The organism is Pseudoxanthomonas sp. 68-E7, assembly GCF_057773145.1.
Genome location: NZ_JBYMTI010000001.1, coordinates 651,668 through 701,221 on the forward strand (window position 1 = coordinate 651,668; position 49,554 = coordinate 701,221).

The 49,554-nt window shown below is 67.6% G+C and carries 53 protein-coding genes (1 of these 53 running past the window's edge); 13 read left to right on the forward strand and 40 right to left on the reverse strand.

Features of this window, described 5'->3' with window-relative positions; all coding sequences use genetic code 11:
* From rapZ to AC3DE2_RS03080, 9 genes are all read right to left on the reverse strand, one after another.
* Positions 1–137: the 5' portion of an RNase adapter RapZ gene (rapZ, locus tag AC3DE2_RS03040; RefSeq protein WP_488425247.1), read on the reverse strand. It extends 742 nt beyond the left edge of the window; 137 of the gene's 879 nt are visible here — the first part of the coding sequence; the start codon lies at positions 135–137; its stop codon lies beyond the left edge, outside the window.
* Between the two features lie 29 nt (positions 138–166).
* Positions 167–1,117, reverse strand: a complete 951-nt coding sequence (gene hprK / locus AC3DE2_RS03045) for an HPr(Ser) kinase/phosphatase (RefSeq protein ID WP_295378755.1) — start codon at positions 1,115–1,117, stop codon at positions 167–169.
* Positions 1,118–1,349: 232 nt separating this feature from the next.
* On the reverse strand, positions 1,350–1,667 hold the full coding sequence (gene hpf, locus AC3DE2_RS03050; protein WP_295378752.1) for a ribosome hibernation-promoting factor, HPF/YfiA family: 318 nt from the start codon (positions 1,665–1,667) through the stop codon (positions 1,350–1,352).
* A gap of 183 nt (positions 1,668–1,850) precedes the next feature.
* Positions 1,851–3,281: an RNA polymerase factor sigma-54 gene (locus AC3DE2_RS03055; RefSeq protein ID WP_488425019.1), complete on the reverse strand. Its 1,431-nt coding sequence runs from the start codon at positions 3,279–3,281 to the stop codon at positions 1,851–1,853.
* Between the two features lie 54 nt (positions 3,282–3,335).
* Positions 3,336–4,055, reverse strand: a complete 720-nt coding sequence (lptB, locus tag AC3DE2_RS03060; protein ID WP_488425021.1) for an LPS export ABC transporter ATP-binding protein — start codon at positions 4,053–4,055, stop codon at positions 3,336–3,338.
* Entirely contained in the window at positions 4,055–4,564 is a 510-nt protein-coding gene (lptA, locus tag AC3DE2_RS03065) for a lipopolysaccharide transport periplasmic protein LptA (protein ID WP_295376789.1), read from the reverse strand. The genes lptB and lptA overlap by 1 nt, the downstream gene beginning before the upstream one ends.
* The gene (gene lptC, locus AC3DE2_RS03070) at positions 4,542–5,105 is read right to left on the reverse strand and encodes an LPS export ABC transporter periplasmic protein LptC (RefSeq protein WP_295376790.1); all 564 of its coding nucleotides are present in this window, start codon (positions 5,103–5,105) and stop codon (positions 4,542–4,544) included. The genes lptA and lptC overlap by 23 nt, the downstream gene beginning before the upstream one ends.
* Entirely contained in the window at positions 5,102–5,647 is a 546-nt protein-coding gene (locus tag AC3DE2_RS03075) for a KdsC family phosphatase (RefSeq protein ID WP_488425023.1), read from the reverse strand. Before AC3DE2_RS03075 ends, lptC begins: the two co-directional genes overlap by 4 nt.
* An 87-nt stretch (positions 5,648–5,734) precedes the next feature.
* Entirely contained in the window at positions 5,735–6,739 is a 1,005-nt protein-coding gene (locus tag AC3DE2_RS03080; RefSeq protein WP_488425024.1) for a KpsF/GutQ family sugar-phosphate isomerase, read from the reverse strand.
* Positions 6,740–6,792: 53 nt separating this feature from the next.
* On the opposite strand from AC3DE2_RS03080, the gene AC3DE2_RS03085 reads away from it, so the two are divergent.
* Genes AC3DE2_RS03085 through AC3DE2_RS03100 form a run of 4 tightly spaced genes read left to right on the forward strand, consistent with a single transcriptional unit; the run spans position 6,793 to position 9,088 of the window.
* Positions 6,793–7,020, forward strand: a complete 228-nt coding sequence (locus AC3DE2_RS03085; RefSeq protein WP_295376796.1) for a BolA family protein — start codon at positions 6,793–6,795, stop codon at positions 7,018–7,020.
* Between the two features lie 5 nt (positions 7,021–7,025).
* Positions 7,026–7,448 carry a GFA family protein gene (locus AC3DE2_RS03090; protein WP_295376797.1) on the forward strand — a complete coding sequence of 141 codons (423 nt, stop codon included), beginning with the start codon at positions 7,026–7,028 and terminating at the stop codon, positions 7,446–7,448.
* Positions 7,449–7,485: 37 nt separating this feature from the next.
* Positions 7,486–8,757: a UDP-N-acetylglucosamine 1-carboxyvinyltransferase gene (gene murA, locus AC3DE2_RS03095; protein ID WP_454571098.1), complete on the forward strand. Its 1,272-nt coding sequence runs from the start codon at positions 7,486–7,488 to the stop codon at positions 8,755–8,757.
* 10 nt (positions 8,758–8,767) lie between these two features.
* Positions 8,768–9,088: a hypothetical protein gene (locus AC3DE2_RS03100; protein WP_488425026.1), complete on the forward strand. Its 321-nt coding sequence runs from the start codon at positions 8,768–8,770 to the stop codon at positions 9,086–9,088.
* 54 nt (positions 9,089–9,142) lie between these two features.
* Here the strand turns inward: AC3DE2_RS03100 and AC3DE2_RS03105 are convergent, their stop codons facing one another.
* The 5 genes from AC3DE2_RS03105 to purM are packed head-to-tail and all read right to left on the reverse strand — an operon-like array spanning position 9,143 to position 12,865.
* On the reverse strand, positions 9,143–9,838 hold the full coding sequence (locus AC3DE2_RS03105; RefSeq protein ID WP_295376806.1) for a DUF3108 domain-containing protein: 696 nt from the start codon (positions 9,836–9,838) through the stop codon (positions 9,143–9,145).
* A gap of 3 nt (positions 9,839–9,841) precedes the next feature.
* Positions 9,842–10,561 carry a DUF3108 domain-containing protein gene (locus AC3DE2_RS03110; RefSeq protein WP_295376808.1) on the reverse strand — a complete coding sequence of 240 codons (720 nt, stop codon included), beginning with the start codon at positions 10,559–10,561 and terminating at the stop codon, positions 9,842–9,844.
* Positions 10,558–11,226, reverse strand: a complete 669-nt coding sequence (gene purN, locus AC3DE2_RS03115; protein ID WP_295376811.1) for a phosphoribosylglycinamide formyltransferase — start codon at positions 11,224–11,226, stop codon at positions 10,558–10,560. Before purN ends, AC3DE2_RS03110 begins: the two co-directional genes overlap by 4 nt.
* On the reverse strand, positions 11,223–11,843 hold the full coding sequence (locus AC3DE2_RS03120; RefSeq protein WP_295376814.1) for a DUF2238 domain-containing protein: 621 nt from the start codon (positions 11,841–11,843) through the stop codon (positions 11,223–11,225). The genes purN and AC3DE2_RS03120 overlap by 4 nt, the downstream gene beginning before the upstream one ends.
* A 5-nt stretch (positions 11,844–11,848) precedes the next feature.
* Positions 11,849–12,865, reverse strand: coding sequence for a phosphoribosylformylglycinamidine cyclo-ligase (gene purM / locus AC3DE2_RS03125; RefSeq protein ID WP_295376864.1), 1,017 nt, complete (start codon positions 12,863–12,865; stop codon positions 11,849–11,851).
* 172 nt (positions 12,866–13,037) lie between these two features.
* Here purM and AC3DE2_RS03130 point away from each other — a divergent pair, with 172 nt between their 5' ends.
* The 3 genes from AC3DE2_RS03130 to hda are packed head-to-tail and all read left to right on the forward strand — an operon-like array spanning position 13,038 to position 16,072.
* Positions 13,038–14,120, forward strand: coding sequence for a DUF2066 domain-containing protein (locus AC3DE2_RS03130; RefSeq protein WP_488425029.1), 1,083 nt, complete (start codon positions 13,038–13,040; stop codon positions 14,118–14,120).
* 31 nt (positions 14,121–14,151) lie between these two features.
* Positions 14,152–15,351, forward strand: a complete 1,200-nt coding sequence (locus AC3DE2_RS03135) for an AI-2E family transporter (RefSeq protein WP_295376817.1) — start codon at positions 14,152–14,154, stop codon at positions 15,349–15,351.
* 28 nt (positions 15,352–15,379) lie between these two features.
* Positions 15,380–16,072 (forward strand): DnaA regulatory inactivator Hda, encoded by a 693-nt coding sequence (gene hda / locus AC3DE2_RS03140; RefSeq protein ID WP_295376867.1) that lies wholly within the window; start codon positions 15,380–15,382, stop codon positions 16,070–16,072.
* 185 nt (positions 16,073–16,257) lie between these two features.
* Here hda and murU read toward each other — a convergent pair whose 3' ends face one another.
* Together murU and AC3DE2_RS03150 are read right to left on the reverse strand one after the other, a co-directional pair.
* Positions 16,258–16,950, reverse strand: coding sequence for an N-acetylmuramate alpha-1-phosphate uridylyltransferase MurU (gene murU, locus AC3DE2_RS03145; RefSeq protein ID WP_488425030.1), 693 nt, complete (start codon positions 16,948–16,950; stop codon positions 16,258–16,260).
* On the reverse strand, positions 16,947–17,960 hold the full coding sequence (locus AC3DE2_RS03150; protein ID WP_295376823.1) for an aminoglycoside phosphotransferase family protein: 1,014 nt from the start codon (positions 17,958–17,960) through the stop codon (positions 16,947–16,949). The genes murU and AC3DE2_RS03150 overlap by 4 nt, the downstream gene beginning before the upstream one ends.
* Before the next feature lie 69 nt (positions 17,961–18,029).
* Here AC3DE2_RS03150 and AC3DE2_RS03155 point away from each other — a divergent pair, with 69 nt between their 5' ends.
* Complete coding sequence (locus tag AC3DE2_RS03155) at positions 18,030–19,436, forward strand: mannose-1-phosphate guanylyltransferase/mannose-6-phosphate isomerase (RefSeq protein ID WP_488425031.1); 1,407 nt, start codon at positions 18,030–18,032, stop codon at positions 19,434–19,436.
* Between the two features lie 3 nt (positions 19,437–19,439).
* On the forward strand, positions 19,440–21,044 hold the full coding sequence (locus tag AC3DE2_RS03160; protein ID WP_488425032.1) for a winged helix-turn-helix domain-containing protein: 1,605 nt from the start codon (positions 19,440–19,442) through the stop codon (positions 21,042–21,044).
* Here the strand turns inward: AC3DE2_RS03160 and AC3DE2_RS03165 are convergent.
* From AC3DE2_RS03165 to AC3DE2_RS03175, 3 genes are all read right to left on the reverse strand, one after another.
* A complete protein-coding gene (locus AC3DE2_RS03165; RefSeq protein ID WP_488425033.1) occupies positions 21,028–22,158 on the reverse strand; it encodes a serine hydrolase domain-containing protein in 1,131 nt (376 codons plus the stop codon). The two genes, AC3DE2_RS03160 and AC3DE2_RS03165, sit on opposite strands and share 17 nt — an antisense overlap.
* Before the next feature lie 153 nt (positions 22,159–22,311).
* Positions 22,312–22,581 carry a GlsB/YeaQ/YmgE family stress response membrane protein gene (locus AC3DE2_RS03170; RefSeq protein ID WP_488425034.1) on the reverse strand — a complete coding sequence of 90 codons (270 nt, stop codon included), beginning with the start codon at positions 22,579–22,581 and terminating at the stop codon, positions 22,312–22,314.
* A 170-nt stretch (positions 22,582–22,751) separates the two neighbouring features.
* Positions 22,752–24,242: a M20 family metallopeptidase gene (locus tag AC3DE2_RS03175; protein ID WP_295376836.1), complete on the reverse strand. Its 1,491-nt coding sequence runs from the start codon at positions 24,240–24,242 to the stop codon at positions 22,752–22,754.
* A gap of 242 nt (positions 24,243–24,484) precedes the next feature.
* On the opposite strand from AC3DE2_RS03175, the gene AC3DE2_RS03180 reads away from it, so the two are divergent.
* On the forward strand, positions 24,485–24,817 hold the full coding sequence (locus AC3DE2_RS03180; RefSeq protein WP_295376839.1) for a helix-hairpin-helix domain-containing protein: 333 nt from the start codon (positions 24,485–24,487) through the stop codon (positions 24,815–24,817).
* A 272-nt stretch (positions 24,818–25,089) separates the two neighbouring features.
* On the forward strand, positions 25,090–25,692 hold the full coding sequence (locus AC3DE2_RS03185; RefSeq protein ID WP_488425035.1) for a HutD/Ves family protein: 603 nt from the start codon (positions 25,090–25,092) through the stop codon (positions 25,690–25,692).
* Here AC3DE2_RS03185 and AC3DE2_RS03190 read toward each other — a convergent pair.
* From AC3DE2_RS03190 to AC3DE2_RS03275, 18 genes are all read right to left on the reverse strand, one after another.
* Positions 25,686–27,317 (reverse strand): sulfite reductase subunit alpha, encoded by a 1,632-nt coding sequence (locus AC3DE2_RS03190; protein ID WP_488425036.1) that lies wholly within the window; start codon positions 27,315–27,317, stop codon positions 25,686–25,688. The two genes, AC3DE2_RS03185 and AC3DE2_RS03190, sit on opposite strands and share 7 nt — an antisense overlap.
* Complete coding sequence (locus AC3DE2_RS03195) at positions 27,314–28,300, reverse strand: FAD:protein FMN transferase (protein ID WP_295376846.1); 987 nt, start codon at positions 28,298–28,300, stop codon at positions 27,314–27,316. The genes AC3DE2_RS03190 and AC3DE2_RS03195 overlap by 4 nt, the downstream gene beginning before the upstream one ends.
* A gap of 40 nt (positions 28,301–28,340) precedes the next feature.
* Positions 28,341–29,147 (reverse strand): DUF4198 domain-containing protein, encoded by an 807-nt coding sequence (locus tag AC3DE2_RS03200; protein WP_295376849.1) that lies wholly within the window; start codon positions 29,145–29,147, stop codon positions 28,341–28,343.
* Between the two features lie 61 nt (positions 29,148–29,208).
* On the reverse strand, positions 29,209–29,727 hold the full coding sequence (locus AC3DE2_RS03205) for a DUF2271 domain-containing protein (RefSeq protein ID WP_295376872.1): 519 nt from the start codon (positions 29,725–29,727) through the stop codon (positions 29,209–29,211).
* Between the two features lie 35 nt (positions 29,728–29,762).
* Entirely contained in the window at positions 29,763–30,404 is a 642-nt protein-coding gene (locus tag AC3DE2_RS03210; protein ID WP_295376852.1) for a PepSY-associated TM helix domain-containing protein, read from the reverse strand.
* Positions 30,405–30,508: 104 nt separating this feature from the next.
* Positions 30,509–32,956 carry a TonB-dependent receptor domain-containing protein gene (locus AC3DE2_RS03215; RefSeq protein WP_488425037.1) on the reverse strand — a complete coding sequence of 816 codons (2,448 nt, stop codon included), beginning with the start codon at positions 32,954–32,956 and terminating at the stop codon, positions 30,509–30,511.
* 125 nt (positions 32,957–33,081) lie between these two features.
* Positions 33,082–33,498: a hypothetical protein gene (locus AC3DE2_RS03220; RefSeq protein WP_295376857.1), complete on the reverse strand. Its 417-nt coding sequence runs from the start codon at positions 33,496–33,498 to the stop codon at positions 33,082–33,084.
* A 154-nt stretch (positions 33,499–33,652) separates the two neighbouring features.
* The gene (locus tag AC3DE2_RS03225) at positions 33,653–34,342 is read right to left on the reverse strand and encodes a Fe2+-dependent dioxygenase (RefSeq protein ID WP_295376859.1); all 690 of its coding nucleotides are present in this window, start codon (positions 34,340–34,342) and stop codon (positions 33,653–33,655) included.
* Positions 34,343–34,395: 53 nt separating this feature from the next.
* A complete protein-coding gene (locus AC3DE2_RS03230) occupies positions 34,396–36,714 on the reverse strand; it encodes a catecholate siderophore receptor Fiu (RefSeq protein ID WP_488425038.1) in 2,319 nt (772 codons plus the stop codon).
* 692 nt (positions 36,715–37,406) lie between these two features.
* The gene (locus AC3DE2_RS03235) at positions 37,407–37,739 is read right to left on the reverse strand and encodes a non-heme iron oxygenase ferredoxin subunit (protein ID WP_295379813.1); all 333 of its coding nucleotides are present in this window, start codon (positions 37,737–37,739) and stop codon (positions 37,407–37,409) included.
* A complete protein-coding gene (locus AC3DE2_RS03240; RefSeq protein ID WP_295379812.1) occupies positions 37,736–38,260 on the reverse strand; it encodes a GNAT family N-acetyltransferase in 525 nt (174 codons plus the stop codon). Before AC3DE2_RS03240 ends, AC3DE2_RS03235 begins: the two co-directional genes overlap by 4 nt.
* A 122-nt stretch (positions 38,261–38,382) precedes the next feature.
* A complete protein-coding gene (locus tag AC3DE2_RS03245) occupies positions 38,383–39,636 on the reverse strand; it encodes a cysteine desulfurase (RefSeq protein WP_488425040.1) in 1,254 nt (417 codons plus the stop codon).
* Complete coding sequence (gene sufD, locus AC3DE2_RS03250; protein ID WP_488425041.1) at positions 39,633–40,895, reverse strand: Fe-S cluster assembly protein SufD; 1,263 nt, start codon at positions 40,893–40,895, stop codon at positions 39,633–39,635. The genes AC3DE2_RS03245 and sufD overlap by 4 nt, the downstream gene beginning before the upstream one ends.
* The gene (gene sufC / locus AC3DE2_RS03255; protein ID WP_488425042.1) at positions 40,892–41,659 is read right to left on the reverse strand and encodes a Fe-S cluster assembly ATPase SufC; all 768 of its coding nucleotides are present in this window, start codon (positions 41,657–41,659) and stop codon (positions 40,892–40,894) included. Before sufC ends, sufD begins: the two co-directional genes overlap by 4 nt.
* A 62-nt stretch (positions 41,660–41,721) precedes the next feature.
* Positions 41,722–42,009: a hypothetical protein gene (locus tag AC3DE2_RS03260; RefSeq protein WP_488425043.1), complete on the reverse strand. Its 288-nt coding sequence runs from the start codon at positions 42,007–42,009 to the stop codon at positions 41,722–41,724.
* On the reverse strand, positions 42,006–43,445 hold the full coding sequence (gene sufB / locus AC3DE2_RS03265; protein ID WP_488425044.1) for a Fe-S cluster assembly protein SufB: 1,440 nt from the start codon (positions 43,443–43,445) through the stop codon (positions 42,006–42,008). The genes AC3DE2_RS03260 and sufB overlap by 4 nt, the downstream gene beginning before the upstream one ends.
* Before the next feature lie 15 nt (positions 43,446–43,460).
* Positions 43,461–43,919 (reverse strand): SUF system Fe-S cluster assembly regulator, encoded by a 459-nt coding sequence (locus AC3DE2_RS03270; protein WP_295382627.1) that lies wholly within the window; start codon positions 43,917–43,919, stop codon positions 43,461–43,463.
* A 73-nt stretch (positions 43,920–43,992) separates the two neighbouring features.
* Positions 43,993–44,568: a c-type cytochrome gene (locus tag AC3DE2_RS03275; protein WP_295382628.1), complete on the reverse strand. Its 576-nt coding sequence runs from the start codon at positions 44,566–44,568 to the stop codon at positions 43,993–43,995.
* Positions 44,569–44,803: 235 nt separating this feature from the next.
* Here AC3DE2_RS03275 and AC3DE2_RS03280 point away from each other — a divergent pair, with 235 nt between their 5' ends.
* Together AC3DE2_RS03280 and AC3DE2_RS03285 are read left to right on the forward strand one after the other, a co-directional pair.
* The gene (locus tag AC3DE2_RS03280) at positions 44,804–45,271 is read left to right on the forward strand and encodes an SET domain-containing protein (protein WP_488425045.1); all 468 of its coding nucleotides are present in this window, start codon (positions 44,804–44,806) and stop codon (positions 45,269–45,271) included.
* A gap of 139 nt (positions 45,272–45,410) precedes the next feature.
* Positions 45,411–47,636 (forward strand): DUF5916 domain-containing protein, encoded by a 2,226-nt coding sequence (locus AC3DE2_RS03285; protein WP_488425046.1) that lies wholly within the window; start codon positions 45,411–45,413, stop codon positions 47,634–47,636.
* Between the two features lie 61 nt (positions 47,637–47,697).
* Here the strand turns inward: AC3DE2_RS03285 and AC3DE2_RS03290 are convergent, their stop codons facing one another.
* From AC3DE2_RS03290 to AC3DE2_RS03300, 3 genes are all read right to left on the reverse strand, one after another.
* Positions 47,698–48,303 carry a DUF1439 domain-containing protein gene (locus tag AC3DE2_RS03290; RefSeq protein WP_488425047.1) on the reverse strand — a complete coding sequence of 202 codons (606 nt, stop codon included), beginning with the start codon at positions 48,301–48,303 and terminating at the stop codon, positions 47,698–47,700.
* Positions 48,293–48,868, reverse strand: a complete 576-nt coding sequence (locus tag AC3DE2_RS03295; protein WP_295382632.1) for a DUF1439 domain-containing protein — start codon at positions 48,866–48,868, stop codon at positions 48,293–48,295. Before AC3DE2_RS03295 ends, AC3DE2_RS03290 begins: the two co-directional genes overlap by 11 nt.
* Before the next feature lie 89 nt (positions 48,869–48,957).
* A complete protein-coding gene (locus tag AC3DE2_RS03300; RefSeq protein WP_488425049.1) occupies positions 48,958–49,263 on the reverse strand; it encodes a DUF3861 domain-containing protein in 306 nt (101 codons plus the stop codon).
* Between the last annotated feature and the right edge of the window lie 291 nt (positions 49,264–49,554).

Consider the following 49,554-nt stretch of genomic DNA (forward strand, 5'->3'; position numbering starts at 1 on the left):
ACGAACGACGGCAACAGTTCGACCGGCAGGTTGTCGACGCAGTAGTAGTCCAGATCCTCGAAGGTCTTCAGCGCCACCGACTTGCCCGAGCCGGACAGGCCGCTGACGATGACCACGGTGGGGGGCGTCGCGCGCACCGCCGGGGGAATTTCGCTTTCCAGCGAACTCATGGCGTGCTCCGCTCCAGCAGGTTGCTGTGGCGGGCGATGAACATCGCCGCGGGATCGATGCCCTTGGTGCGCAGGATGTGCAGGCGGGTGGCGGCCTCGGTCAGCACCGCCAGGTTGCGGCCCGGCATCACCGGCAGGGTGATCAGCGGCACGTCCAGGTCCAGCACGTGCCGGGTGCCGGAGTCGCCGGTCAGGCGCTCGTAGCCATGCGGATTGGGTTCGGTCATCGGCCGGGTCAGGTGCACGATGAGGCGTAGGTACTTGTTCTTCTTGACCGCGGTGTCGCCGAACATCTCGCGCACGTTGAGCACGCCCAGGCCGCGCACTTCCAGCAGATCCTGCAGCAGTTCAGGACAGGTGCCGTCGAGCACGTCCGGGGCGATCTGGGTGAACTCGGGGGCATCGTCGGCGACCAGCCTGTGCCCACGGCTGAGCAACTCCAGCGCCAGTTCGCTCTTGCCGGAACCCGCCTCGCCGGTGATCAGCACGCCGATCGAATAGATCTCCATGAACACGCCGTGCAGCGTCACCCGCGGCGCCAGCGTGCGCGCCAGGTGGTAGGAAAGGTGGTTGAGCAGCTCATGGCCGCGCTTGGGCGAAATCCACAGCGGTGTATCGGTTTCGTTGGCCGCCTCGCGCAGATCCTCCGGACACTGCTGGTTCTTGCTGATGACCAGCGCCAGCGGGCGGAAGTGGACGATCTTCTCGATCGTTTCCCAGCGCTGGCGGGAATCCAGCGAATCCAGCCAGGTCAGTTCCTCGGTACCCAGGATCTGCACCTTGTTGGGATAGACCGCGTTGAGATAGCCGGCCAGCGAGGGCCGACGCGCGATGGTGTCGCCGGCCTCCAGGATCCGGTTTTCGCCCTTCTGCCCAGCCACCCAGCGCAGGGCCAGCTTCTCTTTCTGCTGCTCGAAGAGTTCGCGTGCGGTGATACTGGTATTCATCATGCGGCGAGGACGGACAGGGAGGAGGGAAATTTCACGCGCCGGAACGGCGCGCTGCGTGGCGACACCAGGGGACAAGACAGCAACATCCCGCCCAAGTACGCCAGCGGCGCGGGCAAGGGGAGTGTAATCCGGAGGGAAGGGAACTGCTAATGCAGCGTGAAGGACGCTGTCCTGCCCTTGCCCGGACCGCGATGGTCGCAGGCAAGGGCGGTTGGGGAGGGTAACTGCGTCAGCCCACGGCTTCCACGCGCGTGCCGCGCTGGACGTCGGTCTTCTTTTCCTTGTGCTTGACCAGCAGGCGATCGAGCTTGTCAGCCAGGATGTCGATGGCGGCGTACATGGTCTGCGCGCCGGCGTCGGCGTGGAGGGTACGGCCCGCGAGGGAGACGGTCGCTTCGGCGACGTAATCGGGTTTGCGCGTACAGAGTTGGGTACGAACTTCGAAGGGTTGGTCGAAATGGCGCTCCAGGCGCTTCAGCTTGGTTTCCACGTATTCGCGCAGGGCGGGAGTGACTTCGATTTCATGCCCGTAGGTCTCGATACGCATCGCTTGCCTCCTTCTGTCGGTGATGCAGTGCTGTCGGCACCGCTGAGAACTCGTTGTCGTACCTCTATGACAACGGAATCGGCTTCGGGTTCCAGACATCTCCGGCAACGCGGCCCATCGCCGCACTGACAAGATGGGCCCGATCCCGACGGCGATCAAGCGTCGCGGAAGGAAAGTCGCGTTTCAGTCCAGGCGCACGCGTTCGTGCGATGACAGGATGTGCAGGGCTTCACGGTATTTGGCGACGGTACGCCGGGCCACGGGCACGCCGGCGGCCTTCAGCAGATCCGCCAGCTTGGCGTCGGACAGCGGTTTGCGCGGGTTCTCCTGTTCGACCAGCCGCCGGATCATGGCCTGGATGGCGGTGCTGGAGGCCTCGCCGCCGCCTTCGGTGTCGATGCCGGAGGCGAAAAAAGCCCGCAACGGCAGGGTTCCACGAGGCGTACGCACGTACTTGCGGGCAATCGCGCGTGAAACCGTGGATTCGTGCAGGCCGACTTCGCCGGCCACCTCGCGCAGGGTCAGCGGCCGCAGCGCCTGTTCGCCAAACTCCAGGAACCCGGCCTGTTCGCGGATCAGGCAGCGGGTGACCTTGAGCAGGGTCTCGCCGCGCGCTTCCAGGCTCTTGAGCAGCCAGCGCGCTTCCTGCAACTGGCCCTTCAGATAGCCGGCGTCGCTTTCGCCGCACTGCCGGATCATCTGTTCATAACCGCGATGGATGCCGATGCGGGGCAGGGTGTTGCCGGCCAGGGCGGCGCGCCAGACTCCGCGCTGCCGCCAGACCACGCAGTCCGGCACCACGTAGGTGTCGCTGCCCAGTTCGCCGATCTGCGCGCCGGGCTTGGGATCCAGGGTGCGCAGCAGCGCGACCGCGGTTTCGACCTCGGCGATGGGTTGCTTGAGTTCGGTGGCGATGCCGGCGATGCCGCTGCGCGGCAGACGGTCCAGCGGGCCGTCGGCGATGCGCATCGCCAGCGCCTTGCCCGGCGTGTCCTCGCTGAGCACGGCCAGTTGCAGGCGCAGGCATTCGCCCAGCGAGCGAGCGCCGACGCCGACCGGATCGAAGCGCTGCAACTGGTGCAGGACGACGCTGATCTCGTCCTCGCTGGCTTCCATGTCCGGCTTCAGGGTCTCGGTGATGCCCGCCAGCGTTTCTCGCAGGTAGCCGTCTTCCTCCAGCGCGTCGATCAACGCGCTGCCGATGCGGCGGTCACGCGGGGACAGGTGCGACAGGTGCAACTGCCAGAGCAGGTGATCGCGCAGGGTGTCGGCCTCGGCGATCCGTTCGGCGGCGCTGCCGGGATCGTCATCGTCGAAGGAGCCGCCGCCGGAACTGGCCCAAGGACCCTCGTCGGGCGCCCAGTCGTCGCCGGAGGAGCCTTCGTCGTCATGACGGTTTTCCTGCGCGTCGCCAGCGGCCTCCGTGGGCGGACCTTCTTCGCCGGAGGTGGCAGGAGCATCCTCGGTCCAGTCCAGCAGGGGATTGGATTCCACCGCCTGGGTGATTTCGACTTCCAGTTCGGCGGTCGACATCTGCAGCAAACGGATGGCCTGACGCAGCTGCGGCGTCATGACCAGTTGCTGTCCCAGCGATGTCTGGAGGCGTGGTTTCATCCGATGTCCGAAGGCGACGACATGGCCTGCGGTCCGGATGGTGCGGCATCGCCCTCAGAGACGGAAGGTTTCCCCCAGGTACACGCGCCGCACGTCCGGATTGGCCAGCAGCGCGTCCGGTGCCCCCTGCGCCAGCACGCTGCCCTCGTTGAGGATATACGCCCGGTCGCAGATTCCCAAGGTCTCGCGCACGTTGTGGTCGGTGATGAGCACGCCGATGCCGCGGTTCTTGAGGTGCTTGACGATGCGCTGGATTTCGCCGACCGAGATGGGATCGACGCCGGCGAAGGGTTCGTCCAGCAGCATCAGGCGGGGCTGGGCCGCCAGGGCCCGGGCGATTTCGCAGCGCCGCCGCTCGCCGCCGGACAGGCTGGCGCCCAGCTGGTCGGCGACGTGGCTGATCTGCAGTTCGTCCAGCAGCGAGGCCAGTTCCCTCTCGATGCCGGCCCCGTCCAGGTCCTCGCGCAGTTCAAGGACCAGGCGGATGTTGTCGGCCACGCTCAGCTTGCGGAACACCGAGGGTTCCTGCGGCAGGTAGCCCACGCCCAGTTTGGCGCGCTGGTACATCGGCTCGGCGGTGATGTCCTGGCCGTCCAGTTCGATCCGGCCGGCGTCGGCAGCCACCAGGCCGACGATCATGTAGAAGCAGGTGGTCTTGCCGGCGCCGTTCGGTCCCAGCAGGCCGACCACTTCGCCGGCCTCCAGGCTCAGGCCGAAATCGCTGACGACCTTGCGCTGGCGGTAGGTCTTGCGCAGGCCCTGTGCCGTCAACATCACTTGGTGCCCTGCGGCTGCGCCGACTTCGGCTTGATCACGGTGCGCACGCGGGTGCCGTCGCCGCCGCTTTCCATGTTGCCGGTCTTGGTGTTGTAGACCATCTTCTGGCCGCTGTTGGAGCCACGCGGCGACTTCACCGTGTAGTTGCCGATGAAGGTGATGGTTTCGGTCGACATGTCGTATTCGACGCGATCGGCGGTGGCGTCCATCCAGGAGCCATCGTCCATCTGTTGCTTCAGCTTGACCTGCTTGCCGGTGAACACGGCGCGCGAGATCTCGCCGTTGTTCATGAAGATCTCGCCGGCGCTGGAGCGGATGTCCAGCGAGCCCTGGGTAACGGTCACGCCCTTGCTCAGGACGATCTTGCTGTTGCCTTCGTAGGAGCCGTTCTGGTGGCCCGCGTCGATGATCATGTCCTGGTTGCGATCGGACGACTTGGCCCAGACCGCGGCGCAGGCCAGCAGGAGCGGAAGCAGCAGGGCGCTAGCGCGCAGACTTGGGTGCATAGACACTTTTGACCTGGGATTTGAATTCGTAGGTTTTGTTCTTGAGGTGGGTCTCGAAACCGACGCCACTGAGTATAGAACCGGGCCGGGTGATGGTAACCGCCAGATCGGTGGTCGCCAGGTTCTTGTCCGGGAAGATGTCCAGCCGCTCGGTACGGAAAACCGTCGGCGGCGGCGCATCGGTCGGGCTGGTGCCCTGGACGTCGGCGAGCAGCCGCAGTTCGGAGTGATCCGGGCTCATCCAGCCGGTCTTGGAGCGCATCTGCCAGTACTTGCCGGCACTGTCGGGCAGCAGGAACAGCGGGGTGGTGATCGACAGGCTTTCATCGGCGGGATTGCGGTGCATTTCCGGCGCGCGCAGGGTGACCGCTTCCTTGCCCTGCTTGTCCAGCGCGACGACCTCGAAGTCATGCATCACGTAGTCGGACCGATCCGGGCCGGCCTGCGCCGCCTCGGGGCGGGCGCGCTGCTTCCAGGCCGACCAGCCGCTGAAGATGGCGGCCACCAGCAGGACCAGGCCGATGGTCAGGCGCCAGTTCATGCGGTGCCCTCCCACAATGCGGCGGCATGGCCCTGCGCGCCCAGCAGCAGATCGCAGGCCTCGCGGGCGGCGCCGCGGCCGGCCCGGGCGCGGGTACGCCAATGGGCGTGGCGGGCGGTCCAGGCATGGGCGTCGGCCGGCGCGATGGCCAGGCCGACCGCGCGCAATGGCGGCAGGTCGGGCAGGTCGTCTCCCATGAACGCCACCTGCGTCCGGTCCAGGCCGAGTTCGGCGCAGAGCGCGTCCACCTGCGCCAGCTTGTCCTTCACGCCGGCATGGATGCGCACGCCCAGCTCGCGGGCGCGGCGTTCGGCGGCCGGGCTGTGGCGGGCGGTGATCAGGGCGACTTCGATCCCGGCGCGGCGCAGCAGGACCAGGCCCTGCCCGTCATGGATGTGGAACGCCTTGGATTCGCGGCCCTCGTCGTCGTAGATCAGGCGACCGTCGGTGAGCGTGCCGTCGACGTCGAAGCATGCCAACCGGATCTCCCGGGCGCGGGCGATCAGGGCATCGTCGATGTCGGCGAGATGGGACAGGGGCATGGCGTAGGCTGGGCTGGTGAATCGAGAGGAAGGCACCGGAGGCAGCAGGGGCGGATTCCCCGCCGCCCGTTCCGGTCCAGCGGCTTCTTAGACCACGCGCGCGCGCAACAGGTCATGAATGTTGAGGGCGCCGACCGGCCGCTGTTCAGCGTCGACGACGATCAAGCCACTGATTTTATGGGTTTCCATCATGCGGGCGGCCTCCACCGCGAGCTGGTCGGCGCCGATGGTCTTGGGCTGGCGGGTCATCAGGTCGGCGATGCGGGCGTGGCGGATGTCCAAGGCGGGATTGTCCAGGGTCCGGCGCAGGTCGCCATCGGTGAACAATCCCACCAGGCGCTGCCCGGCGTCCACCACCGCGGTCATGCCCAGGCGCCGGCGGCTCATCTCCATCAGCGCCTCGCTGAGGGTCGCGTCCTCGGTCACCCGCGGCACGTCGTCGCCGGCATGCATGACGTCGGTGATGTGCAGCAGCAGGCGCCGGCCGAGGCTGCCGGCGGGGTGGGAGCGGGCGAAATCGTCGGCGGTGAAGCCGCGGGCCTCGAGCAGGGCCACCGCCAGCGCGTCGCCCATGGCCAGGGTCGCGGTGGTACTGCTGGTCGGCGCCAGATCCAGCGGACAGGCTTCGGCCGGGACGCTGACATCCAGGTGGATACTGCTTTCGCGGGCCAGCGTGGACGCGGGCTTGCCGGTCATGGCGATGACGGTATTGCCCTGGCGCTTGAGCACCGGCAGCAGCATCAACAGTTCGTCCGACTCGCCGGAGTACGACACGGCCAGCACCACGTCGGCGTCGGTGATCATGCCCAGGTCGCCGTGCCCGGCCTCGCCGGGATGCACGTAGAACGCGGGGGTGCCGGTGGAGGCGAGGGTGGCGGCGATCTTGCGGGCGATGTGCCCGGACTTGCCCATGCCGGTCGCGACCACCCGGCCATGTCCGGCCAGGATGGCCCGGCAGGCAGCCGAGAAACTGCCGTCGATGCGGCTGGCCAGCGCGGTCAGCGCCTGCGCCTCGATGTCGATCACGCGTCGCCCGCTGGCGGCCAGTTCGGCGTCCTGCACGGCCGGGTTGTGGGGAAGCGTCTGGGGCATGCGGAAGCCGGACCGGGGGTAGAATAGGCGGCCATTTTATTAGGAAATGCCCGTTGGACGCCGAAACCATACGTAAACTCATCGAAGCCGGCCTGCCGGGCGCGCAGGCCCAGGTCGAGGGCGCGGACGGCGTGCACTTCGAGGCGACGGTGGTGGCCGAAGCGTTCCGCGGCAAATTGCCGCTGGCCCGCCACCGGATGGTCTATGCGACCCTGGGCGAGCTGATGGGCGGCGCCATCCACGCGCTGGCCCTGAAGACGGTTACCCCGGACGGCAAGTAAGCCGGATGACGGCGCAACCGTCCCCCGCGGCCTCCGGCAGTTGCCTGTGCGGCGGCATCCGCTACCGGATTGCCGGCGAACTGGGGGCGATGGTGGCCTGCCACTGCTCGCGCTGCCGCAAGGCCAACGGTTCGGCGTTCCAGGCGGTGGTGCCGATCGCCACGACCGACTTCGAACTGCTGGAGGGCGCGGAATGGCTGGCGGGCTACGAATCGTCCCCTGGCGTCCACCGGATGTTCTGCCGCCGCTGCGCGTCGCCGTTGTACAGTCGCCGCGACGCCACGCCGGAAACGCTGCGGCTGCGCGTAGGCACGCTGGATACCCCCTTGCCGGCCGGCCCGGCGATGCACATCTTTGTTGGCTCCAAGGCGGACTGGTACGAAATCCACGACCGCGCCGAGCAGTACCCGACCCGTCCCGGCGAGTGAGCCGGACAAACCCCTCCTTTTTCCATTCGAGTGATCCATGCAGAAAATCGTAGTGACCGGCGGTATCCCGCTGCAGGGCGAAGTCACCATCTCCGGCGCCAAGAACGCGGTGCTGCCGATCCTGTGCGCCACCCTGCTTGCCGACGCGCCGGTGGAGATCACCAACGTGCCGCATCTGCACGATGTGGTCACCACCATCAAGCTGCTGGGCGAACTGGGCGCCGGCATCAGCATCGATGAGGGCACGCTCTCGCGCGGCAGCGGCATCATCGTCGACCCACGCAGCGTCAACCAGCACGTGGCGCCGTACGAACTGGTCAAGACCATGCGCGCCTCGATCCTGGTATTGGGCCCATTGCTGGCCAAGTACGGCGCGGCGGAAGTGTCGCTGCCCGGCGGCTGCGCGATCGGATCGCGCCCGGTCGACCAGCACATCAAGGGGTTGCAGGCGCTGGGCGCGGACATCGTGGTCGAGAACGGCTACGTGAAGGCCAAGGCCAAGCGCCTGAAGGGCGGTCGCTACGTGTTCGACATGGTCACCGTGACCGGCACAGAGAACGTGCTGATGGCGGCCACGCTGGCCGAAGGCACCACGGTGCTGGAGAACGCGGCGATGGAGCCGGAGATCACCGATCTGGCGAACTGCCTGATCGCGCTGGGCGCGGACATCGAGGGCGCGGGGACGCCGCGCATCGTGGTGCGCGGCGTCGAACGCCTCAATGGCGGTCGCCACGCGGTGCTGCCGGATCGCATTGAGACCGGCACCTTCCTGGTGGCGGCGGCGATGACCGGCGGCCGGATCATCGCCCGGCGCGCGCGCGGCGACACCCTCGATGCGGTGCTGGACAAGCTGAGCGAGGCGGGCGCCTCGATCGAAACGACCGCCGACACCATCAGCCTGGACATGCAGGGCAGGCGGCCGCGCGCGGTCAGCCTGACCACCGCGCCGTACCCGGCGTTCCCGACCGACATGCAGGCACAGCTGATGGCGCTGAACTGCGTGGCCGAGGGCGTGGGCGTGATCAACGAGACCATCTTCGAGAACCGCTTCATGCACGTGAACGAATTGCTGCGCCTGGGCGCGGACATCCGCGTGGAAGGCCATACCGCGATCGTCCGCGGGGTGGAGAAGCTCAGCGGCGCGCCGGTGATGGCGACCGACCTGCGCGCGTCGGCCTCGCTGATCCTCGCCGGCCTGGTGGCCGAGGGCGATACCGTGATCGACCGCATCTACCACCTGGATCGCGGCTACGAGAACATCGAAGAAAAGCTGGGCGCGCTGGGCGCCAAGATCCGCCGGATTTCCTGAGTAGGCCACGATGTCGACGACCAAGCGCGCACGCTTCTCGCCCCGCCGCAAGGCGCTGCTGGCCTTCTTCGTCCTGCTGCTGGCGGGGCTGGCCTACCTGCATTTCACCGGCGCCGCCGGCACCAGCGGCATCACCAACAAGGACATGGACTGGAACGGCGACGGCAACGTCACCGAGCAGGAAATCATGCAGGCCTTCTACGCGGTGGTGGTGGAGAAGCAGACCGAGGGCCGGCGCGAATGCCGCTCCTACAGCTGGCGAAGCGACGGCGCCTCGATCCGGGTGGATTGCCGGACCACGGTTGCGCCGGACGCAACACCGGCGAAGTAACAGGCAAACAAAAAGCCCGGCGAATGCCGGGCTTTTTTGTTCCGGTGCGCTGGCTCAGCGCCAGGACTTGATGGTCAGGTCGATCGAATCCTGGCCGTTCTCGCGCTGCAGGATGCGCGCCGGCACCGGCATGTCCGGCACCACCCAGACGATCATTTGCTTGTTGCCGTCGGTGCGGACCACCTTGGTGGCCTGCTGGGGCTTGCCGGCCACCGTGATCTGTTCCTTGCCGGCGACCTGGTAGGTCATCGGCTTGGCCCGGCCGTTCTCGACCATGCGATAGCGCAGCGGCTTGCCGGCCGCGACGTCGCGCACGATCGCCAGGTTCACCAGCAGCGCGTCCATGTCGCCGGGCTGAAGCTTCAGCGGGCCGGCGCGATCGGGCTTGATGTCGCCGGTCCAGGTGGCCTGCGACTTGCTCCAGTCGTAAACCGTGTCCACCGACTTCTTCTTGACCAGGATGCGCGAGCTGTCGCTGCTGGACAGCGGGCGCAGGCGGCCGTTCTGCTCGTCGAACACGGTCTTCTGGCTCAGATCGACCAGCTGGTTGCGGATGCTCAGGCTGTACTGCCAGCGGTTGTTGCCCTGCGCGGCGACACTCATCTGGCCTTCGCCGAGCATGCCCAGCGCGCTGGCCTGGTACTGCGCGGTGAAGGCATCGATGGCCCAGGCCGGCGCGGCGGCCAGCGCAAGCAACGCGGCCAGCGCGGGGGCGCGGAAGCGGAACAGCGGAGCGGTCTTGTTGTTCATGGCTTACGGTACTCCTTGGTACTCGATCAGGCGCAGATCCAGTTTGTCCTCGCCATCCTCGCGCTGGAGGATGCGGATGGGCGTCGGGACACCCTGTGCGACCCAGAAAATGGTTTCATCATTGCCGCCATTGGTGCGATCCACGCGCATGGCGTCGTAGCTGAGATCATCCACCGCGACGATTTCCGTCTGCGGGGCGACCGCATACTGGTAGTCGCGGGTCTTGCCGAAATCGACCACCCGGTAGTGCAATTGGCGGCCGGGTTCGGCATCGCGGATGACCGCCAGGTTGACCAGCAACGCGCTCATGTCGCCGGGCTGCAGCGGAACGGGCGCGCGGCGGTTCTTCTTCAGGTCACCCTGCCAGCGGGCCGACAGGGCGTTCCAATCGTAGACACCAACCACTTTCTTGCCGGTGAAAAGGGCACTCTGGGTCGTGGCCTGGCTGAGCGGCCGGAACCCCTCGCCGACCGTGTCGAACAGGGTGCTCTGCTGGATGTCCAGGCCCGACAGGCGGGCCAGTCCGCGGGTTCCGCGCACGCCCAGATCGACCTGCCAGCGCTCGCTTCCCGGCACCGGCGCCACCTTCATGGTCGCGCTGCCGGCCAGCTTGCCGGCGCGATAGGCATCGTAGGTGGCCACGAACGGTTCCAGCGCCCAGGCGGGAGCACCGAGCAACAACAGGGTGGCCAGCAGCAGTGCGCGGGTCGGGAGCGGCGTCATGTCGCGGTGGGGTGGGTGAGTTGACCGGCAGAATCTAGGGACAGGGGTTTTAATAAGGGCTGACCATCCAGCCAGGCCTCGTCTCCCTGTTCAGTGAGACGGCCTTGGACCACCCACGCCGTGACCGCCGCCAGCAGGGCGTGCTCGCGGGGCAGCAGGCGAACGGCCAGATCGTCGGGCTGATCGCCTGGCAGCACGGGGATGACGGCCTGGGCGATCACCGCGCCGGCGTCCAGTTCCGGCACTACCCAGTGCACGCTGGCGCCGTGTTCGCGGTCGCCCGCTTCCAGCGCCCGCGCGTGCGTGTGCAGGCCCCGGTATTTCGGCAGCAGGGAAGGATGGATGTTGAGCAGGCGGCCGCGGAAGCGCGCGGTGAACGTTTCGCCGAGGATGCGCATGTAGCCGGCGCAGATCACCCAGTCGGGACGAACCGCTTCCACCGCGTCGGCTAGCGCCGCGTCGAAGCTGGCGCGATCCGGGAACCGGCGCGCGTCCCCGCTCCAGCGCAGCGGTTCCGGCACCCGGGCCAGCGCGGGGGCCTTGGGCTTGTCGGAAAACACGCCCACGACCTCCGCCTCCAGTTGTCCGGCGGCGATGGCGTCGAGCAGGGCCTGCAGGTTGCTGCCGCGGCCGGAGACCAGGATGGCGATGCGGTTCTTCTTCATGCGTGGACGGATTCCCGGCGCTCGCGCCGCATCAATGGCCACATCGCCAATGCGCCAAGGGTCGCCAGCAGCATGTCGGCGTGGGCATCCCAGATGTCACCCTGCTGGCCGTTGTAGGACTCGGCCGCTTCCGGCGAAAGCGCCAGCGCGATGCCCCATTCCAGCCATTCATACAGCAGGCTGGTGCACATGATCAGCATCACCGCGATGGCGAAGCCCTGGCCCGCGGCCAGTGGCCAGCGCTGGCGCAGCCAGTGCCAGGCCGCGGGAGTGAAGCAGACGCCGTAAAGCAGGTGGATGAGGCGATCGAAGTGATTGCGCCGCCAGCCGAACAGTTCTCCCGGCGTGTGTCCGGTCAGCGCACGCGCCCACTGGTCATAGGGCACGTTGGAGTACAGCCAGCGCGCACCAATGCAATGCAGGGCGATGAAGAAGCAGATCAACGCGAAATGCGACGTGCGCATCGGCCAGCGCCGATCGTGCGCGTACAGCCAGATCAGGCCCACCACGGTCAGGCTGCTGTGCAGCGCCTGTTCGAGTGGCCAGCGTGGCGCGATCCAGCTGAGGGCGAAGATCGCCAACGTCGATGCGAAGGCGATCCGTTTGCCGGCCTGCATCGGAATCAGCCGATCGACACGCGCTCGGCGCCGTCGGCCCGGGTCACCTCGCCGATGCGCCAGTTGGGCAATTGCAGGCGGGCCAGGTCGGCTTCCACCGCGGCGGCCTCGGACGGCGAGACCACCAGCACGAAGCCGATGCCGCAGTTGAAGGTGCGCCACATTTCGTTGTTCTCGACCGCGCCCTCGCGCTGCAGCCAGTCGAATACCGCCGGCAGGGCCCAGGCGCTGGCTTCGATGCGCAGGCCAAGGCCGTCCGGGATTACCCGGATGATGTTCTCGGTCAGGCCGCCGCCGGTGATGTGCGCCATCGCGTGCAGATCGTGGACCCTCAGCAGTTCCAGGATCGGCTTGACGTACAGGCGGGTGGGCGCCATCAGCGCGTCGACCAGCTTCACCCCGCCCAGATCCAGATCGCCCGGACGGCCGGCGCGGTCGTAGATGCGCCGGATCAGCGAATAGCCGTTGGAGTGCGGGCCGCTGGAGGCGATGCCGATCAGTAGATCGCCGGCACGTACCTTGGCACCGTCGAGCAGCTTCGATTTCTCGACCGCACCGACAGTGAAGCCGGCCAGGTCGTACTCGCCCGGCGGATACATGTCGGGCATCTCCGCGGTCTCGCCGCCGATCAGCGCGCAGCCGGACAGTTCGCAGCCCTTGGCGATGCCGCCGACCACGGCCACGGTGGTTTCAACGTCGAGCTTGCCGGTGGCGAAGTAGTCGAGGAAGAACAGCGGTTCGGCACCCTGGACCAGCACGTCGTTGACGCACATGCCGACCAGGTCGATGCCGATGGTGTCATGGCGGTTCAACTGCTGCGCGAGCTTGAGCTTGGTGCCCACGCCGTCGGTACCGGACACCAGCACCGGCTCCCTGTACTTGCCGGACAGATCGAACAGCGCGCCGAAACCGCCCAGGCCTCCCATCACCTCGGGACGGAAGCTGCGACGGACCAGCGGCTTGATGCGTTCGACCACCTCGTTGCCGGCGTCGATGTCGACCCCTGCGTCGCGGTAGGTCATCGGAGTGGAGGCGGGAGGCGTCGGCTGGGTCACGGTGGTTCGTCGCAAGGGCAAGGCGCGTGATTTTAAAGGAATCCGCGCCCGGTTCGGACGTTCCCTGAACGGCCGGCGTTGGCGCTGGGGACCCATTCGGGCAACAATTCCCCCGATTTGCGGAGCACAGGGACGCTCGATGCGCTGGATGAGAGCTTTCGTATTCGCCGTGGCCACGCTGGTGGCCGCCTCGTGGACGGCCTTCCCGGCCCAGGCCCAGAGCGGCCTGCGGACCGAGGGGGACGTCGCCGCCGCACGCGGCGCCTATGAGGCCGAGGTGCCGGTGAACGGGCAGGGCGAGCCGGAACGCAACGGCGCGTTCGCGCGCGCGCTGGGCGTGGTCCTGGCCAGGATGTCCGGCGACCGCGGGGTGACCGGACGGCCCGGCGTGGGCCAGGAATTGCGCAACGCCCGCAACCTCGTCGACAGCTATGACTACCGCCAGGACCAGGGCAGTTCGCCCAGTGGTGCGCCGACGTTCCGCACCACCCTGATCGTCCGCTTCGATTCCGACGCCGTCGACGGCCTGGCCGCGGTCCTGGGCCTGCCGGTCTGGCCGCAGCCGCGGCCCAAGCCGGTGGTCTGGCTGGCCATCAACGACGGCAGCGGTCCGCGCCTGGTCGGCCTGTCGCAGGCCAACGCGGTGCGCCCGCTGCTCAACCGCGCCCAGGACCGGGGCTACAGTCTCGGCCTGCCGGCCGGCAATGCCGCCGAGCAGGCACTGGTGGGCGCGATCTGGCGCCAGGACGCCGCCGCCGTGGCGCGCGCCTCGGCCCGCTACAGTCCGCCGATGCAACTGATCGGCAAGCTCTACCGCAACAAGGGCGGCTGGACCGCCGACTGGGTGTTCGTCGACGGCGGCAAGGTCCTGTCCACCTGGTCGACCAGCGACGCCGACGCGCGCCGGGCGATGGCCGGTGGCGCGGACGGCACCGCCGATGCGCTGGTCAAGCGCTATGCCAAGCGCGGCGCGGCCGGTCCGGCCGGTACCTACCGGGTGGTGTTCGCCGGCATCAACAGCACGGACGACTACGTGCGCCTGATGAGCCAGTTGCAGAAGATGGCGGTGGTGCGCCGGATCACCCCGGTACGTGCCAGCGGCGACACCCTGGAACTGGACCTGGAGCTGATCTCCGGCCTGTCCGGCTTCCGCCGCATGCTGGGCGAGGACAGCCCGCTGATCGGCGGCGAGGGCGAGCCGCCGCTGTTCCGCCTGAAGTAATTTCCACCGCACCTACAGGACGTTCATCCGCATGGATCTTTCCTCCACCCCGGTCGGCACCCTGGCGAGGCGTTGGCAGTGGCTGCTGATCGCCGCCATCGTCGGTTGGCTGATCTACCTGCTGGCCCCGGTGCTGACGCCGTTCGTATGCGCCGCGCTGCTGGGCTGGCTGGGCGATCCCTGGGTGGACCGGCTGGAACGCACCGGCCGCTCGCGCACGACCTCCGTGGTGCTGGTGTTCACCCTGATGCTGCTGTTGCTGGTGCTGGCGCTGCTGATCCTGGTGCCGATGCTGGAACGCCAGATAGTCACGCTGGTGGAATCGCTGCCCGAATACCGCGACTGGTTCGTGCAGCGGGCGCTGCCGTGGGTCGAGCAGCATACCGGCCTGGAACTGGTGGCCTGGCTGGACCCGGAGCGGATCATGGAATGGCTGCGCGGCCACTGGCAGCAGGCCGGCGGCGTGGCGGCGACGTTCTTCGGCTACCTGTCGCGTTCGGGCTTCGCGATGATGGCGTGGGTCGCCAACATCGTGTTGCTGCCGATCCTGACGTTCTACTTCCTGCGCGACTGGGACAAGCTGGTGGAGCGCGTGGCCGCGCTGGTGCCGCGTGATCATGTCGCCACGGTCGATCGCCTGGCGCTTGAATCCAACGACGTGCTGGGCGCGTTCCTGCGCGGGCAGTTCCTGGTGATGCTGGCGCTCGGCGCGATCTACGCGATCGGCCTGTCGGTGGTCGGCCTCAAGCTGGGCCTGCTGATTGGCATCATCGCCGGCCTGATCAGTTTCGTCCCTTACCTGGGAACGGCCAGCGGCATCGTCCTGGGCGTGATCGCAGCGCTGGTCCAGACCGGCGGCGATTGGAGCCTGGTGGCGCTGGTGCTGGTGGTGTTCGTGATCGGGCAGATGCTGGAAGGCTACGTGCTCACGCCGCGCATCGTCGGCGATCGGATCGGCCTGCATCCGGTGGCGGTGATCTTCGCGATCATGGCGGGCGGCCAGTTGTTCGGCTTCCTCGGCATGCTGCTGGCGCTGCCGGTGGCGGCGGTCGCCAACGTGCTGCTGCGCTATGCACACGAGCGCTATACGCAAAGCAAGTTGTACGCGGGCGAGCATCCGACCATCCTGCTCGATTCCTACGTCGACAAGAGCACCCTGGACAGGGGCGCACCGGACGAGAGCGCGCAGGACAAGGACGCCGGCAACCGGCCGAACCCGGAAGGCAAGTGAAGTGAGCCGAGCCACGTCTTCCGGCGGGCTGACGCCGCAGCTGCCGCTGGCGCTGCGCTATCCGCCGGACCAGCGTTTCGAGAGTTTCATCGGCGCGCCGGAAGGCGCGCTGGCCCAGTTGCGCGCGCTGGCGGAGGGCACGTCGTCCGATTGGTTGTACCTGGTCGGCGCGCCGCGCACCGGCAAGACCCATCTCTCGCTGGCCCTGTGCGCGCACGCCGAGCAGGCCGGCGCGCGCGCGGCATTCCTGCCGATGGCGGCGGCAGCCGGGCGGTTGCGCGACGCGCTGGACGCGCTGGAAGGCCACGACGTGGTGGCGCTCGATGGCCTGGACCTGATTGCGGGCGATCGCGACGACGAGGTGGCGCTGTTCGATTTCCACAACCGCGCGCGACCCGCCGGCATCCGCGTGCTCTATACCGCGCGTGACGTGCCCGCCGAGATCGGACTCGTGTTGCCCGATTTGCGCTCCCGACTGGCGCAATGCGCGCGGGTGATGCTGGTGCCGCTGGACGACGCCGGGCGTCGCGACGTATTGCGCGAACGCGCGCAGCGCCGCGGGCTGGTGCTGGAGGATGCCGCGATCGACTGGTTGCTGACCCGCACCGACCGGGACCTGGGCCGGTTGGTGGCGGTGTTCGAGCAACTGGATCGCGCCTCGCTGGCAGCGCAGCGGCGCATCACCGTGCCGTTCCTGCGCAGCGTGCTGGAGCCGCGCTGACCGTCGCCGCCGCAATGGGACAGGCGCGCCGCGTTCCGGCACGACCTCGCGATCCGGCATGGCGAAAAAACCGCCAACCCGCTTGACACGCCCGGCCCGCGGGGCCGCGCGCCACTTATCCACATCTTTACCGGATTTTCATCCACATGGACTGTGGACAACCGTGATGCGGTGGAAATCGTCGCTCAGGCACCGAGTGCCGCGTCTAGCTCCGCCAGCCGTTCCGGCGTGCCGACGTCGGTCCAGCGTCCGCCCCAGTATTCACCGGTGATGGCGCCCGTCGGCATGTGCGCGCGCAGCAGCGGCGCGAGCATGAAACGCGGCGGATCCCCGGCGGTGTCACCAATGACGGCGCGCCAGCCGTCCAGCAGGGCCGGGCGATAGATGCCCAGGCCGGCATAGGTCAGGCGGCGCGCGCCTTCGGCGCGGACGCTGCCATCGTCCTCCAGCGCGAAGTCGCCATGGGTCTTGTGTGCGGGCGGGTCCACCAGGACCAGATGCGCCAGCCCGGCTGGCTCGGCGGGCAGACGAGTGAAGTCGTAGTCGGTCCAGACATCGCCGTTGACCAGCAGGAAAGGCGCGTCACCGAGCAGCGGTCGCGCGTGCAGCATGCCGCCGCCGGTTTCCAGCGGCGTGGGACCCTCGTGGGACCAGTGCAGGCGCAGGCCCCACCGTTCGCCGTCGCCCAGCAACTGCGGGAACTGATCGGCCAGCCAACTGATGTTGATCACCACGTCGCGGATGCCCATCGCCGCGAGCTTCTCCAGGTGCCAGACGATCAACTGCTTGCCGCCCGCGCTCAGCAATGGCTTGGGCGTGTGATCGGTCAGCGGACGCATGCGCTCGCCCAGTCCGGCGGCGAAGATCAGGGCCTTCATGCCGGCGCCTTCGCGCGCATGGCGGGCTTGATGCGTTCGTCCAGCAGGGTGCGCAGATCCGCCAGCAAGGGATGGCGCGGCAGCACCTCGTCGAGGAAGGCGATGAAGCGGGGCGCATCCGGCAGGTAGCGGGTCTTGCCGTCGCGATAGTGCAGGCGGGCGAAGATGCCAAGGATCTTCAGGTGCCGCTGGATGCCCATCCAGTCGGCATCGCGCAGGAATACCGGCCACGGGTCCGGCACCGGTATGCCGGCCTGCAGCGCCCGCGCATGGTATTGCGCCAGCCAACCGTCAACCCGCGCCAGCGGCCAGCTGAGGAACGCGTCCTTGAACAGGCTGACCGGATCGTAGGCCACCGGTCCCCACACGCAGTCCTGGAAATCCAGCACGGTCGGCAGCGGGCGCGTCGGCATCAGGTTGCGCGGCATGAAGTCGCGATGGGTCAGCACCCGCGCCTGCGCCAGCGCGTTGTCCATCAATCGCCGCTGCACCAGCTGCAGCCGTTCGCTTTCGCCGCAATCCAGGGCGATGCCCAGGTGGCGGCCGAGGAACCATTCCTCGAACAGGCCCGCATCCCGCTGCAGCAGCGCCTCGCCGAATTCACCGGTGCCTTCCGGCGGGGTGATGCCCTGCAGCTTGATCAACTCGCCGATCGCCAGATCGAACCAGCCGTCCGCGCTGTCGGCATCGATGCTCTGGGCCAGGGTGGGGCCACCCAGATCTTCCAGCAGCAGGAAGCCGGCCTCGACATCGCGCGCGATGACCTGCGGTACCCGCACGCCGCCGCCCTCCAGCAGGTCGCGCGCCTTCAGCCAGGGACGCACGTCTTCCAGCCCTGGCGGTGAATCCATCACGATCCGGCTGGGCCGCGTGCCCTGCGTGCGCCAGTAACTGCGGAAACCGGCATCGACCGAGGCCCGCTCCAGCGCCAGCGCGGGCGCGTCCGCCGCGGTCCTCGCCCAGGCAAGGCGTTGCGTGGCGCGGGCATCTTCTTGGAGCTCGGTGGTCATGCGGTGTCCGGACAGGGGCGGTTGCGGGCTAAAGGGTAAACTGCCGTCCTCATTTCGTGCGAGAGACCCATGGCCGCACTCCAACCCGTCCTGCTTTCCGGCGGTTCCGGCACACGCCTGTGGCCGCTGTCGCGCGAGGCCTACCCCAAGCAGTTCCTCCCGCTGGCCAGTGACCACACCATGGTCCAGGACACCTGGCTGCGGATCGCGCCGCTGGCCGGCGCCCGGCCGATCGTGGTGGCCAACGAGGAACACCGCTTCCTGGTCGCCGAACAGTTGCGCCAGATCGGCGCACCGGCACCGCACATCCTGCTGGAGCCGGTGGGCCGCAACACCGCACCGGCGATCGCTGCCGCCGCCCTGCAGGCGATGAGCACGGGCGACGATCCGATCCTGCTGGTGTTGCCGTCGGATCATGTCGTCCATGATGCCGAGGGGTTCCGCCAGGCGGTGCGGGCGGCGCTGCCGGCGGCGGAAGCGGGTGCGCTGGTGACGTTCGGCATCGTGCCCGATGCGCCCGAGACCGGTTTCGGCTACATCCAGGCCGATGCCGGCGAAGGCCTGCGCAAGGTATCGCGCTTCGTCGAAAAACCCGATGCCGCCACCGCGCAGGCCTATCTCGACGCGGGCGGCTACTACTGGAACAGCGGCATGTTCCTGTTCCGTGCCAGCCGCTACCTGGAGGAACTGGAACGGTTCCGGCCCGACATCGTCGCCGCGGTGCGCGCCGCGTTCGCTGGCGCCAACAGCGATGGCGACTTCGTGCGCCTGGACAAGGATGCCTTCGCCGCCAGCCCCTCCGATTCCATCGACTACGCGGTGATGGAGAAGACCGGCGATGCGATGGTGCTGCCCGTGGACATCGGCTGGAACGACGTCGGCAGCTGGTCGGCGCTATGGGAAGTCGGCGAGCGCGACGCGGAGGGCAATGCCCACCACGGCGACGTCATCGCGGTCGACACCCGCAATAGCTATGCCTACGCGCAGCGGCTGGTCGCACTGGTGGGCCTGGACGATGTCGTGGTGGTGGAGACCGACGACGCCGTACTGGTGGCGCGCAAGGACCGCGTGCAGGAAGTGAAACAAGTGGTGGCCCAGCTGAAGGACGGCCAGCGCAGCCAAGCGGTCCTGCATCGCGAAGTGCACCGGCCCTGGGGCAGCTATGACTCGGTGGACATGGGCACGCGCCACCAGGTCAAGCGGATCAAGGTCAAGCCGGGCGCCAAGCTGTCGCTGCAATCGCACGCGCATCGCGCCGAGCACTGGATCGTGGTCAAGGGCGTGGCGCGGGTCACCCGTGACAACGACGTGTTCGAACTGTACGAGAACCAGTCCACCTACATTCCGATTGGGGCCAGGCATCGCCTGGAGAATCCCGGCAAGGAAGCGCTGGAGCTGATTGAAGTGCAATCCGGCGACTACCTGGGCGAGGACGACATCGTCCGTTACTCGGACATCTACGGGCGCAGCGAGTAAACCGTGGGCGACGCGGTGCGCTTTGGCCTGGAGGATCTGGTGATCGATCTGGAGCGCCAGCGGGTCGAGCGCGGGGGCGTGCCGCTGAATGTCGCCGGCCTCAGTTTCCAGTTGTTGCGCTACCTGCTGCTGCAGGGCAATCGCGTGGTGGGTTTCGACGAACTCATCGAACAAGTGTGGGCGCCGGCCGTGGTCAACGAGGAAACGGTCACCCAGCGGGTCAAGCTGCTGCGGCAGGCATTGGGCGACGATGGACGGCAACCACGCTATCTGCGCTCGGTACGCGGACAGGGCTATCAATTGTGCGCGCTCCCCCGGCTGTTGCCGGATGAGCGGGAGTCCGCCGACGCGCCACCGCCGGGGCCGGTGATGCCCGAGCGGTCCGTGCCGCGGGCCTGGTGGTGGGGCGTGGGCGCGCTGGTTGTCGTTGCCGTGGTGCTGGCGTGGGGATACGGCAAGCGAAACGCAGGAACGGCGAAGCCGGCCGTGGCGGTTTCGCGGACCGACAGTCTGGTCCAGCGTGCCGCCTACTACGCGGGCATCGGCCAGCGGGACAACAACGAGCGCGCGATCGACCTCTATCAACGCGCGCTGCGGGAAAATCCCGGCGACCTGGAGGCCCGGGTCGGTCTCAGCCGCGCCTACAGCGCACGGGTCTGTCTTTTCAATTTCCCACCCGAGTGGGCGGAGAAGGCGCAGCAACTCGCCGAATCAGCCATCCGCGCTCAACCGGAGCTTGCATCGGCTTATGCCGCGCTCGGTTACGCGCACGATTGCCGCGGCCGCATCGACGATGCGCTCGCCGGCTACGAGCGCGCGGTGGCGCTGGATCCGGGCGCCGACAACAGCCGCGCTTCCGCGGCCTATCTCTATGATCGCAAGGGGCGCCTGGCCGATGCGCTGTCGGCGAACACGTCCCTGCAGGGCGATCCGTCTCGGGTGCGCTACCTGCAATTGCAGATCGCCAACAATCTCGATCTGCTGGGTTATCCGCAGGCGGCCGAGGCGCGCTACCGGCGCAGCTTCGAGCTGTATCCGGACAATGTGTTCTCCAACATCGCCTGGCCGCGCTACCTGTTCCGGCACGGCCGCCTGAGCGAGGCGCAGGCGGCATTGGACGAAGCGAAGCAGCGAGGCACCGCGCATGCCGATCTGCACTTGCTGGATGCGGAACTGGCACGGCTGCGCGGCGACGGCGCGGCTTCCGCGCGCGCCTATCGGGATGCGGTCGCGTTGCGGCCGCAGGCCAGCCTGCCAACCACGCTGGCGCGCATCGACGCCGGCCCCGTGGACGCGGCCTGGGCCCGGACGCGCGCCGGACGCCTGGCCGAGGACCTGGCGGGCGGCGCCGGTTATCCCGCCGACTGGCTGGAAGTGGCGTTGCTGCACGATGCCGCCGGCGACCGTGCGGCGGCGCTGGCCGCCCTACAGCGGGCCGTCGACGGCGGTTACAGCGATGCGGACTACCTGCGGGTGTCGCCGTTGTTCCGCGCGATGGCGACCGAGCCCGCGTTCGTGCGCGGACTCGACGCCATCAGCCGCCACATCGCCGCCGAACGCGCGAAGGTGCCGACCCCGCTGCTGGCGAAACTCACGGCATCGCCGTGAGCAGGTAGTCGCCGAACATCCGCTGCGATTGCGGGTGCACGTCGCGCTGGTTGTAGGAGGTCCGGGTGATCACCGCCACCAGCTTCCGTTCCGGCACCATGAACACGTAGTTGCCGCCGTTGCCCGACATGGTCCAGGCCGGCTGTTCGCGCCCGTCGCGGGTGAAGCGGAATCGCCAGAACTGGTAGCCGTAGTCGGCGTCCTCGCGCGCCTGCGCGTGCACGGTGAGGGCCCGTTCGATCCATCCGGCGGACAGGATTCGCCTGCCGTGCCAGGTGCCGCCGTCCACCACCAGTTGGCCCAGCTTGGCCAGATCCCGGCTGCGATAGCGGGTGCCGCCGCCGCCCATGCCGACGCCTTCGCTGGAACGGTTCCACTGCACCCGGGTGATGCCGAGTGGACGTTCCAGCACCTCGGCGGCGAACTCCGGCAACGGTTTGCCGCTGACCCGTTCCACCAATGCACCGAGCAGGAAACTGCCCGCGGTGCAGTAGGAGAACGTGCGGCCATGCGGACTCTGCTCCGGCCGTTTCACCCAGGGCGCGTAGCCGCGCAGCGGCAGGTCCAGAGCAAAGCGGGCCCAGTGCTCGCTGACGTACATGCGTTCCTCGTTGCCGGAGGAGAACGGATTTTCGTCGTCGCAATCCCAGGCCGAACTCATCGTCAGCAGATCCTCGACGGTGATGGCCTGCTTGCGCGCGCTATCGTGCTGCCAGGGTGCCAGGTCACGAAAATGGTCGTACACGCGGGCATGGGCATCCGGGAGCAGGCCGCGATCAATGGCCGCGCCGACCAGCAGCGCGGTGACGCTCTTGGTGGCCGAGCGGGTGTCGTTGAGCACGTCCGGGCCACCGCCGTTGAAGTAGCGCTCGTAGACCAGGCGACCGTCCTGGGCGACCAGCACGCTGGTGACGCCGGGGAAGTCGCCGCGGGCAATCGCGGCCTCCAGCGCGGCAAAGCGTTCGAGCTTCCATCCCTCGCGTCCGGCGTCGGCCACGTCCCAGCCATCGGAAGCGGACGCGGGGATCCGGTAGGCGGTGGCGGCCTGCGCGCATGCGCAGGCGGGGGCGACCAGGGCAAGGCAGGACAGGATCAGGCGGGGCAGGGCACGCATCGTTCGGCTCCAGGGAAGGGAGCCGGGATTGCAGGGGCCGCGCGGCTGAAGTGCCTGAAAGCTGGATGAAGAATCATGAAGCCCGCCGTTCGGGCGCTTCGTGCAAAGAAAAAACCCCGCCGGAGCGGGGCTTCTTTCCATGAAGGCATGGCGTCAGGCTCTCTTCTTCCTCGCCAGGCCGTAGATGAACAACAGGATGATGGCGCCCACCACCGAGGCGATGAAACCGGCGGGTTCCTCCGGGCCATACCATCCCAGCGCGCCGCCGACGAAGCGGGCCAGCAGCGCACCTGCCACGCCCAGCACGATCGTCCAGATGATGTTGAGTTTGTCGTCGCCGGGCTTGAGCGCCCGCGCCAGCAGGCCGGCCAGGAAGCCGATGAGCAGGGTCCACAGGATGCCGCCACCAAAGATTTGTTCCATCTGAACACTCCGGTCGGGAAGAAGTGGGGGGTGCCGGCAGGGTAACCCAAGCCGCCGCCGGCGCGCATCCCGACCCTCGGCACCGGGCATCCCGGGCCATCCCAAGCCCGACGGAAACGAAAAGAGCCGGGATGATCCCGGCTCTTTTCGCGCTCGCTTGCTGGCGGGGCTCAGCAGCAGCCGTGATCGCCGTGCTGTTCGCCGCCGGCCACCGCGGCCACGCCGGTGGTCTCGCCGCGCAGGCTCGCCGCGTGGTGCTCGGCGATGACCCGGGCCACGCAGGCGGTGACCTTCTTGCCCATCGGGATGTGCAGGAACTCGTTGGGGCCGTGCGCATTGGAGTGCGGACCCAGCACGCCGGTGATCATGAACTGCGCGCCGGGGAACTTCTCGCCGAGCATGCCCATGAACGGAATCGTGCCGCCCTCGCCCATGTACATCGCCGGGGCGCCGAAGAACTCCTGGCTGGAGGCATCGATCGCCCTTTCCAGCCAGGGCGACATCGCCGGGGCGTTCCAGCCGGTGCTGGCCTTCTCCAGATCCAGGCTGACCTGGGCGCCGTTCGGCGGATCCTTCAGCAGCAGCTCCTTCAGCAGCTCTCCGGCGCGCTTGCCGTCCAGCGTGGGCGGCAGGCGCAGCGACAGCTTCACCGAGGTATGCGGGCGCAGCACGTTACCGGCAGAAGACAGCGGCGGCATGCCGTCCACGCCGGTCACCGACAGGGCCGGGCGCCAGGTGCGGTTGAGCACCAGTTCGGTCAGATCCTCGGCCATCGGGGTCATCCCGGGCAGGAACGGGAATTTGTCGAACACTGCCGTATCCAGCACGCGCGCGGCTTCCTGCGCCTGCGCCAGGCGGTCGGCCGGAATCTCGACCTGCAGGCCCTCCGGCAGGATGTGGCCGGTGTTCTCGTCCTCGAGCCGCGACAGCAACTGGCGCAGCAGGCGGAAGCTGGACGGCACCACGCCGGACGCATCGCCGGAATGCACGCCTTCCTCCAGCACCTTGACGGTGAAGTTGCCGCCGGCCAGGCCGCGCAGCGAGGTGGTGCACCACAACTGCTCGTAATTACCGCAGCCCGAGTCCAGGCAGACCACCAGCGACGGCTTGCCGATGCGATCCGAGAGGTGATCGACGTAGGCGGGCAGGTCGTAGCTGCCGGACTCCTCGCAGGCCTCGATCAGGATCACGCAGCGGGCGTGCGGCGCCCCTTGCTGCTGCAGGGCCTGGATGGCGGCCAGCGAGCCGAAAATGGCGTAGCCGTCGTCGGCGCCGCCGCGACCGTATAGGCGATCACCCTTCAGGACCGGGATCCATGGGCCCAGATCCGCGTCCCAGCCGGTCATTTCCGGCTGCTTGTCCAGATGTCCGTACAGCAGCACCGTGTCGGCGCCGGTTTCCGCGCCGGTAGCCGGAATCTCGATGAAAATCAGCGGAGTACGGCCTTCCAGGCGAATCACTTCGACCTGCATGCCCGGAATCGCCTGCGCGCGCGCCCAGGTTTCCATCAGCCGGACCGCCGCTTCCATATAGCCATTCGCAACCCAGTCCTTGTCGAACATGGGCGACTTGTTCGGGATGCGGATGTATTCGACCAACTGCGGGACGATGTCGTCGTCCCATTTCTCGGCCACGTAGCGGTCGACTTTGGCGGTGTCCATGGTGTCTCCAACGGTACGGAATCAGCCGCTCATTCTACGCCTCCCCGAGGGGTAGGAATTTTCCTACACGGTGTCGCGGGGTTTCCCGGCAGTTTTTGACAGCGCCGGGCGATATGTTTTTCCACGGTGGCGGATGAGACTGTTTCCGTCGGTCGACGAAGCGATTCGGAGCCGGTAGGAGCCACAGGGGGGAAAACCTCTGTACGAAAGGAATCACCCATTTGCCACAAGGAGAGTTGCCCATGAAATCGCTGACCACCGTGTTGAAGTCGGTCGTGTTGTCGCTGGTCCTGGCCCTGAGCGCCCAGGCCGCCGACAAGGTGAACATCAACACCGCGGACGCGGCCACGCTGCAGACGGTCCTGATCGGGATCGGCCAGGCGAAGGCGGAAGCCATCATCGAGTACCGCAAGACCAACGGGCCTTTCAAGAGCCCCGAGGAACTCGCGATGGTCAAGGGCATCGGCTTGAAGACGGTGGAGCGCAACCGCGAACGGATCGAACTGCGCTCTTCCGCCGAACCGGCCGCCAAGCCGGCGGCCGCATCCCGCCAGGCGCCGGTGACAAGGCGCTGACGGAGATCCGAGGACCCACGCCGCGGTTACTGCAGGATGCAGATCGACCCGGCTGACGGGGCAGGAAGCCAGGGGACAGGCACGGACGCCGACAGGGATGTACCCATTTCGCATCAGCGTGCAGGACGCACGGGAACAGGAGCAGGCAGGACGCCTGTAATTCGGCAGGAGCCGACACGGACGTATCCATCGCCCGGACACGCAGGGAGCGTGCCCGGGCGATGCTTTTTGGGGCGCTAGAATCCCTGCTGGATTCCCATCGAAGAACCGCCGTGTCGCAAGCGCGCATCATCCCCGCCAACGAATACGTCCGGACCCGCTGGAAGAACGGCCAGGGCTGGACCCGTGAAATCTTGCGGGTGCCGGATCGGGACGACTGGAATTGGCGCCTGTCGATCGCCGAGATCGAACAGGATGCGGCGTTCTCGTCGTTCCCCGGCATCGATCGCGAGTTGATCCTGCTGCAGGGCAACGGGGTGCGCCTGGAGTTCGCCGACGGCGAGCGGGTCGAACTGGAGCCGCCGCATGGCCGGATCCGTTTCGCCGGCGAGCGCGAGGTCTCGGGAAAACTGCGGGACGGCACCACCCATGATTTCAACCTGATGTGGCGCCGCGACGCGGTGTCCGCCGAACTGCTGCATCGGCCGCTGGTGGGGTCGATGCTGTTCTTCGTCGATGCCGACACCACCTGGGTCATCCATCTGCTGGCCGGCCAGGCGGAATTCGAAGCCGATGCGGATCTGCCGCCGCTGTTCGCGGGCGATACCGCGCTGCTGCCCGCGCAGCCGGAACGCCGCCGGTTCGCGCTGCAGGGCGGGGGCGAACTGCTGGCCGCGCGCATCGTGCCGGCGCAATCCCGGCAGGCGGATCAGTAGACGTCGCGGCGGTAGCGACCGTCCAGCCGCAACTGTTCGAGCGCTTCCGCGCCCAGGAGGTCGCGCAGGGCCGCATCGACGCCCGGTGCCATGCCCTCCAGGCTGCCGCAGACGTAGATCGCCGCGCCGGCGTCGACCCATTGCCGCAGTTCGTCACCCGCATCGCGCAGCGCGTCCTGCACATAACGGCGCCCGGGAAGGTCGCGCGAAAACGCCAGATCCAGTCGGTTCAACGCACCTTGTGCCTGCCAGGCCAGCAATTCCTCCCGGTGGAAGAAATCGTGCGCGGCCTGGCGCTCGCCGAAGACCAGCCAGTTGCTGTGGGCGGCATTGGCGATCCGCGCCTTCAGGTGCGCGCGCAGGCCGGCGATGCCGGTGCCGTTGCCTATCAGGATCAGCGGACGATCCGTGGAAGGCGCGTGGAAATTGACGTTTTCGCGGATGCGCAGCGAAATCGTGCCACCTGGCGCGGCGTGTTCGCACAACCAGCCACTGCCCAGGCCGGGACTGCCGTCCGGACGCAGCATCCGCCGTACCAGCAGGTGCAGCGCACCGTCGGCGGGAACCGACGCGATGGAATATTCGCGATGGGGCAGCGCGGTGAATCCATCCACCGCCATCTGGACGTCGCTTCCGCGCAGCGGTGCCGGATCCGGCAGATGGACTTGCGCCAGGACGTCGGCCAGGGATTGCGGAGCGCCCTGCCAGTCCACCCGGCGTTGCGGGTCCCAGCCGGTCGCCTGGATGAAACCCGCCACTGCCGCCAGCGGATTGCGTGGCCCGATTTCCGCGATGTCGCCGGCCTGCCAACTGGGCAGCGTCCCCTCTAGCGGGCGCAAGGCCAGATGGAACGCCGGCTGGCCCACGCTGCCGGGATTCAGGCAGCGCCGCTCCGCGAGAATCCAGTCTTCATACCGGGGCCTGTCCCAGTCCGGCAGATCGGTGGTGCCGCCCAGTTGTCCGAGGTGATGCTGCCAGTGACGCAGCGCGCTCTCGTCGGCGTTGTCGACGTCCACGCGATCAAACAACGGCTGCGCGCCGTGCTGGCGCAACCAGTCGTCGAGCTGGTGGCCGAAGGCGCAGAACCGCGTGTATTCGCGATCTCCCAGCGCCAGCACGGCGTAGTGCAGGCCGTGCAGCGCCGCCGGCTGCGACATCACCCGGTGGACGAAACCCATGGCGTGATCCGGCGGGTCGCCTTCGCCGGTGGTGCTGACCACGAACAGGATCCGTCCTTGGGCGAGATCGCCAGCCTGCAGGCCGTCGATGGCCTGTACCTGCGTGGGCACCCCGGCGGCGATGAGGCTTTCGGCCGTGCGATTGGCCAGGACGTGGGCGAAGCCGGTCTGGCTGGCGTAGACCACCCGCAGGGCATCGGTGGAAGCCGCGGCCCGGTTGCCGTGTTCCCCGCGGCGCTGGCGTGCCGCCAACCAGCCCCAGGCCCCGGCATACGCCAGCAGCACCGCGCCCGCGGCGAACCAGCGCCCGCTGCGTGGAGCGGCGAGCCACCAGCCTTCGCCCTGCAATCGCGCCAGCATGATCACGGCCACCAGAAGCACGGCGAACACCAGGAGGTTGCCCAGCGCCGCAAACGTAAAGGAAGTGGTTTCGGCGCGCCTGCTCATGGCGCCAGGTGAGTCGCGAAATGGCGGCTGGCGCGCTCTTCCAGCGTGCCCCCGGCACGGATGACGAAACGCGCCGCCAGTCCCGTGCGCTCGGCGAGCCGCAGGCCGGCATCGGCACCGAGCACGGTCAGCGCGGTGGCCCAGGCGTCGGCCTCCATCGCGCTGGCGGCCAGCACGGTGACCGCGGCATTGGCGTGGGAGACGGGATGCCCGGTACGCGGATCGATCGTGTGCGTGTAGCGCTCACCGTCCTGTTCGTACCAGTGCCAGCGATCCCCGGACGTGGCGACGGCCAGGTTGTCGAGTATCGCGATCCGGGGTTCGAGGCCGGCGGCCTCTTCTTCCTCCGGCGAGGATTCAATCAGCACACGCCAGTGTTCGCCGTCCGGCTTGCGGCCGTAGCCATGCAGCTCACCGCCGACTTCGATCAAGGCGGCGGAGATGCCACTCGCGCGCAACGCAGCGGAGACGGCATCGACGGCGTAACCCTTGGCAATCGCGGACAGGTCCAGTTGCACCCCGCCCGGCTGGCGCAGGCGGCGGTGGGAGGTGTCCAGGGATAGTCGTTGCCAGCCAACGCCGGCCTGGATCGCGGTGCGGGCCTCTTCGGTGGGAACCTTGCGCGTGCCGGCCTGCGCGCCAAACCCCCACAGGCCGACCGCCGATCCGATGGTGGGGTCGAAAGCACCCCCGCTCGCCTCGGCTATCGCCAGCGCGCAGCGCAGGACGGTGAAAAAACCTTCGGGCAGATCCTGCCAATCGCCCGCGGCAGCGTGGTTGAAGCGGCTGATGTCCGAATCCGCTTCCCACGTGCTCATCTCCGCCACCACTCGATCCAGTTCGGCCTGGATCAGCGCATGCAGGGCATGCAGATCCGCGCGTGGCGACGCCACCAGCCGGATCGACCAGTTCGTACCCATGGTTTCGCCGTGCAGCGCATGCAGCACCGTGGCGGGAGCGGGAGAGTACAAGGGAACACTCATGCCATGCGGCGCGTCCTCGCGGACGCGCCGTTCGCGGCGATTACTGCGGCAGCACTTCCAGTGTGGCCACGTAGCTGAGCCGGCGCTGCCTGGCCTGCGGCAGCGAGGTCTTGTCGTCCTGCGCGGTGGTTTCCAGCCAGTACATGCCGGCTTCCGGCCAGGTCACGCTGAACTCGCCATTGGCGTCGGTGGTGACCTTGATCTCGTCCTGCGCGTTGCGATAGCGGGTGCCGCCACGGGTGATCTCGAACTCCAGGCCGGCAGCCGGCTTGCCGTCCTTGAGCATGCGGAACTTGGCCGCTTCGCCGGCGAACAGATCATTCGGGTGGGTGACCGGCACCAGTTCCAGGCCTTCGCCGGTGGTCTTGAACGCGGTGTCGTTGGGCGATCCGTTGGTCACGAAGGTCTCGATGCGGCCGACCGACTGCGAGACCTGCAGGTTCTTGGCGTCCTTGGGCACTTCGGTGGCGAAGCTGGCCGGGGTGCCGCGCCAGCGCTTGGGCTTGCCGTTCTCGTCCCAGCTGCCGAACAGGCCGCTGTTGACCACCGCGATGCGATAGGTGCCCTGCTGTTTCAGCTCGACATCGAACACGGTGCGGTACTTGCCGGTGGCCAGGTTCTGCGCATCGACCTTGCTGCCGTCGGGCGCGGTGATCGCCAGGCCTTCGGTGCGCAGCGGCACATGGTTGAAATAGAACAGGTCGTTGGACACCGCGGCATCCACGGTGATCCACGGATTCTGGCCGGCGATCACCGTCTGCGACGGCTGCAGCCAGGCCTTGTGCGCGAACGCGCTCAGCGGCAGTGCGGACGCCAGCGCCATGGCGAGGGTCAGGGAACGCTTCATCGGTTGCTCCAGCTTTCGTTGGGAATGGGGAAGCGCGGGCGCGATCGCGTCCGCGCGGGAATCACGGCTTGACGGTCAGGGTGACGGCGCCCAGTTCGGTGCTGCCCTGGGCCTTGCCGTTCTGCGCGGCGCCCTTGGCCGGCCAGGTGAAGGGAATCTTCAGCAGTTCGCGGCCGCCCACTTCGCGCGCCGCTTCGATCACGAGCGTGTATTGGCCCGGGGCAAGCTGGGCCAGCTGCGGCTGCTTGTCGGTGAACTTCAGCGCGTGCTTGCCGACCGGGCGGGTCGGGCCGGTGACGCCATCCACCGGCACCTTCAGGGTGCGGCCGGACTTGCGCCACCACTGCCGCATGTCCGGCAGCCACTTGGTGCCATGGCCTTCGGCGGTGTCGCGCTGCTGGTACCAGACCGACAGGTTGGCGGCGACTTTCTGATCGGCGCCTTCCAGCCAGATGGCGACGTACGGCCGGTGGTACTCGGCGACGTTGAGCTGCGGCACTTCGACATTGATGTTCAGTTCGCCGGCATACGCCGGGACGGTCAGCAGGCCGCTCAACGCGAACGTCAGGGTCAGGGACACGGTGGTCTTGGTCATGGGGCAGGCTCGCGGGAAGGTCAGTGGATGAAGATCAGCGCCAGCAGCAGCGGGACGACCAGGCCCAGGCCGACCATCGGCCAGGTCAGGCGGCGCTGTCGCGCATGCAGTTGCAGCAGGAACAGTCCGGTGATGCAGAACACCAGGCAGGCGATCGCGAAGATGTCCAGGAACCATCCCCACGCGGCGCCGGCGTTGCGCCCCTTGTGCAGATCGTTGAAGTAGGACACCCAGCCGCGATCGGTGCTTTCGTACTCCACCGCGCCGGTCTCGCGGTCGATGCTCAGCCAGGCGTCGGCGCCCGGACGTGGCATAGAGAGATAGATTTCCAGGTCCGACCATTCCGCCGGGCGCCGGCCGATGCCGATGGAGAACTCGTCGCCCAGCCAACTGGCGATCGGCGCGGGCAGCGGGGCATTGCCTTCCTGCCGGCTGCCCAGCTTGGCCAGCAGGGCGGGCGGAAGCTGCGCCTGCCGGTTCACCACCTGGGGCTTGGCCTCGATTTTGGCGGCGTGGTTGAGGGTGATGCCGGTGGCCGCGAACAGCAGCATGCCGATGAGGCAGATCGCCGAGCTGATCCAATGCCATTGGTGCAGCGTGCGCAGCCAGTAACCCCGGCGCTGCTGCTGGCTGGTGACGGATTGTGCGGGCGCTGGGCTCAAGCGGGCGGGACGGGGCGAAGGGAAGGTGAATTAGACCACAAATGAGAATGCCTCTCAATTGAGGTGCCGGCCCGCCGGGACGGGACGGGCCGGTGATGCCCTGGTCAGAAGCGCAGGTTCAGCGACACCCAGAAGCTGCGGCGCTGTTCCTTGACCGCGTAGTCGTCCACGCAGCTGTACTCGCTGTCACTGATCAACAGGCAGGATTGCGATACGAAATCCTTGTCGAACAGGTTGTTCACCCGGGCGTTGACGGTCAGCCATTCGGTGGCCTTCCAACTGCCGCCCAGGTGGAACACGGTGTAGTCCTCGTAGTAGCGAACGTTCGAGGTGGTCGCGCCGTTGACCGTGGTGAGCACGGTGTCGCGGTAGCGGTCGTAACGGCCCTCGCCGATCAGCGACAGGCTCAGGGCGTCGTTGAGGCGCCAGTTGAGGCTGGCGTTGGCCATGTGCCTGGCCGGATTGCCGGCGATGGGCGTGCCCTCCGCCGCGCCGCTGGTCTGTTCGGACTTGGTGTAGGTGTAGTTGCCGCGCAGTTCCAGGTTGTCCCGCAGGTCCACGTGCGCGGCCACTTCCACGCCACGGGTCTCGGCCTCGTCGATGTTCACGCTCTGGCTGAAGCTGGCGTAGCCCAGTTCGGCCCAGCCCGGCCCCACGTCCACGCAGTAACCGCTGCCGGCCGGTGCGACCTCGCAGTTCGGGAAGGTGCCGCCGCTGGCGATCTTGTCCTCGAAGCGGTTGAAGAAGCCGGTGACGTTGAAACCGAAACGATCACCTTCGTAGTACGCGGCCAGCTCGTAGTTGGTGCTGGTTTCCGGCTTGAGGTTCGGCGATCCGACCAGCGGCAACACGCCCTGGCCACCAAAGCCGACCACGCCGGGGAACAGTTGATCCGGGCGCGGCGTCTTGTAGCCGGTGCTGACGCCGCCCTTGATCGTCCAGGCATCGCTGGCGTTCCAGACCAGGTAGGCGCGCGGACTGACATGGCTGCCGAACACGTTGTGATCGTCGTAGCGCACGCCGACGGTGGCGGTCAGGGTGTCGGTGAACGACCAGTTGTCCTCGGCGAACACCGACCACATCCGGTGCTTCTGCTTGACGCCGTTCTTGTAGCCGCCGCCGTCCATGCCGAACACGCCGTCGGTCATGTCGGTGTCGTTGTACTGGCCGCCCACGGTCAGCTTGTGCGCGCCGAAGGTCATGTCCAGCATCGTGTCCAGCACGTAGCCTTCCAGTTCCATCGTGCGCAGGGGGCGCGGCAGGAACGCAGCCAGGCGCGCGCGTTCGGCGTCGTTGAGCACGCTCAGGTTGCCGCTGGCCATGTTGCAGCGGACGGCCTGCCCGCGACGCGCGCAGACATCATTCCACAGGGTCTGCAGATCCGCGCGTTCCTCCAGGGTCAGCGGCAGCGAGCGGCCGAGGTTGTTGCTGGTGGCGCGGGTCAGGCTGGTCTGCCAGGTGCCGAAGTCGTAGCGTCCCTGGTGGCTGAGCGACCATTGATCGCGCTCGTAGCGCTGCCATCCGGTGTAGCCCACGCGCGGTTGCACCACGCGGCGGGTGACGGTGCCGGCGCCATCGGGATTGGGGACGGTGGCATTGCCGCTGCGCCACAGGCTTTCCAGGCTGTCGAGGGTGCCGGTCTGGCCCCTGCGGTTGTCGTACTTCTGCCGGGAGATGTCGTAGTCCAGCCAGAAATCATTGTGATCGTCGAGGCTGAAGTCGAGCCGCGCGCCCGCGTTCCAGCGGGTGCTGGCAACCGCCTTGCCGCCACCGCCGAAGCCCAGCGTGCGCTCCCACATCGAGCCGTCCGGCAGCGGCAGCGCCTTCCATTCCGGATTCGATTCGTCGGTGTCGTACCAACTGCCACGCACGGCCAGGCCCAACCGATCCTTGATCAGCGGCCCGCTCAGGTAGAGATCGGTGGTGCGCGCGTCGCCGAACTGGTCTTCCTGCTGGACGGTGAAGCCCTGGGTGAGCGAGCCGTGCCATTCGGACTGGTTGCGACGGGTGATGATGTTGATCACGCCACCCATCGCGTCGGAGCCATACAGCGTGGACATCGGACCGCGCACCACCTCGATGCGTTCGATCGCGTCCAGCGGCGGCAGGTAGTCGAACTGGCCGCCGCCGAAGTTGTTGGGATACAACTGGCCGACGTTGCTCTGGCGGCGACCGTCGATCAGCACCAGGGTGTACTCGGACGGCATGCCGCGCATGCTGATGGTGGCGCGACCGTTCTTGTCGGTGGTCTCCATGCCCACGTCGATGCCTTCGACGTCGCGCAGCGCGTCGATCAGGCTGGTGTAGGGACGATGGCTGAGGTCCTCACGGGTGACCACGCTGATGCTGGCCGGCGCATCGACGATCTTCTGCTCGAAACCGGCGGCGGTGACGACCACGGTGTCGAGGGTGCCGGGGCGGTTGGAGCCATCCGGCAGGTCCTGGGCCATCGCCGGCAGGGAAAGCGAGAGCAGCAGGCCGATGGCGAGCGGATTGCGATGGAGGGACCGCTGGGAGGAGGAGAAGGACGGAGTCGTCTGGGTACGGGTCATGGTCGTCAGGTAGGCGTGTGGATCCCGCGCAGCGGATCGCGGCGCAGGGCAAATCGGAAAAGAGGAGCGGATGGCGGGAACCGCGCGCGCCATGGCGCGCGATGCGCGGGCGGATCGTCAGCCGTTCAGGCGTTGCGGGTCAGCGAAGCGGCCGCGGGAGGCGCCTGGCCGCGATGGCGCTGGCGCGCGGGTGCCGGTGTCGCCGGCACGAGATCAGGGTCATGCGGCAAGGCTTCGCCCGTATGGAGAACGGGGGGCGAGGCGGGCAGGGCGTGGATGAACGCCGCCGCGAGGGGAGCCGGTGCCGGCTCGGCCTGCCGGGATACGAGCGGCGCGCCCGTCCGCCGCTTCTTGGCGGGCAGATCGTCGTGATGGCCGGCTTCGGGGCCGTCTTCGCCCGGGACCTGCTGGAACACGTCGGACGTCTCCGGCCAATGACCGAAACCGTGTGGTTTCTGACCGGTGATGGCGCCCAGGTGGACAGTGGAGAGCAGCAGGCAGAGGGTTGCCAGCACCGACCACCAGGCCGCGCCTGGACGCACCTGGCGGCGCGCCCGGCGGGCGGGATGGACGGCGTGGCGGCTCGCCTGGAACAGAACTTACCCTTGGGACGGCCGCGTGCGGGGAGCGGCAAACGCAGGGATTGTAATGAGAATTATTATCAAACGCAAATGATTGACAAGAACATCCGCGAAGTCAGGTCTCGGCCCAGCGCCGGAGCAGGTTGTGGTACACGCCGGTCAACCGGACCAGGGCGGCCTTGTCGGCGCCGGTGCCGCGCAGGGTTTCCAGCGATGTGTCCATTTCGAACAGCAGGCGCCGGCAGGCATCGTCGCGGATCATGCTCTGCACCCAGAAGAACGAGGCCAGGCGTGCGCCGCGGGTCACCGGCTGGACTTTGTGCAGGCTGCTGGACGGATACAGCACCATGTCGCCGGCGGGCAACTTCACTTCGTGCTCGCCGTAGGTGTCGCTGACGATCAGTTCGCCACCGTCATATTCGTCCGGTTCGCACAGGAACAAGGTGCATGACACGTCGGAGCGGATCGATTGGCTGCGCCCGTCCGGGGTACGGGTGAGCATCACCGAACCGTCGATGTGGAAGCCGTACTCGCCGCCACCCTGATAGCGGTTGAAACGTGGCGGCACGACCCGCAGCGGCAGCGCCGCCGCGAAGTACAGGGGGTTGCGATCCAGCGCGGCCAGGATCCGCTGGCCGAGTTGGTCGCGCAGCGGCGAGGCGTCCGGCAACTGCTCGTTGCGCTTGACCTGGGCGCCCTGGACGCCGACGGTTTCGCGACCGTCGGTCCAGTCGGCCTGATCCAGCGCCTGCCGCATCGCCGCCACTTCCTGCGGAGCGAGCACCTGGGGAATATGCAGCAGCATGTCTTGCTCCTTGGAGAAAACGGGGAGGCTTGCGCCTCCCCGTCGTTGCCGCGTCAGAACCGCAGGTTCAAGGTCAGCAACACCGAGCGCGGCGCGCCCGGGGTGTAACGGTAGCCGCTCTTGTTGATCGCCGCCACGTAGTCCTTGTCGAACAGGTTGTAGGCATTCAAGCGCAGGTCCAGGTTGTTGTTGAAGGCGTAGCTGACCACCGCGTCCCACACCGTGTACGACTTGACGAAGTTCGGGGTGCCGACGGCGCCGTCGGTGCCGCGCTTCATCTCGCCCGAGTAACGCACGCCGCCGCCGACGGTCAGGCCGAACGGCAGTGCGTAGGTGGTCCAGGCAGTGAAGGCGCTGTCCGGGGTGTAGCCCAGATCGCGGGTCCTGTCGTTGGCCACGGCCGGGCCGTTCTTCACGGTGGCATCCATCGTGGTGTAGCCGGCCGACACCGACCAGTCGTCGGTGATCTTGCCGACCGCCGACAGTTCTATGCCCTTCACGCGCTTGTCGCCGCCCTGGAAGGTCACGCCGTTTTCGGTGATCACTTCGTTGGACACGTCGGTCTGGTACAGGGCCATGGTCAGCAGCAGCGCATCGTCCAGCAGGTTCCACTTGCTGCCGACCTCGAAGGTCTTGGCCTTCTGCGGGTCATAGAGCGGATTGTTGGCGCTGTTGGCCGCGGGGCTCAGCTCCAGGGTGGCGCCGCCCGGGGGCTGCTGCGAGACCGCGTAGTTGGCGTAGACGCTGGCTACGTCGCCGGCCTTGTAGACCGCGCCGAGCTTCCAGTTGAACAGCGTGTCCTTGCTGTTCAGGCGCAGCGTGGTCAGCGTGCCGACCGGCGCGCCGTTGCAGGGCTGCGAGTTGTTGGCCGTGCAGGGCAGGTGGCCCAGGTAGTCGGTGTCGTAGCGATCGAAGCGGATGCCGCCGGTCAACAGCAGGGCGTCGGTCAGGTGGGCCGTGTCGAAAACGTAGAACGAGCTGGTGGTCGTCTTGGTGTCGGTATGGGCGCCGTTGCGGAACCAGGCCAGGCCGGTGGCGCCGTTCGGATCCGGGTTGTACAGATCAGCTGGCGTCCATGCGCCACGGGTGCCGTAGCGCCAGCCCTTCAGTTCTTCCCGGGCGATTTCGACGCCGGTGCTGAGGTTGTGCTCGACGCGGCCGGTGTTGAAATCCGCGCGCAGGTTCAACTGGTCGGTCAGGATGGTGTACTCCTGGTCCTTGAAGGTCGGCAGATTCCGATTGACCCGCCAGCCGTACGGATTGTTGATGTCCGGGATGGTCAGGGTCGGCGTGGCGCCGGTGGCGGTGACCATGAACGCGGTCAGCAGATAGTCCTGCTCGTTCTTGCCCCAGCGCGCCACGTTGGTCAGCTTCAGCTTGTCGGAGAAATCGTGCTCGAAGCGGAACGTGGCCATCTGCGCGGTCACGTCGTCATGATCGAAACGGGTGCCGTAGAAATTCTCGCGGTCCACGCGCGGCGCCAGGCCGATCCGCGGACGGCCGGGATCGGGCGAGGAATAGCCGGGCAGGCCGATCGTCGGCACGCCGCCATCGGGAACGTTGTCCTGCTTGACGTACATCAGGTTCAGGAAATAACGCGTATCGGTGCCCAGGCCGAACGCGAACGACGGCGCGATGCCCCAGCGCTTGTTGTTGACCTCGTCGCGGCCGATGACGTCGTTGTCCTGCGCCATCACGTTCACGCGTACCGCGCCGGTGGCGCCCAGGGTCTGGTTCCAGTCGGCGGTGACACGGCGCTGGTGGTCGGTGCCCACGGAAACCGACGCGCTGGTCGCGTTGCGCGCGAACGCCTGCTTGCTCACCAGATTGATGGCGCCGGTCGGCGCGCTGCGACCGTTGTCGGTGCCGGCCGGGCCCTTCTCCACTTCGATCTGTTCGACGTTGAAGACGTCGCGCGAGACCGAACCCAGATCGCGAACGCCGTCGACGAAGATGCTGCTGGAACTGTCGAAGCCGCGCATGAAAAGGGTGTCGCCGGTGGTGGTGTTGCCGTTCTCGCCGACGAAGAAGGTGCCGACGCCGGGGCTGTTGCGCAGCGCCTCGGTCAGGGTGGTCGCGCCCTGCTGGTTGAACAGGTCGCTGGTGATGATCTGGATCGTCTGCGGGGTGTCCTGCAGGGACTGGGTGAACTTGGGCGAGGCCAGCTTGTCGGCCTTGTACTGGCCCACCGACGTGCCCTCGACGTGCACTTCCGGCAGCGTGGTCGGGTCCGGCTTTGAGGTGTTGTCCGAAGCCACCTGGGCGGCGGCGGGCACCGCCAGCGCCAGGCTGGTGAGCAGGGTGGCGGTGGTCAGGCCGTTCGGCGAACGGAGCGCGGGAGTAGCGTGCTTGCGCGACTTGATCGGGTTCATGGGTGTTCTGCAGTTTGGGAAGGGATCCCCGTGGCGACAGGCGTCGGGGAGAAGGGCATGCGCGGGCTGGGCCGTTTCCGGAAGGAACGGCCGGGCTGGCTCAGGCGCGCGGAGGCGCGTGGCCGTGCGGAGGCAGGCAACCGTCGGGCCGGAAGCGGATCTCGCCGTCAATGACGGCCAGGTGCCGGCGGAATGGCATGGCGTGCCGCCGGGCAGGCATTGGCCCGGCGGTGGGATCGGACTCGCGATCCGGAAGCGGCTCGATGGCCATGAGCTCGGCCGGCGCGGGTGCCTGCCAGCCGGGTCGGGCATCCTCGCCCCCGTCACCGTTGTCGTCGACAGGGGCCATCAGGCCAGCCAAGGCCTCTTGGGCGGAGTCCTGGAGGATTTCCCCGGTGGCGGCGCTGGCGGCCTGCGCGAATGGAAGCAGTACCAGCCACGCCAGCGCCCACGACAGCAGCAGCGCCGGCCAGCAAGGGGCACGACGTCGGGCGCAGCGGGCACGAGGGACGGGAGGAGGGCGCAAGGGAGCCGGGCGGTTCAGCCGGATAACGAATTTATAATCTTAATGATAATTGTTCTCTTTCGCAAAGGGCCAAGCGCCGGGCGGGAACAAGCACGACAAAAAGGGCGGATTCCATGGAATCCGCCCTTCAGGGGGATGTCGCCTGGGATGCCGCTTGGCGGGAGGCTCAACCGCGGTCGTCGCGGGTCCACAGCCCGCCATGTTCCTGCTTGACCGGGAATTTGGGCACCGGCGAATAGGCCGGCGCGCACAGTGCGCGGCCGTCGCGGATATCGAACTTGGCGCCATGCAGGATGCACTCGATGGTGGCGTCCTCGCCGTCGTAGTTGCCGGAGGACAGTTCGAAATCCTCGTGGCTGCAACGATCCTCCAGCGCGTAGAAGTCGCCGTCGTAGTTCATCACCAGGATGGGCGTGCCGGTGACTTCATCGAAGACGGTGCGCATCTCGCCGGGCAGCATCTCGCCGAGCGCGCAGACAAAAGTCCAGTTCTCGCTCACAGCGGCTTCTCCAGTACCTCGAAACGCAGATCGTCGCGCTTGGGAATGCCGAAGCGCTCGTCGCCATACGGAAACGGCTTCTTGATGCCGGTGCGTGCATAGCCCCGGCGCTCGTAGAAGGCGATGAGTTCATCGCGGACATCGATGACCGACATCCGCATCGCCGGCTGCCGCCAGTCCTCGCGCGCCACGCGTTCGGCTTCGGCGATCATCGCCTTGCCCACGCCGCCGCCCTGGAGATCCGGCCGGACCGAGAACATGCCGAAGTAGCCGGCGTCGTTCTCCACCGCCACGTGCGCACAGGCCAGCATCTGGCCATCCCGCTCGGCGATGAGGATGCGGCTCCGGGCCCGCTCGATGTCGTGCAGCAGGCCTTCGGGATCGATGCGCTGGCCATCCAGCAGATCGGCTTCGGTGGTCCAGCCCTGCTTGCTGACCTCGCCGCGGTAGGCCGAGGTGACCAGGCTGACGAGGGCGGGGATGTCCGCGGCGGTGGCGGTACGGAAGGTCAACGGGTTCATGCGCCGATCTTACGGAAAACCGCGCCCCTGCTGTAGGAGCGACATCAGTCGCGACCGCATTGCCGGGACAACCGCTGGTCCACGGTCGCGACCGACGTCGGTCCTACGGGGATGCAGGCGATTCAGGCCAGCAGGCTGCGGGCTTTCTTCAGCGCGGCGACGAAGGCCTCGATTTCGGCGTGGGTGTTGTAGAACGCCAGCGACGCACGGCAGGTGGCGGCCACACCGAAGAACTGCAGCAGCGGGTGCGCGCAGTGCTGGCCGGAGCGGATCGCCACGCCTTCCAGATCCAGCAGGGTGGCCAGGTCGTGGGCGTGCGCGCCCTCGACCAGGAACGAAATGACCGCGGCCTTGTCTGGCGCGGTGCCGAAGATGCGCAGGCCTTCTATCCCGCGCAGTTCCTCGGTGGCGTGGGCCAGCAGTTCGGCCTCGCGTGCCTCGATGTTGGCCATGCCGACCGATTCGAGGTAATCCACCGCCGCGCCCAGACCGACGAAGCCGGCGATGTTGGGCGTGCCGGCCTCGAACTTGTGCGGGGGATCATTGAACACGGTGCCGTCGAAGCTGACTTCCTTGATCATCTCGCCGCCGCCGATGAAGGGCGGCATCGCCTGCAGGTGTTCGCGCCTGGCCCACAGGGCGCCGGTGCCGGTCGGCCCGCACATCTTGTGGCCGGTCAGCGCATAGAAATCGCAGCCGATCGCGGCCACGTCGATCGGCCGGTGCGGCGCCGCCTGGGAACCGTCCACGACCGTGACGATGCCGCGCCTGCGCGCCTCGCGGCAGATGTCGCGGACCGGGTTGACCGTGCCCAGTACGTTGGAGACGTGGGTGACCGCCAGCAGCTTCACTTCCGGCGTCATCGCCGCGTACAGGCCCGGCAGGTCCAGCGAACCGTCCGGCAGGATTTCCGCCACCCGCACGCGCGCGCCGGTGCGCTGGGCGACCAGTTGCCACGGCACGATGTTGGCGTGGTGTTCCATCCGCGAGACCAGGATCACGTCGCCCGGGCCCAGCTGCGGCAGCGCCCACGAGTAGGCGACCAGGTTGATCGCGAAGGTGGTGCCGCTGCACAGGATCAGTTCGTCCGCACGCACGTTGAGGAAGCGGGCCAGCTTGCGGCGCGCGCCCTCGTAGGCGTCGGTGGCCTCGGTGCCGAGCGTGTGCACGGCGCGGCTGACATTGGCGTTGTGGAGGCGGTAGAACGTATCTGTGGCAGCTATCACCGACGCCGGCTTCTGGCCGGTGTTGGCGCTGTCGAAATAGATCAGCGGCTTGCCGTGGACCTGGCGCTCCAGCAGCGGAAAGTCGGCGCGCACGGCCGCCCAGTCGGGGGCGGTGGCCGGATCCCGGTGGCTGGCGGGGCCGGCGCTCATGCCGCGCCCAGCCCGGCCAGGGCCTGGTCGATGCGCTGCGACAGCAACTCGCGCACCGCCGGGTTGGCGATGATCGCCAGCGGTTCGCGGCAGAAGGCGGCGGTCAGCAGCTGCTGCGCCTCGGTTTCCGGAAGGCCGCGCGAGCGCAGGTAGAACAGGGCGTTGGCGTCCAGCCGGCCAACGGTCGCGCCGTGCGCGGCCTTGACCTCGTCGGCATGGATTTCCAGCACCGGCTGGGTGTCGATCTCGGCGTTTTCCGACAGCAGCAGGTTCTTGTTCGACAGCGCCGCATCGGTACCGTCGGCGCCCTCGCGGATCAGGATGCCGCCATGGAACACCGTGCGGCCGCGACCGGCGCCCAGGCCGCGCCAGGTCAGCTCGCAGGCGGTATCGCGGGCGATGTGGTCGATGCCCAGGCGGGTATCGAGGTGGCGGCGGCCGTCGGCCAGCAACACGCCGTTGGCGACCAGGCGTGCGTTGTTGCCTTCCAGCCGGACGTTCAGTTCGTGCCGGGACAACGCACCGCCCAGTTCCAGATCGACGCGGCGGTATTCGGCCTCGCTGGCCAGCACCGCGTCGGTCCGCAGCAGCTGGGTGGCGCGATCGCTGTCCTCCTGGACGCGCGCGTGCGCGAGCCGCGCGCCGCGGCCGACATGCACGTGGACCAGGGTATTGGCCAGGTGCGCGTGCGGGCCGGTGCCGAAATGGTGCTCGAACACCTTCAGCGATGCGCCGGCGCGCAGTTCGATCAGGTTGCGCAGATGCCAGGCGCGATCGGTTTCATCCGGGGCTCCGATGAAGACCAGGTGCAGCGGCGCTTCGATCCGGGCGCCTTCGTCGACCCGCAGCAGCACGCCCTCGTTGGCCAGCGCGGCGTTGAGGCGCGCGAACACCTCGTCGCCGCGCTCGAAACGCCGTTGCAGGAAACGCGCGGATTCACCGCCCTCGGCCAGCGCCTCCGACAGCAACTGCAGGCTGACGCCTTCCGGCAGGTCGGTGGTCAGCGACAGCGCGACCGAATAGCGACCATTGACGAACACCGCGCGCGGACCCGGAATGCCGGCCAGCAGCATCGGATCCAGCGCCGGCGGCGCGTCGACCGGGGCGAAGCTGCGTCGCTCCAACTGGCGCAGCGACGTGTACTTCCATGCTTCCGCGCGTGGACCGGGCAGGCCATCGCGCAGGGCGTCGTCCAGCACCGCGCGGCGCGCGGCGTCACCCCTGAAGCCGGTGGCGAGGGAGTCCAGCAGGGCGCTCATCCGGCGACCTTTTCGGGAGCCACCCGATCCTTGATCCAGGCATAGCCGTGCTGCTCCAGCTCCAGCGCCAGTTCCGGCCCGCCGGTCTCGACGATGCGGCCGTCGGCCAGCACGTGCACCACGTCCGGTTTGATGTAGTCCAGCAGGCGCTGGTAATGGGTGATGACCAGGAACGCGCGATCCGGCGAGCGCAGCGCATTGACGCCGTCGGCGACGTTCTTTAGCGCGTCGATGTCCAGGCCGCTGTCGGTCTCGTCCAGGATGGCCAGCTTCGGCTCCAGCACGGCGAGCTGGAAGATCTCGTTGCGCTTCTTCTCGCCGCCGCTGAAACCCTCGTTGACGCCCCGGTGCAGCAGCTCGTCGCGCAGGTGCAGCACCGCCAGCTTCTCGCGCACCAGCTTGAGGAACTGCATGGAATCCAGCTCGCTCTCGCCGCGCGCCTTGCGTTGGGCGTTGAGCGCGGCGCGCAGGAAGTAGGTGTTGTTCACGCCGGGGATTTCGACCGGGTACTGGAAGGCCAGGAACACGCCGGCGGCCGCGCGTTCTTCCGGCTCCAGCTCAAGCAGCGGCTTGTGTTCGAATTCGACCGAGCCGGCGGTGACCTCATAACCCTCGCGACCGGCCAGGATGTTGCCCAGGGTGGACTTGCCGGCGCCGTTGGGGCCCATGATGGCGTGGACCTGGCCGGGCTTCACTTCCAGCGACAGTCCCTTGAGGATTTCCTTGCCGGCGACGCTGGCGTGGAGGTTTTCGATCTTGAGCATTGCGGTAGTCGTCTTGTCGGATGAGGGAGTGGGCGGCGCCAGTGGATGGGGCGTCGCCACGATCAGGAACCGGGTCTGCGGGAGGGAGAGGCGCTCGGGCGGGTCCGGATGCGCCAGAACCAGGCGCAGGACACCAGGAAAACCGACAAGGCGACGATGCCCAGGCCTGCCCAGAGGTAGCCTGCCTGGACCACCATCACGCCGGCTTCGCTGTCGTAGCAACGGCCCTCGGCATTGAAGCAGTCGCGCCAGCGCCAATACCGTTCATGCCACGCCAGCCCGAAGAACGCGGTCAACGCGAGGCTCGCGCATGCCAACAGCAGCGCCCGCCATGGCATCGGACGCTTCATCCCACCGAACCTTCCAGCGATACTTCCAGCAGCTTCTTGGCTTCCACCGCGAACTCCATCGGCAGCTCGCGGAACACCTGCTTGCAGAAGCCGTCGACGATCATGCTGACGGCGTCTTCCTCGCTGATGCCACGGGCGCGGCAGTAGAACATCTGGTCGTCGGAAATCTTGGAGGTGGTGGCCTCGTGCTCCAGCGTCGCGGTGGGGTTCTTCACCTCGATGTAGGGGAAGGTGTGCGCGCCGCACTGCTTGCCGATCAGCAGGCTGTCGCACTGGGTGTAGTTGCGCGCGTTGGCGGCGTTGCGATCCACCTTGACCAGGCCGCGGTAGGTGTTCTGGCCGCGGCCGGCGCTGATGCCCTTGCTGATGATCTTCGACTTGGTGTTGCGGCCGATATGGATCATCTTGGTGCCGGTGTCGGCCTGCTGGCGATGATGGGTCAGCGCCACCGAGTGGAACTCGCCGACCGAGTCGTCGCCCAGCAGCACGCAGGACGGATACTTCCAGGTGATGGCCGAGCCGGTTTCCACCTGGGTCCAGGAAATCTTGCTGCGCGCGCCGCGGCACTCGCCGCGCTTGGTCACGAAGTTGTAGATGCCGCCGCGGCCTTCCTCGTCGCCGGGATACCAGTTCTGCACCGTGCTGTACTTGATCTCGGCGTCTTCCAGCGCCACCAGCTCGACCACCGCCGCGTGCAACTGGTTCTCGTCGCGCATCGGCGCGGTGCAGCCTTCCAGGTAGGACACGTAGCTCTTGTCCTCGGCGATGATCAGGGTGCGCTCGAACTGGCCGGTATGGCCGGCGTTGATGCGGAAGTAGGTGCTCAGTTCCATTGGGCAGCGCACGCCCTTGGGGATGAACACGAAGCTGCCATCGGAGAACACCGCCGAGTTCAGCGCGGCGAAGTAGTTGTCACCGGTCGGCACCACGCTGCCCAGGTACTGGCGGACCAGTTCGGGATGCTCGCGGATGGCCTCGCTCATCGAGCAGAAGATGATGCCCTTCTCGGCGAGTTCCTGGCGGAAAGTGGTGCCCACCGAGACCGAGTCGAACACCGCGTCGACCGCCACGCCGGCCAGCTTGGCGCGCTCGTGCAGCGGTACGCCCAGCTTGTCGTAGGTGTCGATCAGTTCCTGCGGCACCTCGTCCAGCGACTTGTACTTGGCCTTGGGCGCGCTGTAGTAGCTGATGGCCTGGAAATCGATCGGGGCGATCTTCAGCTTGGCCCAATGCGGCACCGGCATGGTCAGCCAGTGGCGATAGGCGGCCAGCCGCCATTCGGTCATCCACTCCGGCTCGTCCTTCTTGGCCGACAGCGCGCGCACCACGTCCTCGCCGAGGCCGGGCGGCAGCGAATCGGATTCGATGTCGGTGATGAAGCCGGCGTCATAGCGACGTCCCAGCTGTTCCAGGATTTCTGCGTTCTCGGTGGCCATGGGCTGCCTGTGTACTCAACTGCTGGCGACGCGCACGGCGATGGAGCGCCGCGGGGCATCGTCGGGGGAAACGGGGGGATGGAGCATCTGCGCGAGGGTCACGCCGCGCAGGGCGTCGGCGACCACGTCGTTGATCAGGCGCCAGTTGGCGCGGGCGCCGCACTGGTGGGCGATGCCGCAATGGCCGTCGGCCTGGCTGCATTCAGTCATCGCCAGCGGCCCTTCCATGGCCTCGACGATCTCGATCAGGCTGATGTCGGCGGCGGCCCGGCTCAGCCGATAGCCGCCGTGCACGCCACGCAGGCCCTCGACCAGGCCGGCCTGGGCCAGCGGCTTGAGCACCTTGCTGACGGTGGGGGATTCCAGGCCGGAATGGTCGGCCAGATCGGTGGCGCTGAGGATCTCACCCGGCCGCGCGGCGAGCACGGTCAGTACCACGGTGGCGTAGTCGGTGAGCTTGGTGACGCGGAGCATGGCGGGACGGGGGGATTGAAAGCGTACCGAAATTGTACGCTTTACCCCCACGCCACGCCAAGCGTGAACCTGTTCAGTTTCGGGACGCGGTCCCGGCGCCTTGGGCCGGGGCTTCCGGCAGGACCAGCGAGAAGTAGGGGGCGGGCGGGGTCTGGCCGGGCGGCAGGTAGGCCGGGGCGGCTTCTCCGGCCGGACCCAGCGAACGCACGAACTGGTAGATGGCCGCGCGGTCGGCCTCGCTCATGGCCCGCAGGGTGAAGTCCGGCATGATCGGCCGGGTGCGCAGGTTGCCGCTGTAGGCCAGCCATTGGGCCTCGCTCATCTCCTGCATGCGCAGGCGCAGGTTGCTCGCGTAGGTGGTGCCCCAGGGACCGTGATAGCCCAGCGGCGAGCCGGCGAGCCACTGCGCGGTCGGCACTTCGCCCTGGCGCTCGGCGTAACCGGCGGTATGGCAATCGTTGCAGCCGCCAACCCGGACCAGGTACTCGCCGCGCGCGACGACATCGCTGGCGGTCTCCATCCTGGCGGAGGGGGGCGCGGGAACGGCGGTGGCGTCCGGCTTGCCGGCGCGGGCCTGGCAGCCTCCCAGGATCAGCAGCGAAGACAGCAGGCAGGACAGCAGGGGCAATGCGGAAGCGCGGTTGGACATGGCGGCGGCTCGGTGGTGGTTTCGGGGTGGTTTGCGGGAAGCAGGCGGTTTAACGCGCGGTTTCCACGCGACCGGACACGCCGGCACCACCGGGATTCATACGCCGGTCGCGGTGTCGCCGGGAGCCTGGCGCGGCCATGGATGTGCCAGGCGGCGGCGGCCGGAACGCCGGAGGCTTGGGATCCCGGGCGGTCTGAGCGAGAATCCGCCTTCCCGCCCGTTCACCGGAACCCGCATGCCCCGCAAGATTGAAGCCCGCAAGTCCGACATCCATGGCAATGGCGTTTTCGCCATCGCGACCATCAAGAAGGGCGAGCGTGTCGTCGAGTACAAGGGGAAGCGGCGCAGCCACGACGACGTGGACGAGGACGACAGCGGCGACGTGGAATCGGGGCACACCTTCCTGTTCACCCTCAATGACGAGTACGTCATCGACGCCAATTACAAGGGCAACAAGGCGCGCTGGATCAACCACAGCTGCGATCCGAACTGCGAGGCGGTCATCGAGGAACACGACGGCAAGAACCGCAAGAAGGACAAGGTCTTCATCGAAGCCATCCGCGACATCAAGGCGGGCGAGGAGCTGACCTACAACTACGGCATCGTCCTGGCCGAGCCGCATACCGCCCGCCTGAAGAAGGTCTGGGCCTGCCGTTGCGGCAGCAAGAAGTGCACCGGCACGATGCTGCAGCCGAAGTCGTAATCGCCGCTACACCGCCGCCGCCTGTCATCAGGATGCAGGCGGCGGCCAAATGGTTTGCATGACCTACGCCAGTCGGTGAGGGCGCGCGTTGCCGCTAGGGTGGCCACCAACGGGCATCGGTCCCAGCGGAACCTTCGACATGCGTGCGGCAATCCTGAGTCTCTCCATCCTGATGGCGCTCTCCGCGCCGGCCCTGGCCATCGACGTGGATGGCCGCATCGACCCGGCCGAATGGCAGGGCGCCCGCCATATCGCCGACTTCCGCAAGGTGCAGCCGCTGACCGGGACCCCGGCCACCCATCCCACCGAGGCGTGGGTACTGGCGACCCCGGACGGTCTGGCGATCGCCTTCCGCAACGTCCAGCCGGCGGCGAGCCGTACGCGGCAGCGCGTGCAACGGGATTTCGAGGATCAGGTGGACCGGGTCAACCTGATGATCGATTTCGACGGTGATGGCCGTACCGGCTACAACTTCACGATTTCCTCGACCGACGGCGTCGCCGACGCGGTGATCACCAACGAATCCGAGTTCAACGACGACTGGGACGGCAACTGGAAGCACGCGGTCAGCGAGGATGCCGAAGGCTGGTCCGCGGAAATGCTGATCCCCTGGTACATCGCGCCGATGCGCAAGGGCGAGGGAGATGTGCGGCGGATGAAAATCTACTTGGATCGCGTGGTTGGTTCCACCGGCGAGCGGGTGGCCTGGCCGGTGGCTAGCTTCGAGCGCCCGCGTTTCCTCTCCGAGTTCACGCCGATCGAAGTGCCGCAATACAGCCAGTCGCTGCTGGCGGTCACGCCCTACATGTCGGGCCTGTACGACAACGTGCGCGGGGACAGCGATTTCGACGGTGGCGTGGATCTGTTCTGGAAACCCAACGGGCAGTTCCAGATGACAGCCACGCTCAATCCGGATTTCGGCCAGGTGGAAAGCGATGACCTGGTGGTCAACTTCAGTGCCACCGAGACCTTCATCAGCGACAAGCGGCCGTTCTTCACCGAGAACCAGGGCCTGTTCGAATACACCACGCCGTCGGATTTCAGCCAGTTGCTGTACACCCGCCGGGTCGGCGGCCCGGCCGACGATGGCCGCGGGGCAGGCGACATCACCGCCGCGGTCAAGCTCAATGGCTCGTTCGGGCAGACCAAGTACGGCGTGTTCGCCGCCGACGAGGCCGACGAGGTCGGGCGTTCGTTCTACGCCCTGCGCCTGGTGCGCGATTTCAAGGATCAGAACGTGGGCATGATGATGACCCGCGTCGATCGCCCGTACTTCGATCGCGAGGCGACCGTGTTTGGCATCGATCACAACTGGCGCCCGACTCCGCGCTGGAACGTGCGCACCCGCGTGTTCGGCAGCCAGATCGACGAGCGCGGCGACACCACCCGCGACCTGGGCGCCACGGTGTGGGCCGACTACGAAATGGATCATGGCTGGCGCCAGCAGTGGATCGCCATGCATTTCGGCAACGATCTGCAGATCAACGACGCCGGCTACCTGTCGCGCAACAGCATGAACTATCTGCACTGGGAGGTGAAACGCCGCTTCGCCGATCAGCCGGAAAGCTCGCGCTATTCGTCGAAGGAATGGCGCTGGCGGGTCAGTTCGATCTACAACAACCACGGCGAACGGCTCAACAACCAGTTCCGGATGAGCCGGCAGGGGCAGTTGCGCAACGGCGCCAGCGAGTATGCCCAGATCAACATCAACACCTCGGGCGTCGAGGATCTGCTGACCCGCGGCCATGGCTCGGTGAACGTGCCGGCCCGTTTCAATGCCCACTATGAGTACGAGCGGCCACGCAAGGGCCACTGGGCGCACGACGTCTACGCGGATCTGATGAGCGGCGGCCTGGCCGGCAACGACGAAATCGGCTACGCCTTCGAGTACCAGGCGACCTATTTCATCAATGATGCCTTCAGCCTGTACGGCGGCTTCTATGCCGACCGCACCCCGGATTGGCTGCTCTGGCAGCGCGACAACCTGATCGGCAGTTTCGAGGGCCGCGAGTGGCATGTGAATGCCGGTCTCAACTGGACCATCAGCGATCGCCAGGAACTGCGGGTCAAGCTGCAGTCGATTGCCCTGGACGCGCGCGCGCGCCAGGCCTACCGGGTGATGGCGGGCGGCGACGCGCTGCGCAGCGACGACGAGATCAACGACTTCAGCCTGAGCAACCTGGGCTTCCAGATCCGCTATCGCTACGAACTGGCCCCGCTGTCCTATCTGTACGTGGTCTATGGCCGCGGCGGGCGCGACAACAACCGCTTCGGCGACAGCGCCGGCGCGCTGCTGGGCGATGCCTTCGGCCTGCGCGACGACGAACAGCTGCTGGTCAAGCTGAGCTACCGCTTCGAACTGTAGCCACGCGGCGCGGCGCCTGGAAGGGAATGGTGAAGCGGCGGATGCATCCGCCGCTCCGGGGTCACTGGCCCAGGCGCAGGTGAACCTGACCGCCCTCGATGCGGATCGCATTGGCGGACAGGGTGCCCGGGATTTGGGCCAACGCTTCGGCATCCAGGCGATAGATCGGCTCGTCCTGCGCGTACTGCTCCAGCAGGGTGTTGACCATCTCGCGGGTCTGCGCGTCCATCGGCTTGCCCTGTCCGCCGTCCTGCAGTTCCAGTAGTTCCGGACGCTCCAGGTGCAGGCCACGGGTCGCCGGGTCATAGCGCAGTCCGCTGGCGACCCGGAAACGTCCCTGACTGCTGCCGCTGCCGGCCAGCGAGGCGTCGTAATCGAGATCCATCTGGATGCGGTTGCCACCGGCGGGAATCGCGATCACCGGTCGGCTGAGGGTCAGGCGCGCCAATCCGCCCAGCCAGGCTTCCTTGCGCGGAAATGCCGGCTCCGCGGCACTCTGCAACTGCGCGGGCGTCAGGGTCAGGCTGTCCGCGGCGATGGCCGCGGGTAGCTGCGCGCGCGCCATCCAGGTGGAGAAGGGCAGGGTCGCCGTGCTGGCGGCGAGGGCGGCGGCCAGCAGGCGGCGGGAACGCCGCAGGCGGCGCAGGGTGCGGGTATCAGTGTCCATCCAGTTTCACCACGATTTTTCCTTGTTCGACGAGGGTCGCACCGATGCGCTTGCCACGCGGCAGGCGGTCCAGCACGTCGCTGTCGATGCGGTAGAGGGGTTCCCGGCGCGCGTATTCGGCCAGCACGGTATTGATGAGTTCGCGGGTGCCGCCGCGCATCACGCTGCCGGATCCGGGCAGGTCCACGCTCAGCACTTCGGGGTTGTCCAGGTGCAGGCCCTGGGTGGCGGGGTCATAGCGCAGCCGGCTGGCAATGGCGAAGCGTCCGTTGGCGACATTGCCGGCGCCGATCGCGCTGACCCCGATGTCGAAGTCCAGGCGCAGTCGATCGTCGCCCTCGGCCAGGGTGAGGCGCGGATGGCTGAGGGTGGCCGAAACCAGTCCGCCGAGCTTGTCGAATTCACGCGGAAAGCTGCGATCCAGGCGCCGTTGCAGCTGCGGTTCGGTGAAGCTGATCTCGTTGCCGAAGAAACCGCTGACCGCGTTCATGGTGCCGCAGCCGGCCAGCAGCAACAGCAGGGCCGACAGCGCGATCGAGGCCAGCGGGCGGAAGCGTGGGGACATGCAGGGCTTGTTTTCCGGGAAGGGGCTGACCATCCGCACGATAGCGCGTGGATTCTGTCCGCCGGCTAACCGGCGGCGGTGATTCCGGGTCAGCCCGGCGCGCGCTGTCGCAGGTCCTGGAGGAAGGTGTCGACATGCGGGCGCAACGGCGCGAACAGATCGTCCTGGTCCTTGCGGTGGTTGGCCATCAGGCCGCTGAGCAATTGGGTGCCGATCACCAGCGCGGCGCGTTCGTCACCGCTGAAGCCGCGCAGGCGCTGGACGTTCTCGAGCACGCGCATCCAGTCGTCGTGGCAGTGATGCTCGAACTCGATGGTGCACCGGCTGGTGCAGGGCAGGCCGTCCGCCTCCACGGGTGTGACGGTGATGCGGTAGCGCTGGGAACGGTTGGCCATGACGGTGGGGGAAAGCTTCGGGGACAGGGGCAAGATAGGCCCGCGTCCGTGCCCGCACGAGGCCCGTCACCGCGATGGAGTGTTCCGCGGGATGCGGATTCAGCGCCGCCCCGACGCGGCGCCGGCCTGCAGGACGGGCCAGGGATCCCGCGCACCTTCGCGGCCATAGATGCCGAAATGCAGATGGGGCGGCGTGGGGGGGGGGGGGGGGGGGGGGGGGGGGGGGGGCCCCCCCCCCCCCCCCCCCGCCCCCCCCCCCCCCCCCCCCCCCCCCCGCCCCCCCCCCCCCCC

Excerpts from the sequence above, each read along its gene's own strand:
- hprK (WP_295378755.1), bottom strand. The coding sequence starts at position 1,117 with ATGAATACCAGTATCACCGCACGCGAACTCTTCGAGCAGCAGAAAGAG.
- hpf (WP_295378752.1), bottom strand. The coding sequence starts at position 1,667 with ATGCGTATCGAGACCTACGGGCATGAAATCGAAGTCACTCCCGCCCTG.
- AC3DE2_RS03055 (WP_488425019.1), bottom strand. The coding sequence starts at position 3,281 with ATGAAACCACGCCTCCAGACATCGCTGGGACAGCAACTGGTCATGACG.
- lptB (WP_488425021.1), bottom strand. The coding sequence starts at position 4,055 with ATGTTGACGGCACAGGGCCTGCGCAAGACCTACCGCCAGCGCAAGGTC.
- lptA (WP_295376789.1), bottom strand. The coding sequence starts at position 4,564 with ATGCACCCAAGTCTGCGCGCTAGCGCCCTGCTGCTTCCGCTCCTGCTG.
- lptC (WP_295376790.1), bottom strand. The coding sequence starts at position 5,105 with ATGAACTGGCGCCTGACCATCGGCCTGGTCCTGCTGGTGGCCGCCATC.
- AC3DE2_RS03075 (WP_488425023.1), bottom strand. The coding sequence starts at position 5,647 with ATGCCCCTGTCCCATCTCGCCGACATCGACGATGCCCTGATCGCCCGC.
- AC3DE2_RS03080 (WP_488425024.1), bottom strand. The coding sequence starts at position 6,739 with ATGCCCCAGACGCTTCCCCACAACCCGGCCGTGCAGGACGCCGAACTG.
- AC3DE2_RS03090 (WP_295376797.1), top strand. The coding sequence starts at position 7,026 with ATGACGGCGCAACCGTCCCCCGCGGCCTCCGGCAGTTGCCTGTGCGGC.
- murA (WP_454571098.1), top strand. The coding sequence starts at position 7,486 with ATGCAGAAAATCGTAGTGACCGGCGGTATCCCGCTGCAGGGCGAAGTC.
- AC3DE2_RS03100 (WP_488425026.1), top strand. The coding sequence starts at position 8,768 with ATGTCGACGACCAAGCGCGCACGCTTCTCGCCCCGCCGCAAGGCGCTG.
- AC3DE2_RS03105 (WP_295376806.1), bottom strand. The coding sequence starts at position 9,838 with ATGAACAACAAGACCGCTCCGCTGTTCCGCTTCCGCGCCCCCGCGCTG.
- AC3DE2_RS03110 (WP_295376808.1), bottom strand. The coding sequence starts at position 10,561 with ATGACGCCGCTCCCGACCCGCGCACTGCTGCTGGCCACCCTGTTGTTG.
- purN (WP_295376811.1), bottom strand. The coding sequence starts at position 11,226 with ATGAAGAAGAACCGCATCGCCATCCTGGTCTCCGGCCGCGGCAGCAAC.
- AC3DE2_RS03120 (WP_295376814.1), bottom strand. The coding sequence starts at position 11,843 with ATGCAGGCCGGCAAACGGATCGCCTTCGCATCGACGTTGGCGATCTTC.
- purM (WP_295376864.1), bottom strand. The coding sequence starts at position 12,865 with ATGACCTACCGCGACGCAGGGGTCGACATCGACGCCGGCAACGAGGTG.
- AC3DE2_RS03130 (WP_488425029.1), top strand. The coding sequence starts at position 13,038 with ATGCGCTGGATGAGAGCTTTCGTATTCGCCGTGGCCACGCTGGTGGCC.
- AC3DE2_RS03135 (WP_295376817.1), top strand. The coding sequence starts at position 14,152 with ATGGATCTTTCCTCCACCCCGGTCGGCACCCTGGCGAGGCGTTGGCAG.
- murU (WP_488425030.1), bottom strand. The coding sequence starts at position 16,950 with ATGAAGGCCCTGATCTTCGCCGCCGGACTGGGCGAGCGCATGCGTCCG.
- AC3DE2_RS03150 (WP_295376823.1), bottom strand. The coding sequence starts at position 17,960 with ATGACCACCGAGCTCCAAGAAGATGCCCGCGCCACGCAACGCCTTGCC.
- AC3DE2_RS03155 (WP_488425031.1), top strand. The coding sequence starts at position 18,030 with ATGGCCGCACTCCAACCCGTCCTGCTTTCCGGCGGTTCCGGCACACGC.
- AC3DE2_RS03165 (WP_488425033.1), bottom strand. The coding sequence starts at position 22,158 with ATGCGTGCCCTGCCCCGCCTGATCCTGTCCTGCCTTGCCCTGGTCGCC.
- AC3DE2_RS03170 (WP_488425034.1), bottom strand. The coding sequence starts at position 22,581 with ATGGAACAAATCTTTGGTGGCGGCATCCTGTGGACCCTGCTCATCGGC.
- AC3DE2_RS03175 (WP_295376836.1), bottom strand. The coding sequence starts at position 24,242 with ATGGACACCGCCAAAGTCGACCGCTACGTGGCCGAGAAATGGGACGAC.
- AC3DE2_RS03180 (WP_295376839.1), top strand. The coding sequence starts at position 24,485 with ATGAAATCGCTGACCACCGTGTTGAAGTCGGTCGTGTTGTCGCTGGTC.
- AC3DE2_RS03190 (WP_488425036.1), bottom strand. The coding sequence starts at position 27,317 with ATGAGCAGGCGCGCCGAAACCACTTCCTTTACGTTTGCGGCGCTGGGC.
- AC3DE2_RS03195 (WP_295376846.1), bottom strand. The coding sequence starts at position 28,300 with ATGAGTGTTCCCTTGTACTCTCCCGCTCCCGCCACGGTGCTGCATGCG.
- AC3DE2_RS03200 (WP_295376849.1), bottom strand. The coding sequence starts at position 29,147 with ATGAAGCGTTCCCTGACCCTCGCCATGGCGCTGGCGTCCGCACTGCCG.
- AC3DE2_RS03215 (WP_488425037.1), bottom strand. The coding sequence starts at position 32,956 with ATGACCCGTACCCAGACGACTCCGTCCTTCTCCTCCTCCCAGCGGTCC.
- AC3DE2_RS03225 (WP_295376859.1), bottom strand. The coding sequence starts at position 34,342 with ATGCTGCTGCATATTCCCCAGGTGCTCGCTCCGCAGGAAGTGGCGGCG.
- AC3DE2_RS03230 (WP_488425038.1), bottom strand. The coding sequence starts at position 36,714 with ATGAACCCGATCAAGTCGCGCAAGCACGCTACTCCCGCGCTCCGTTCG.
- AC3DE2_RS03240 (WP_295379812.1), bottom strand. The coding sequence starts at position 38,260 with ATGAACCCGTTGACCTTCCGTACCGCCACCGCCGCGGACATCCCCGCC.
- AC3DE2_RS03245 (WP_488425040.1), bottom strand. The coding sequence starts at position 39,636 with ATGAGCGCCGGCCCCGCCAGCCACCGGGATCCGGCCACCGCCCCCGAC.
- sufD (WP_488425041.1), bottom strand. The coding sequence starts at position 40,895 with ATGAGCGCCCTGCTGGACTCCCTCGCCACCGGCTTCAGGGGTGACGCC.
- sufC (WP_488425042.1), bottom strand. The coding sequence starts at position 41,659 with ATGCTCAAGATCGAAAACCTCCACGCCAGCGTCGCCGGCAAGGAAATC.
- AC3DE2_RS03260 (WP_488425043.1), bottom strand. The coding sequence starts at position 42,009 with ATGAAGCGTCCGATGCCATGGCGGGCGCTGCTGTTGGCATGCGCGAGC.
- sufB (WP_488425044.1), bottom strand. The coding sequence starts at position 43,445 with ATGGCCACCGAGAACGCAGAAATCCTGGAACAGCTGGGACGTCGCTAT.
- AC3DE2_RS03270 (WP_295382627.1), bottom strand. The coding sequence starts at position 43,919 with ATGCTCCGCGTCACCAAGCTCACCGACTACGCCACCGTGGTACTGACC.
- AC3DE2_RS03275 (WP_295382628.1), bottom strand. The coding sequence starts at position 44,568 with ATGTCCAACCGCGCTTCCGCATTGCCCCTGCTGTCCTGCCTGCTGTCT.
- AC3DE2_RS03280 (WP_488425045.1), top strand. The coding sequence starts at position 44,804 with ATGCCCCGCAAGATTGAAGCCCGCAAGTCCGACATCCATGGCAATGGC.
- AC3DE2_RS03285 (WP_488425046.1), top strand. The coding sequence starts at position 45,411 with ATGCGTGCGGCAATCCTGAGTCTCTCCATCCTGATGGCGCTCTCCGCG.
- AC3DE2_RS03290 (WP_488425047.1), bottom strand. The coding sequence starts at position 48,303 with ATGGACACTGATACCCGCACCCTGCGCCGCCTGCGGCGTTCCCGCCGC.
- AC3DE2_RS03295 (WP_295382632.1), bottom strand. The coding sequence starts at position 48,868 with ATGTCCCCACGCTTCCGCCCGCTGGCCTCGATCGCGCTGTCGGCCCTG.
- AC3DE2_RS03300 (WP_488425049.1), bottom strand. The coding sequence starts at position 49,263 with ATGGCCAACCGTTCCCAGCGCTACCGCATCACCGTCACACCCGTGGAG.